52 protein-coding genes and 4 pseudogenes (1 of these 56 only partly in view) are annotated in these 57,003 nt (G+C 69.1%); 21 read left to right on the top strand and 35 right to left on the bottom strand.

What is annotated here, in order from left to right:
* The 5 genes from OHU89_RS52980 to OHU89_RS52960 form a co-directional block, all read right to left on the bottom strand.
* On the bottom strand, positions 1-448 hold the 5' portion of the coding sequence (locus OHU89_RS52980; protein WP_331737352.1) for an EboA domain-containing protein. 260 nt of this gene lie to the left of the window's left edge; the window shows 448 of its 708 coding nt (coding positions 1-448); it begins with the start codon at positions 446-448; the stop codon falls past the left edge of the window.
* Complete coding sequence (locus OHU89_RS52975; protein ID WP_331737351.1) at positions 445-1,341, bottom strand: sugar phosphate isomerase/epimerase family protein; 897 nt, start codon at positions 1,339-1,341, stop codon at positions 445-447. Before OHU89_RS52975 ends, OHU89_RS52980 begins: the two co-directional genes overlap by 4 nt.
* On the bottom strand, positions 1,338-2,192 hold the full coding sequence (locus OHU89_RS52970; RefSeq protein WP_331737349.1) for an SCO3242 family prenyltransferase: 855 nt from the start codon (positions 2,190-2,192) through the stop codon (positions 1,338-1,340). Before OHU89_RS52970 ends, OHU89_RS52975 begins: the two co-directional genes overlap by 4 nt.
* Positions 2,189-3,343: an inositol-3-phosphate synthase gene (locus tag OHU89_RS52965; protein WP_331737346.1), complete on the bottom strand. Its 1,155-nt coding sequence runs from the start codon at positions 3,341-3,343 to the stop codon at positions 2,189-2,191. Before OHU89_RS52965 ends, OHU89_RS52970 begins: the two co-directional genes overlap by 4 nt.
* A 120-nt stretch (positions 3,344-3,463) precedes the next feature.
* Positions 3,464-4,663, bottom strand: a complete 1,200-nt coding sequence (locus tag OHU89_RS52960) for a ScyD/ScyE family protein (RefSeq protein WP_331737344.1) — start codon at positions 4,661-4,663, stop codon at positions 3,464-3,466.
* 430 nt (positions 4,664-5,093) lie between these two features.
* Here OHU89_RS52960 and OHU89_RS52955 point away from each other — a divergent pair, with 430 nt between their 5' ends.
* Positions 5,094-5,729 (top strand): hemerythrin domain-containing protein, encoded by a 636-nt coding sequence (locus OHU89_RS52955; RefSeq protein WP_331737342.1) that lies wholly within the window; start codon positions 5,094-5,096, stop codon positions 5,727-5,729.
* Between the two features lie 154 nt (positions 5,730-5,883).
* On the opposite strand, the gene cydC is transcribed toward OHU89_RS52955, so the two are convergent.
* The 4 genes from cydC to OHU89_RS52935 are packed head-to-tail and all read right to left on the bottom strand — an operon-like array spanning position 5,884 to position 11,848.
* Positions 5,884-7,674 carry a thiol reductant ABC exporter subunit CydC gene (gene cydC, locus OHU89_RS52950; RefSeq protein ID WP_331737339.1) on the bottom strand — a complete coding sequence of 597 codons (1,791 nt, stop codon included), beginning with the start codon at positions 7,672-7,674 and terminating at the stop codon, positions 5,884-5,886.
* Positions 7,671-9,455 carry a thiol reductant ABC exporter subunit CydD gene (cydD, locus tag OHU89_RS52945; RefSeq protein ID WP_331737336.1) on the bottom strand — a complete coding sequence of 595 codons (1,785 nt, stop codon included), beginning with the start codon at positions 9,453-9,455 and terminating at the stop codon, positions 7,671-7,673. Before cydD ends, cydC begins: the two co-directional genes overlap by 4 nt.
* Positions 9,456-9,482: 27 nt before the next feature.
* A complete protein-coding gene (locus OHU89_RS52940; protein WP_331737333.1) occupies positions 9,483-10,529 on the bottom strand; it encodes a cytochrome d ubiquinol oxidase subunit II in 1,047 nt (348 codons plus the stop codon).
* Between the two features lie 17 nt (positions 10,530-10,546).
* A complete protein-coding gene (locus tag OHU89_RS52935; RefSeq protein ID WP_331737331.1) occupies positions 10,547-11,848 on the bottom strand; it encodes a cytochrome ubiquinol oxidase subunit I in 1,302 nt (433 codons plus the stop codon).
* Positions 11,849-12,046: 198 nt separating this feature from the next.
* Here OHU89_RS52935 and OHU89_RS52930 point away from each other — a divergent pair, with 198 nt between their 5' ends.
* The 3 genes from OHU89_RS52930 to OHU89_RS52920 all read left to right on the top strand — a co-directional run bounded on the left by OHU89_RS52930 (position 12,047) and on the right by OHU89_RS52920 (position 14,529).
* Complete coding sequence (locus tag OHU89_RS52930) at positions 12,047-12,964, top strand: LysR family transcriptional regulator (protein ID WP_331737328.1); 918 nt, start codon at positions 12,047-12,049, stop codon at positions 12,962-12,964.
* Positions 12,965-13,203: 239 nt separating this feature from the next.
* Entirely contained in the window at positions 13,204-13,527 is a 324-nt protein-coding gene (locus OHU89_RS52925) for a 2Fe-2S iron-sulfur cluster-binding protein (protein ID WP_266900234.1), read from the top strand.
* Positions 13,528-13,623: 96 nt separating this feature from the next.
* Positions 13,624-14,529, top strand: a complete 906-nt coding sequence (locus tag OHU89_RS52920; RefSeq protein WP_331737325.1) for an aromatic prenyltransferase — start codon at positions 13,624-13,626, stop codon at positions 14,527-14,529.
* A 56-nt stretch (positions 14,530-14,585) separates the two neighbouring features.
* On the opposite strand, the gene OHU89_RS52915 is transcribed toward OHU89_RS52920, so the two are convergent.
* The 8 genes from OHU89_RS52915 to OHU89_RS52880 all read right to left on the bottom strand — a co-directional run bounded on the left by OHU89_RS52915 (position 14,586) and on the right by OHU89_RS52880 (position 20,105).
* Positions 14,586-14,858, bottom strand: coding sequence for an NAD(P)H-binding protein (locus OHU89_RS52915; protein WP_331737322.1), 273 nt, complete (start codon positions 14,856-14,858; stop codon positions 14,586-14,588).
* Between the two features lie 61 nt (positions 14,859-14,919).
* Positions 14,920-15,051: a hypothetical protein gene (locus OHU89_RS52910; protein ID WP_331737321.1), complete on the bottom strand. Its 132-nt coding sequence runs from the start codon at positions 15,049-15,051 to the stop codon at positions 14,920-14,922.
* 82 nt (positions 15,052-15,133) lie between these two features.
* On the bottom strand, positions 15,134-15,967 hold the full coding sequence (locus OHU89_RS52905; RefSeq protein ID WP_331737320.1) for an NAD(P)H-binding protein: 834 nt from the start codon (positions 15,965-15,967) through the stop codon (positions 15,134-15,136).
* Positions 15,968-16,143: 176 nt separating this feature from the next.
* Positions 16,144-17,043: an RNA polymerase sigma-70 factor gene (locus OHU89_RS52900; RefSeq protein ID WP_331737319.1), complete on the bottom strand. Its 900-nt coding sequence runs from the start codon at positions 17,041-17,043 to the stop codon at positions 16,144-16,146.
* Positions 17,044-17,076: 33 nt separating this feature from the next.
* On the bottom strand, positions 17,077-18,282 hold the full coding sequence (locus OHU89_RS52895; protein WP_331737317.1) for an FAD-dependent oxidoreductase: 1,206 nt from the start codon (positions 18,280-18,282) through the stop codon (positions 17,077-17,079).
* Positions 18,283-18,736: 454 nt separating this feature from the next.
* On the bottom strand, positions 18,737-19,408 hold the full coding sequence (locus OHU89_RS52890; protein WP_331737792.1) for a nucleotidyl transferase AbiEii/AbiGii toxin family protein: 672 nt from the start codon (positions 19,406-19,408) through the stop codon (positions 18,737-18,739).
* Between the two features lie 2 nt (positions 19,409-19,410).
* The gene (locus OHU89_RS52885; RefSeq protein ID WP_331737315.1) at positions 19,411-19,758 is read right to left on the bottom strand and encodes a hypothetical protein; all 348 of its coding nucleotides are present in this window, start codon (positions 19,756-19,758) and stop codon (positions 19,411-19,413) included.
* Between the two features lie 119 nt (positions 19,759-19,877).
* Entirely contained in the window at positions 19,878-20,105 is a 228-nt protein-coding gene (locus OHU89_RS52880; protein WP_331737312.1) for a hypothetical protein, read from the bottom strand.
* Between the two features lie 327 nt (positions 20,106-20,432).
* Here OHU89_RS52880 and OHU89_RS52875 point away from each other — a divergent pair, with 327 nt between their 5' ends.
* The 4 genes from OHU89_RS52875 (at position 20,433) to OHU89_RS52860 (ending at position 22,290) form a co-directional block, all read left to right on the top strand.
* Positions 20,433-20,771 (top strand): DUF6009 family protein, encoded by a 339-nt coding sequence (locus OHU89_RS52875; RefSeq protein WP_405655191.1) that lies wholly within the window; start codon positions 20,433-20,435, stop codon positions 20,769-20,771.
* Positions 20,772-20,990: 219 nt separating this feature from the next.
* Positions 20,991-21,230, top strand: coding sequence for a hypothetical protein (locus OHU89_RS52870; protein WP_331737310.1), 240 nt, complete (start codon positions 20,991-20,993; stop codon positions 21,228-21,230).
* A complete protein-coding gene (locus OHU89_RS52865) occupies positions 21,230-21,607 on the top strand; it encodes a fic family toxin-antitoxin system, toxin component (RefSeq protein WP_331737307.1) in 378 nt (125 codons plus the stop codon). The genes OHU89_RS52870 and OHU89_RS52865 overlap by 1 nt, the downstream gene beginning before the upstream one ends.
* Positions 21,608-21,711: 104 nt before the next feature.
* Positions 21,712-22,290 (top strand): TetR/AcrR family transcriptional regulator, encoded by a 579-nt coding sequence (locus OHU89_RS52860; RefSeq protein ID WP_266900395.1) that lies wholly within the window; start codon positions 21,712-21,714, stop codon positions 22,288-22,290.
* 194 nt (positions 22,291-22,484) lie between these two features.
* Here OHU89_RS52860 and OHU89_RS52855 read toward each other — a convergent pair whose 3' ends face one another.
* Entirely contained in the window at positions 22,485-23,075 is a 591-nt protein-coding gene (locus OHU89_RS52855; protein WP_331737303.1) for a TetR/AcrR family transcriptional regulator, read from the bottom strand.
* Positions 23,076-23,247: 172 nt separating this feature from the next.
* Here OHU89_RS52855 and OHU89_RS52850 point away from each other — a divergent pair, with 172 nt between their 5' ends.
* Positions 23,248-24,204: a chlorophyllase gene (locus OHU89_RS52850; RefSeq protein WP_331737301.1), complete on the top strand. Its 957-nt coding sequence runs from the start codon at positions 23,248-23,250 to the stop codon at positions 24,202-24,204.
* 25 nt (positions 24,205-24,229) lie between these two features.
* Here the strand turns inward: OHU89_RS52850 and OHU89_RS52845 are convergent, their stop codons facing one another.
* From OHU89_RS52845 to OHU89_RS52825, 5 genes and pseudogenes are all read right to left on the bottom strand, one after another.
* On the bottom strand, positions 24,230-25,117 hold the full coding sequence (locus tag OHU89_RS52845) for an RNA polymerase sigma-70 factor (RefSeq protein WP_331737298.1): 888 nt from the start codon (positions 25,115-25,117) through the stop codon (positions 24,230-24,232).
* Between the two features lie 66 nt (positions 25,118-25,183).
* The gene (locus tag OHU89_RS52840; protein ID WP_331737295.1) at positions 25,184-26,371 is read right to left on the bottom strand and encodes an FAD-dependent oxidoreductase; all 1,188 of its coding nucleotides are present in this window, start codon (positions 26,369-26,371) and stop codon (positions 25,184-25,186) included.
* Positions 26,372-26,545: 174 nt separating this feature from the next.
* Positions 26,546-26,653: pseudogene (locus tag OHU89_RS52835) on the bottom strand (toxic cation resistance protein); the annotation flags it as partial.
* A 69-nt stretch (positions 26,654-26,722) separates the two neighbouring features.
* The gene (locus OHU89_RS52830) at positions 26,723-27,673 is read right to left on the bottom strand and encodes a hypothetical protein (protein ID WP_331737292.1); all 951 of its coding nucleotides are present in this window, start codon (positions 27,671-27,673) and stop codon (positions 26,723-26,725) included.
* Positions 27,670-28,215, bottom strand: a complete 546-nt coding sequence (locus OHU89_RS52825) for an RNA polymerase sigma factor (protein WP_331737789.1) — start codon at positions 28,213-28,215, stop codon at positions 27,670-27,672. Before OHU89_RS52825 ends, OHU89_RS52830 begins: the two co-directional genes overlap by 4 nt.
* Positions 28,216-28,834: 619 nt before the next feature.
* Here OHU89_RS52825 and OHU89_RS52820 point away from each other — a divergent pair.
* Positions 28,835-29,296: a hypothetical protein gene (locus OHU89_RS52820; RefSeq protein ID WP_331737289.1), complete on the top strand. Its 462-nt coding sequence runs from the start codon at positions 28,835-28,837 to the stop codon at positions 29,294-29,296.
* A gap of 968 nt (positions 29,297-30,264) precedes the next feature.
* Positions 30,265-30,885, top strand: a pseudogene (locus OHU89_RS52815) (hypothetical protein).
* A gap of 97 nt (positions 30,886-30,982) precedes the next feature.
* Here the strand turns inward: OHU89_RS52815 and OHU89_RS52810 are convergent.
* From OHU89_RS52810 to OHU89_RS52795, 4 genes and pseudogenes are all read right to left on the bottom strand, one after another.
* Positions 30,983-31,975 (bottom strand): hypothetical protein, encoded by a 993-nt coding sequence (locus OHU89_RS52810; protein WP_331737786.1) that lies wholly within the window; start codon positions 31,973-31,975, stop codon positions 30,983-30,985.
* A gap of 628 nt (positions 31,976-32,603) precedes the next feature.
* A complete protein-coding gene (locus OHU89_RS52805) occupies positions 32,604-32,840 on the bottom strand; it encodes a hypothetical protein (RefSeq protein ID WP_331737287.1) in 237 nt (78 codons plus the stop codon).
* 195 nt (positions 32,841-33,035) lie between these two features.
* Positions 33,036-33,413 (bottom strand): hypothetical protein, encoded by a 378-nt coding sequence (locus OHU89_RS52800; protein ID WP_331737285.1) that lies wholly within the window; start codon positions 33,411-33,413, stop codon positions 33,036-33,038.
* Positions 33,414-33,688: 275 nt separating this feature from the next.
* A pseudogene (locus OHU89_RS52795) lies at positions 33,689-35,296 on the bottom strand (polymorphic toxin-type HINT domain-containing protein); the annotation flags it as partial.
* A gap of 143 nt (positions 35,297-35,439) precedes the next feature.
* On the opposite strand from OHU89_RS52795, the gene OHU89_RS52790 reads away from it, so the two are divergent.
* The 6 genes and pseudogenes from OHU89_RS52790 to OHU89_RS52765 all read left to right on the top strand — a co-directional run bounded on the left by OHU89_RS52790 (position 35,440) and on the right by OHU89_RS52765 (position 41,367).
* The gene (locus tag OHU89_RS52790) at positions 35,440-35,697 is read left to right on the top strand and encodes a hypothetical protein (RefSeq protein WP_331737283.1); all 258 of its coding nucleotides are present in this window, start codon (positions 35,440-35,442) and stop codon (positions 35,695-35,697) included.
* 254 nt (positions 35,698-35,951) lie between these two features.
* Positions 35,952-37,376, top strand: coding sequence for a pentapeptide repeat-containing protein (locus OHU89_RS52785; protein ID WP_331737281.1), 1,425 nt, complete (start codon positions 35,952-35,954; stop codon positions 37,374-37,376).
* A 458-nt stretch (positions 37,377-37,834) separates the two neighbouring features.
* Positions 37,835-38,077 carry a hypothetical protein gene (locus OHU89_RS52780; protein ID WP_331737279.1) on the top strand — a complete coding sequence of 81 codons (243 nt, stop codon included), beginning with the start codon at positions 37,835-37,837 and terminating at the stop codon, positions 38,075-38,077.
* Positions 38,047-38,883, top strand: a complete 837-nt coding sequence (locus OHU89_RS52775) for an integrase (RefSeq protein ID WP_331737277.1) — start codon at positions 38,047-38,049, stop codon at positions 38,881-38,883. Before OHU89_RS52780 ends, OHU89_RS52775 begins: the two co-directional genes overlap by 31 nt.
* A 63-nt stretch (positions 38,884-38,946) precedes the next feature.
* On the top strand, positions 38,947-39,903 hold the full coding sequence (locus OHU89_RS52770; RefSeq protein WP_331737275.1) for a hypothetical protein: 957 nt from the start codon (positions 38,947-38,949) through the stop codon (positions 39,901-39,903).
* A gap of 616 nt (positions 39,904-40,519) precedes the next feature.
* Positions 40,520-41,367 (top strand): annotated as a pseudogene (locus tag OHU89_RS52765) (IS5 family transposase).
* Between the two features lies 1 nt (position 41,368).
* On the opposite strand, the gene OHU89_RS52760 reads toward OHU89_RS52765, so the two are convergent.
* The 5 genes from OHU89_RS52760 to OHU89_RS52740 form a co-directional block, all read right to left on the bottom strand.
* On the bottom strand, positions 41,369-41,677 hold the full coding sequence (locus OHU89_RS52760) for a Rieske 2Fe-2S domain-containing protein (RefSeq protein WP_331737272.1): 309 nt from the start codon (positions 41,675-41,677) through the stop codon (positions 41,369-41,371).
* On the bottom strand, positions 41,670-43,091 hold the full coding sequence (locus OHU89_RS52755) for a cytochrome P450 (protein ID WP_331737270.1): 1,422 nt from the start codon (positions 43,089-43,091) through the stop codon (positions 41,670-41,672). Before OHU89_RS52755 ends, OHU89_RS52760 begins: the two co-directional genes overlap by 8 nt.
* A gap of 87 nt (positions 43,092-43,178) precedes the next feature.
* Complete coding sequence (locus tag OHU89_RS52750) at positions 43,179-44,528, bottom strand: cytochrome P450 (RefSeq protein ID WP_331737267.1); 1,350 nt, start codon at positions 44,526-44,528, stop codon at positions 43,179-43,181.
* A gap of 75 nt (positions 44,529-44,603) precedes the next feature.
* Positions 44,604-45,701 (bottom strand): hypothetical protein, encoded by a 1,098-nt coding sequence (locus OHU89_RS52745; RefSeq protein WP_331737264.1) that lies wholly within the window; start codon positions 45,699-45,701, stop codon positions 44,604-44,606.
* Between the two features lie 57 nt (positions 45,702-45,758).
* Positions 45,759-46,880, bottom strand: coding sequence for a polyprenyl synthetase family protein (locus OHU89_RS52740; RefSeq protein WP_405655182.1), 1,122 nt, complete (start codon positions 46,878-46,880; stop codon positions 45,759-45,761).
* A gap of 159 nt (positions 46,881-47,039) precedes the next feature.
* Between OHU89_RS52740 and OHU89_RS52735 the strand changes: the two genes are divergently transcribed.
* Positions 47,040-47,465, top strand: a complete 426-nt coding sequence (locus OHU89_RS52735; protein WP_405655179.1) for an SRPBCC family protein — start codon at positions 47,040-47,042, stop codon at positions 47,463-47,465.
* A gap of 95 nt (positions 47,466-47,560) precedes the next feature.
* Here OHU89_RS52735 and OHU89_RS52730 read toward each other — a convergent pair whose 3' ends face one another.
* A complete protein-coding gene (locus OHU89_RS52730; protein ID WP_331737259.1) occupies positions 47,561-48,394 on the bottom strand; it encodes a methyltransferase domain-containing protein in 834 nt (277 codons plus the stop codon).
* 399 nt (positions 48,395-48,793) lie between these two features.
* On the opposite strand from OHU89_RS52730, the gene OHU89_RS52725 reads away from it, so the two are divergent.
* The 3 genes from OHU89_RS52725 to OHU89_RS52715 all read left to right on the top strand — a co-directional run bounded on the left by OHU89_RS52725 (position 48,794) and on the right by OHU89_RS52715 (position 52,544).
* Positions 48,794-49,468: a toll/interleukin-1 receptor domain-containing protein gene (locus OHU89_RS52725; RefSeq protein WP_331737257.1), complete on the top strand. Its 675-nt coding sequence runs from the start codon at positions 48,794-48,796 to the stop codon at positions 49,466-49,468.
* Positions 49,469-49,675: 207 nt separating this feature from the next.
* Positions 49,676-50,758 (top strand): tetratricopeptide repeat protein, encoded by a 1,083-nt coding sequence (locus OHU89_RS52720; protein WP_331737255.1) that lies wholly within the window; start codon positions 49,676-49,678, stop codon positions 50,756-50,758.
* A gap of 606 nt (positions 50,759-51,364) precedes the next feature.
* A protein-coding gene (locus tag OHU89_RS52715) for an IS3 family transposase (protein WP_331737253.1) occupies positions 51,365-52,544 on the top strand; the annotation gives its coding sequence in 2 pieces (ribosomal slippage) (positions 51,365-51,633 and positions 51,632-52,544; 1,182 coding nt in all).
* Here OHU89_RS52715 and OHU89_RS52710 read toward each other — a convergent pair.
* The gene (locus OHU89_RS52710) at positions 52,487-53,437 is read right to left on the bottom strand and encodes a DNA-binding protein (RefSeq protein ID WP_331737250.1); all 951 of its coding nucleotides are present in this window, start codon (positions 53,435-53,437) and stop codon (positions 52,487-52,489) included. The genes OHU89_RS52715 and OHU89_RS52710 overlap by 58 nt on opposite strands.
* A 483-nt stretch (positions 53,438-53,920) precedes the next feature.
* Entirely contained in the window at positions 53,921-56,485 is a 2,565-nt protein-coding gene (locus OHU89_RS52705; RefSeq protein ID WP_331737248.1) for a Helicase associated domain protein, read from the bottom strand.
* Positions 56,486-57,003 lie beyond the last annotated feature (518 nt).

Below are 57,003 nucleotides of genomic sequence, written 5' to 3'. Positions count from 1 at the left end.
CCGCGGCGGCCACCAGACGCGGGTCGTTGGTGCGGATCGCGTCGTGCAACAGCTCCACCGCGGCGGACCCGATGTCCAGGCTGTGCGGCAGGTCCGCAGCGCCGGACCGGGTGTCCAGGCCCGACAGGGCGCGCAGCACCGCGCGCTTCTCGGCCGCGCCGCCCTGCCAGTACAGCGCGGCGACCAGCCGGGCCAGCGCCGCCCCGCGCAGCGGCAGCGCGGTCAGCAGCAGGACCCGGGCCGCGTCGTCGACGCTCCAGCCCGCGAGGTGCGGGCCGGCCTCGGCGAGCGGACCCCGGCCGCACCGCCGGCCCACGGCGGGGAACAGCATGACGACCGCGTCCGGGTTCTGCGCCACCTGCCACCGGGCGTCACCCAGCCACGCCGGGTCGGTGACCTGGTCCTTCAACACGTCGGTCAGTACGTCTGCGAGATGTCGGCCGGTCACAGGGAGACCTCCTCCGCTTCACGGGTCGCGCTCAGGAACTCGGCCGCGGCGCGGGCATGCGACAAGAACGCCAGCGATGTGCGCGCGACCGAGGGGGCGGCATGGGAGTGGCGGGGCAGCTCCACGGCCGTCAGCCCGCGGTATCCGGTGTCGGCGAGGGCGCCCAGCGCGGCCGGGAAGTCGACCTCGCCGGTGCCGAACTCCAGATGCTCGTGCACACCCCGCCGCATGTCGTCGATCTGCACGTTGACCAGGTACGGGCCGGCCTTGGCCACACAGTCCGCCACCGGCAGCGGCTCCACACAGCGGCAGTGCCCGATGTCGAGCGTCAGACCGAAGCAGTCCGGCGCGCCGAGCCTGCCGCGCAGCGCGAACCAGTCGTCGAGGGTCTCCACCAGCATGCCGGGCTCCGGTTCGAACCCCAGCCGTACGCCCGCCGCCTGGGCCGCGTCCACCACCTCGGCGCAGCCCCGCACCAGCCGGTCCCAGGCCTGCGCCCGCGGCACCGGGGCGGGCCGGACGCCGGCCCAGAACGAGACCGCCTCCGCCCCCAGGTCCGCCCCGATGCGCACGGCCCGCCGCAGGAAGTCGAGCCGGGCCGCGGGTTCGTCGTCGAGGAGCGTCGGGGCGTGCTTGTGCCACGGGTCGAGCAGATAGCGGGCGCCGGTCTCCACGACGACGGCGAGCCCGAGCCGGTCCAGCCGCGCCGCCAGGGCCTCGACGCGGCGGGGCAGTTCCGGTGCGAACGGGTTGAGATGGTCGTGGTCGAGGGTGAGCGCGACGCCCTCGTAGCCGAGGTCGGCGATGACGGCGAGCGCGTCCTCCAGCCGGTGGTTGGCGAACCCGTTGGTCCCGTAGCCGAAGCGCACGCCCGGGGCGGCGGGCGCGCTCATGTCGGCGACACCCGGCCCGCCAGGACCCGGCCGATCGGTGCGCAGGCGGCCACGACCGCCGCGGCACCGGGCCGCGCCGCCCGCGCGAGGAGCGCGCCCTGCAGCGTCGGCAGATTGGTGATCCCGGCCGCGACCGCCGCCCGTACGCTGCCCGCGTCCGGCGTGGCCAACGCCCGCACCTGGGCGTCCCCGTAACCGGCCGCGTACCAGGCGGCCAGCGACCCGACCAGCCCCGGTCGCGGTGCTCGGCCCGAGACGGCGAGCGCGACCCCGGCCGTCGCGGCCAGCGTCGCCCCCGGCAGCAGCCGGCCGGCGCCGCTCACCTCCCGGCGCGAGAGCGCGGTGACCGTGTAGGTGTGCGCCGCGACGGTGAGCGCCGGCACGAGCGCGCCCCGCCAGCCGCCCCGGCGGGTGCTCGCACCGAGGAGCACGTCCAGTCCGCGGCAGGCGGCCATGGCGGCCGGCCCGGCGGCGGTGCCCTTCAGCTTCACGTCGTACGCCCACACCGCGCCGGTCAGCGGCACCGCCACCGCGAGCGCCCTGCGGCCCCCGGCCAGCCCGGCCAGGGCGAGCCCGGCCGCGCTGAGCCCGGCCGCGACACCCAGCGCGGTCCTGGCGCCGACCCGGCCGGAGGGGATGGGCCGGTCGGGACGCTCCTCGGCGTCCAGGTCCCGGTCCGCCCAGTCGTTGGCCGCCATCCCCGCCCAGTACAGGCAGACCGCGGCGGCGGACAGCCCGGCGGTGCGCGGCCCGAGGGCGCCCGCGGCGGCGGCACCGGCCACGGCGTCCCCCGGCACCGACAGCGCCGCGGGCGCGCGGACCAGCTCCGCGATGTCCCCGGGTGTGGTCATCGCGCGCCGTCCGGTCCGGTGCCGAGCCCGGCGAGGTAGGCGCGCAGCGCCTCCCACTGGGAGTGCAGCGCGTGGTCGACGTCGCCCAGCGGGTCCTTGAAGAAGTAGGAGAGGGACTCCAGCGGTCCGGTGTGCCCGGCCTCGTGCGCGGCGGCGGTGATCCGGGCCAGGTCCAGGACGAGCGGCGCCGCGAGCGCCGAGTCGCAGCCCTGCCAGGTGAACTGCAGGCACATGCCGGTGCCGAGGAACCCGTCGAAGGTGATCAGGTCCCACGCCGTCTTGAAGTCGCCGATGTCGGCCACGTAGTCGATGCGGGTGTCGCCGTCGGGCGCGTAGCCGAGGGTCTCGTGCAGCACCCGCTGCTTGCTGGCCGTCTTCGCGGCGTTGGCCCGCGGGTCCGTCAGGCTGGCGCCGTCGCCGCCGCCGAGCAGGTTGATGCCCGACCACGAGCGGACCGAGAGGTTGCGCATCGCGAACATCGGCGCCAGCACCGACTTCAGCAGGGTCTCCCCTGTCTTGCCGTCGTGGCCCGCGTAGGGCAGGCCGCGCTCGGCGGCGAGTTCGGCGAGCGCCGGCAGCCGGGCCCCGGTGGAGGGGGTGAAGTCGACGTACGCGCAGCCCGCGCCGAACGCCGCGTAGGCGTACAGCGAGCTCGGCGGCAGCACCTTGTCCGGGCCGCTCAGCGCGGCGGCCAGGGCGGCGAGGCCGGAGTGCGCGGGGTGCGGCGGGGGAGTGGCCTCGGTGGAGGACACGTTGACCACCACGACCCGGTCCAGGCCGTGCCGCGCGGCGAACGCCCTGATGTCGGCGGCGATCAGCGCCGCGTCCTCGGCCTGGGTGGCGGCGGCCGGGGCGGGCCGCAGGTTCGCCTCCACGGCGTCGAGGTCCTGCTCCAGCGCCTGCACCAGCCGGGCCGGCACGACACCGGCGGCGGCCAGCTGCTCGGCCTTCTTGGCCACGGGGACCGTGGTCACGTCGTGACCGCCGAAGACCAGGTCGTCGAAGCCGGGCAGCGCCGACACGTCCAGCGCGGGATGAGCGGTCACGCAGCCCACCGGGTCGGCGAGCCCGGCGCGCAGCGCGAGCGCCCCGATCACGCTGGTGGTGGCGACGGATCCGCGGGCACCGATGAACCAGATGCCAGCACGCACGTTGTCTCCTTCGATCACGAGTTCGATCACGAGCACAGTGGATCTTGTGGTCTGTCCGTCACGGGCCGGGCCGGACCTCTGAACGGTCCGGCCCGGCCCGCGAGCGGGACGACCGGACGGTCAGCCGATCTTGATGATCTGTCCGTCGCCGGTGGCCTGGATGTCCGTGGAGCTGGTGCAGGCCGGGGCGTCCGTGCAGGCCGGCCACATCATGGTCTTGTCCGCGACGTAGATGGAGCCGTCGGGGCCGGCCAGGAAGCCGGTGGGCGCGAACAGCTTCTTGTCCGCCAGGACGGTACGGGAGTTGTCCTTGTGGTTGATCTGGATGACGTTGCCGATCGGGTCACCGGTCGGCAGGAACCCGGTGGTGTCGAACTGGGTCACGTAGAAGTCACCGTTGGCACCGAAGCCACAGCCGCTGATGGCGCTGAAACCCTTCTGCCAGACCTTGAGCTTGCCGGTCTTGGGCGAGTACCGGTACACGTTGGCCGCGGTCTCCGAGTTGCCGTGCCCGGTGATCTGGCCGATGTACACGCCACCGTCGGGGCCCACGTCGACGCAGGTCGGTACGGCGTCCGAGCCGCCCGGCGTCTTGGGCACGAAGGCGAGGACCTTGACCTTGCCCTTGCGGTCGACCGAGCTCAGCGTGTTCGCGCCCGCGTCCACCAGATAGAACCCGCCACCCGGCTTCGTCGTCAGCGCGTACGGGTTGGAGGCGGGGTAGGTGTTGGACAGGTCCGGGTGGTCCTTGGTCCACTGCCAGTTGACCGTACCCGGGTTGGCGATCACCTTGCGCTGCCCGTCGGTGATGTCCATGATCGAGCCGTACCGCTTGGTCAGCACCTCGGTCAGGTCCGCGGGCAGACCGGCCGGAACCTGCTCGGGCGAGCCGGCCTGCAGCGTGTAGATGTGGCCCTTGCGGTCGACGGTCAGCCCGTTGGGGCCGATCGTCTCTTCCTGGTTGAACGCGTTCGGCAGGTTCTCGGCGATCCGCACCGGGGTGCCCGAGGAGACATCCGCGACCGACGCGGTCTGGCCGTAGCACCTGGTGGCGAAGCCGGTGCCCTGGCAGTCGGTGGGGGTGGACCCCATCTCGGCGACCAGGAGCTCACCGTCCGGACCCCAGGCAAGGCTTCGCGGTGAGTTCAGCCCCTTGGCCACCACGGTGACCGGTGCGTCGCTGGTGAGGTGGCGGGTCGGACGGTCCTTCTGGGTGGCGGCCTCGGCCGCCTGCCCCGACGGTCCGACTCCCAGGCCGACGAGCGCTGCTGCGGCCGCCATCCCGGCGGCCAGCGTCCTGCTCGTTTTGAGACGGCGCATCTTGGACTCATTCCCTCCGGTCGAAACCACGATTTGATGACTGGTGTTCACGACAGGACGCACCGGGACCGACTCGCACTGCTGCGGTATGACCCGCCCCTCTGCATCTTGTTCTGGCGCCTCAGCATCAACGACATGGCTTGTTCATGACTGCCGATCAACTTGGCGCCGAGTTGGCGCCCGGCACCACGGCCCGCCGTGCCCAACTCCCGCTGCTCGGCGCCCGCTTGCGGCCGAGTCCAGCCGACGGGGCGCGGGCGGACTTTCCGGGTACGTTCGTCGTCCGCCGGTCACATTTCGGCGCCGCGGACTGTCATGGGGGTGAGACCGCGGATCGGCGCGGTCGCGCGGCACGGAGCCGAGGCACACGGCGGACGAGGCCGGATGCGAGGAATCCGGCCCACCGACACCGGACAGATCGGGAGAGACCATGGGTGACAGGCTCGACATGTCGTTGATGTACGCGATGCACAACGCGCTGCGGCGCGAGCTGGAGATCATGGCCACGATCACGGCACGTGTCGACGACGACCCGCGGCGCACCCTCACCGGCGCCGCCGGCTGGGACATCTTCAAGAAGGCCCTGCACATCCACCACACCGCCGAGGACGAGGCGCTGTGGCCGGTTCTGCGCCAGACTGTGGCCGACCGCCCGGACGACCTGGCCCTGCTGGACGCCATGGACGCCGAACACGCCTCCATCGACCCGCTCGTCGAGACCATCGACGCCGCGCTGGCCGACCCGGAGGGCGGATCCGAACGCCTCGCGGCCGCCGTCGACTCCCTGGCCACCAACCTGGCCGGACACCTCAAGCACGAGGAGGACCAGGCACTGCCGCTGATCCAGGAGGTCCTCACCCTTGAGCAGTGGCAGCACTACGGCAGGATCCACGGCGCCAAGACCGGCCCCGACGGCCCCCTCCTGACCCCCTGGGTCCTCGACGGCGCCGACCAGGAAACCGTCGACGCCATGCTCGCCGTACTGCCCGAACCCGTCCGCGCCGCCTACCGCAGCGCATGGCTGCCCGCGTACACCGAGCTCGACAGGTGGAACAGCAAGAACTGAGAACGCGCCGAGGCTCCCTCCTGACACCGCACCTCAGGAGGGAGCCTCGGCGCATGCACGACAGCCGCCCGCACACGCCGGTCAGGGCCCGTCCGGCGGATCACGCCGCGGACACGGGGCCCGGCACACCGTCCTCCGCCTTCCGGCCACTCGATCAGCCGGACAGGCCCTCGCGCACGTAGCCCCGGAGTTCACCGGCCGCCCGCACGAGCACCCGCCCCTGGTCGAGCGTCACGACCTGGTCGGCACCGGCGAAACCCTCCCGCTCATGGGTGACCAGAAGAGTCGTACGGCCACGCGTGGCATCGAGGATGTCGGCGAGCACGGCCGCGGCGGTGCCCGGGTCGAGACCCTCGGTGGGCTCGTCCAGGACGAGCACGGGCGGATCGGCGAGCAGCGCACGGGCCAGCAGCAGCCGGGTCCGCTGACCGCCGGAGACCTGGGTGCCGTCCGGGCCGAGCACGGTGTCGAAGCCGTCGGGCAGCGACTCGATCCAGTCCAGGATCCGCGCCCGGCGCGCCGCCTCCCGCAGCTCGGTGTCCTCGGCGTCCGGCCGCGCCAGCAGCAGATTGGCGCGGATACTGGCGTGGAAGACATGGGCGTCCTGCGTCATCCCGGTGATCACGCGCCGCACCTCGTCGCCGGCGCAGTCCCGCAGCTCGCGGCCACCGACCCGGATGCTGCCGGCCTCGTACTCCACGAACCGCATGAGCGCCGCGATGAGCGTCGACTTGCCCGAGCCGCTCGCACCGAGCAGCACCGTGCGCCGCCCGGCCTGCAGATCCAGGCTCAGCCCGTCCAGGGCCGGTGCACCGGCCACGTCATGACGTACCGTCAGATCCTCGATCCGCACCCCGACCGGCCCGTCGACGGCGAGCGGAGCCGGGGCGGCCGGCTCCACGACCGGGGCCGGCGTGTCGAAGAGCTCCGCCAACCGCCGCGCCCGCACCCGCACTTCGGCCAGCCGGAACGCGGCCGCCGGCAGCGGCTCCAGCGCCTCGAAGGCGACCAGCGCGAGCACCGCGAGCACCGTCAGCTGTACGGCGGGCAGCCGGCCGTCGGCATGCGCGCGCAGCGCACCGTGCACCACCGCCACCAGCGCCGCTCCCTGGAACAGCAGCAGCACGGCCGAGGCCAGCGAAGTGGTCAGCGCGCGCCGCCGCTCCAGCCGGGCGATCCGCGCGGCGGTCCGCTGCGCCCGCCCGGCGGCCCGGCCCCGGGCACCGTACGCGGCGAGATCCGCCGCCCCCTCGGTCAAGTCCACGACCTGCGCGGCGAGTTCGGCCCGAGCCGCCGCCTGCGCCCGGCCGGTGCGGTGGGACACGGCCAGCACCGTCGTCGGCACGAGCAGAACGCACACCGCGAGCAGCAACCCCAGCATCAGCCCCGCCTGCGGCAGCAGCATCCACGCCGTCACGGTGGCGGCGACCCCCACCGCGGCCGCCGCCGCGGTCGGCAGCAGCACCCGCAGCAGCAGATCCTGGGCGGCGTCGACATCGTCGACCAGCCGGGTCAGCAGATCACCGCTGCGGAAGGCGGGCGTCCCCGCGGGCGCCAACGGCACCAGCGCCTCGTACACCCGGGTGCGGAACCCCGCCACGGCCCGCAGCACCCCGTCATGCCCCAGGAGCCGGTCGCCGTAACGCAGCGCCCCGCGCCCCAGCGCCAGGGCGCGCACGGCGACGATCGCCAGACTCACCGAGGCGAGCGGCGGATGCTCGGCGGCCCGCGTGATCAGCCACGACGCGGTGGCCATGAGCGCGGCCGCGGCCAGCTCACTGCCGGCCGCGGCGAGCCCGGCGGGCAGCAACCGGCGCCAGTACGGCAGGAGTTGGCGCGCCAGGCGCAGCGTCGGATGAGAGGACCCGCCTGACGGCCGGACGGGGGAACGGACGGCCGCCAGGCGGGAGTCGGTACGGCCGACGGCCGCCACGTGCGAGGTCATGAAGCCACCGGCCCTTCCACAGGCACCAGTCGGGACGGGACGAGACCGCCGGGAGAAGCGTCCACCACCGCGCCGAGGTCCGCCTCGGCCCGCCCGGTCACCACCGTGCCCACGTCCGATTCCACCCGCCCGGCCGTCAGGGTGACGATCCGGTCGGCGTACGGCAGCAGGCTCGTGCGGTGGGCCACCACGATCGCGGTGCGCCCGCGCATGAGCCGCACCGTGGCGTGGGTGACGGCGGCCTCGCTGTCGGGGTCGAGATGCGCGGTCGGTTCGTCGAGCAGCAGCACCGGGGCGTCCTTGAGGAAGGCCCGGGCGATCGCGATGCGCTGACGCTGACCGGCGGACAGCCCCGCGCCGTGCTCGCCGAGCGGAGTGTCGTAGCCCCGCGGCAGCGCCTCGATGAACTCATCGGCGTGTGCGTCGCGGGCCGCCTGTCGTACCTCGGCCTCGCTCGCCCCGGGCCGCCCGAGCCGGATGTTGTCGGCGACGGACGCCGCGAACAGATGCGGCCGCTGCGGCACCCACGCCAGCCGCTCCCGCCACCCGTCGGCGTCCAGGCGGTCCAGGTCGATGCCGCCGACCGTGATCCGGCCTCCCGAGGGCCGGGTGAATCCGAGCAACAGCGCCAGCAGCGTGGACTTTCCCGCCCCGCTGGGCCCGACCAGGGCGATGTGCTCACCGGGCCGGACATGCAGCGAGACCCGGTCCAGGGCGGGTGCGGGGCGCCCCGGATGGACGACGCTGACACCGTCGAGGCGCATCGACACGGCACGCACCTCGGGCACCGCGGTCCGCTCACCCGACCGCCCGCCCCGGCCCGCGCCCTCGCTCTCGTCCTCGTCGAGGATCGCGAAGACCTGCTCGGCCACCGTGACCCCCTCGGCGCTCTCGTGGAACGCGGCACCCATCGCCCGCAGCGGCAGATACGCCTCGGGCGTCAGGAACAGCACGATCAGAGCCGTACGCAGATCCAGATGCCCGTCCAGCAGCCGCAGCCCCACCGGCACCGCCACCAGCGCCACCGACAGCGTCGCGACCGTCTCCAGCACGAACGACGACAAGAACGCCACCCGCAGGGTCCGCATCGTGGCCCGCCGGTGAGCGTCGGCCATGTCCCCGACCCGCCGCGCCTGGTACTGCGCCCGCCCGAACGCCCGCAGCGTCGGCAACCCCGCCACGGCATCCAGGAAATGACCGCCCAGCCGCGCCAGCAACCGCCACTGCCGCGCGGTGCGCCGGGCGGTGTGCATACCGACCAGCGCCCCGAACACCGGGATCAGCGGCAGGGTCACGACGACGATCAGCGCCGAGGTCCAGTCGGTCGCGAACAGCCACCCGACGACCGCGACCGGCACCACACCGGCGGCTGCCATCGTGGGCAGGGAACCGGTGACATACGGGTCGAGGGTGTCGAGGCCACGGGTCAGCAAGGTGGCCGTCTCCCCGTGCCGGCCCGCCGCGAGCCTGAGCGGCGCGGACCGGCCGAGCCGGTCGGTGAGCCGCTCGCGCAGCGCGTGCTTGACGTCGGACGCGGCACGCTGCGCGAGCACCCCCCGCGCCCACGCCAGCAACGCCCGCCCCACGATCACGGCACCCAGCGCGGTCAGAGTCCCGAAGGCGACCGGATGCCCGCCGAACCCGTCCGCGAGCACCGTCGCCAGCAGGGTCACCTGAGCGACGACGAGCCCCGCGGCGAGCAGCGCGAGGGCCCCGGAGCGCGCCAAGTGGCGTCGCAGCACCGGCAGTTCCCGCATCAGACGACGTTCGACCGGTTTCATCCCGGACCTTTCCGCTACGGCCGTGGCTCAGAAGTAGCTGGGGTGGCGAAGGCCCGTACGGCCGCGGAACGCCCACCAGCTCCACGCCTGGTACGCGAGGATCGTCGGCACCACCAGCACCCCGAACGCGCTGAGGATCTTCAAGGTGGCGTCGTCGGTGACGGCGTGATGGATGTCGAGACCGTGCCCTGCCGAACTGATCAGCAGATACGGGTAGTGCCCCGCCCCCACCAGCAGCACCGGCAGCGCGGTCGCACAGCAGGTCGCCGCGAACGCCCGCACCTGATGCCCGCCGGTGAAGGACCACCAGGCGACCCCGAGCGCCAGCAGGAGGGCCCCGGCGATGACCCCCGACACCCCGCGATTGGTCATCGAGGCACCCGAGCCGAAGAACGTGAGCAGCAGCGCGACGCCTGCCGCAGCCCCGGCGGCCACCAGCAGCCGGGCACCCAACTCCCGTGCCCTCACGGCCATTTCGGGCTCCGACCGGATGGCGACGAAGCCCGCGCCGTGCGCGGCGAAGAGCAGGATCGTGGCGATGCCGCACACCAGCACGAACGGCGAGAACACCTCACCGAACCCGACGTGGAAGCTTCCGTCGGCCCGCCGCGGCACCCCGTGCAGCAGCAGCCCCACCACCAGCCCCCAGCACAGCGCGGGCACCGCACCGCCGAACACGACGAGCGCGTCCCACACCCGCCGGCCACGAGCCCCACGGGCCCGCCGGCGCAGCTGCACCGCCGCGTTGCCGAGCACCAGCCCGGCCAGAATCGCCACGATCAGCGGATACAGCCCGGACAGCAGGGTGCCCTCCAGATGCGGGAAGGCACCGAACATCACGCCGGCGAAGGCCACCAGCCACACCTCGTTGCCGAGGAAGAACGGCGCGATGGCGTCCAGCGCGGCATTGCCACCCGAGGCCCTCTCGGCCTGCCACGCCTCCGTGCGCGCCTCCGTGCGCGCGTCGCGGAGGAAGGGGTGCAGCATCTGTGCGCCGTAGTCATAACCACCGAGCACGAAGTACCCGGCGAGCAGCAGGCCCAGCAGGCCCAACCAGGCGATCTCCAGAGACATCTCGCTCAACTCTCCCTCTAGAAAGCCGGGACCGGCCGTTTGTCGTCGGCGCCGCCCGTGGGCTGCTCGGGCAGATCCTCGGGAAGCGGCTCGGTGACTCCGAGCTGGGTGGCGTCCGGACCGCGTACGGCGTACCGGGCGATCAGCGTCCAGTTCGTCACCGCGAGCCCCACGAAGATGGCGATGAACACCGTGCAGGACACGATCAACGAGGCCCTGCTGACATGGGACAGCGCGTCCTCGACCGTCAGATGGCCGTAGACGATCCAGGGCTGACGCCCCACCTCACGCACCACCCAGCCGGCCACCGAGGCGAGGAAGGCGAACGGGATCACCGCCACCATCAGCCAGGCCATCGGACGCCACCGCACCAGCCGGTCCTTCCACAGCAGGAAGACGGCGATGAAGGTGATCGTCGAGATCGTGTTGCCGAGGATCGTCATCACGTTCATCGACAGATGGATCCAGCCCTCCGGCGGCACATAGTCGCCGGGACCGAACTGCTCCACCATCCGCTGCTGGACCTCGGCGACCCCGGAGTTCTCCAGCACGGCATTCTTCATCGGCTGCGTCCGCTCGATGACGGGACGCTGCAGCTCACCCACGACGACGACGAAGAACGAGGAGAGCATGGCCACCCATGTCCCCAGCCGCAGCGAGGAGCGGAACAGCTCCGTCTCCTTCGTCCCCCGAAGGAAGTGGAAGGCGCTGACCCCGGCGACGAACAGACCGCCCGTCGTCAGCGCGGCCAGCACGATGTGACCGAGGGCGACCAGCGCCATCTCGTTGGTCAGCAGCGCCCCGAAGTCGGTCAGGTAGGCGACACCGCCGCGCACTTCATAACCGACCGGGTGCTGCATGAAGCCGTTGGCGATCAGGATCCAGTACGCGGAGGCGTACGCGGTCAGGGCGACCAGCCAGATCAGCGTGACATGCACGCCGCGCCGCAGCCGCCCCCATCCGAAGATCCACATTCCGAGGAAGGTGGACTCGGCGAAGAACGCGATGAGGGTCTCCAGAGCCAGGGGCGCGCCGAAGACGTTCCCGGCGAACTTGCTCAGTCCGCTCCAGCTCAAGCCGAACTGGAACTCCATGACGAGGCCGGTGACGATACCGACGGCGTAGTTGATGACGTAGAGCTGCCCCCAGAAGCGCGTCATGCGCTCACGGACAGCCTTCTTGGCGGGATCACGGGTGTACGCGGCCCGGGTGTGCATGAAGGCCACCAGGGGGACGAGCCCCATGGTGAGGATCACGAACAGCCAGTGGACACCGGTGGTGGCCGCGAACTGGAGTCGGGCCAGCTCCGCAGCGCTCATGGTGCGACCTTCCTGAGGGAGGGCGGCGGGAGAAGGACATAAGTGCGGGGCCCTCGCGTCGCGTGTACAGGCACCGGGCGTGGTAGCCCGCCACCTGTGCGGTGGCCCCGGAAAGACGGTAGAGAAAAACACTCATGCATTTCCAAGACCGGTTTTGCCATGTGACGATGCCTCAACAGGTATAGGTGAAGGTGGACCGTGGATCTGCTGCAGTTGCGCTACTTCCAGACCGTCGCCCGTTTCGAGCACATGAGCCGCGCCGCGGAGGAACTGGGCATTGCACAACCCTCGCTCAGCCGCACTATCGCGCGACTCGAGGCCGAGTTGGGCTCCCCGCTCTTCGAGCGCCACGGCCGCGGCATCAAACTCAACGCCGGCGGCACGATGTTCCTGCGCCACGTCGACCGCACCCTCAGCGAGCTCGACGACGGCGTCAGAGCCGTCCGCGAGGCCGGCGACCTGGGCCTCGGCCGGGTCGGCATCGCCTGCGAGACCCTGCTGACCATCACCACGGTTCTCGGCAGCTTCCGCCTGGCCCACCCCCGCGCCGACGTACGCCTCTTCCAGTCCAACGCCGAGGAGATGGAACGCCAGCTACGCGTCGGTGAGGTCGACTTCTGCGTCGCCTCGCAACACCTGACCGACCCCCACCTCGACTCCCTCGAACTCACCCGGGAAGAAGTCCTGCTGGCCGTTCCCCGAGGTCACTGGCTGGACGGACGCGACAGCGTGACGATCCCCGAGATCGCCGACGAGCCCTTCGTCACCACCCGCAAGAGCCACTGGCAACGCGCCCTCCTGGACCGCCTGTTCGCCTCCGAGGGCCGCACCCCGGTGATCTCCTGCGAGGGCGACGAACCCGGCGCCAGCCAGGTCCTCATCAGCGCGGGCCTCGGCATCGGCCTCATCCCGGCGATGTCCCGCCAGGCCGGCACCGACACCCGCGTCCCGGTCGCCTGGGTCCACCTGGACGCCCCCGCCTGCCACCGCGTCCTCACCCTGGTCTGGCGCCGCGACGCCTACCTCTCCGAAGCCGCCCTGAAATTCCGCGAGTTCATCACGGCCCGCCCCTTCATGACCCACCGCCTACCGGACCCCCGCCGACCCAAGTCCTAGCGATCCTCAAGCAGAACTGGACTTGGCCCGCCCAAAGTCCTCTGGTACGTTCACTGCCCTTCCCCGCCCCGCGCCGGCCGTCCCGACGGCCCACGCGCGGCGGCGAGCAGAAGAGCCGGAGAGGTGTCGCGTCCCCACCGACTCTCAAGCGATCCTCCACGCCTCTTCAACGGCCGCTCCACCGGAACCGGTGCCTCACCGCACCCCGCACGCGGCCAAGCGCTCCCGAGGGGTCCACCATGCCCAAGATCACGTACATCTCCGCCGGCGGCACCGAACGCACCCTCGACGTCCCCGTCGGCACCAGCGTCATGCGCGCCGCCGAACTCAACGACGTCGAAGGCATCGTCGCCCAGTGCGGCGGCAACATGCAGTGCGCGACCTGCCACGTCTACGTCGACGAGACCACCCTCGACAAAGCGGAACCCCCGCGCCCCGACGAGAACCACATGCTCGAGTACACCGTCTGCCCCCGCCGCCCCACCAGCCGCCTCAGCTGCCGCCTGAAGGTCACCGAGGCGATGGACGGCCTGATCGTCCACACCCCCGAACGCCAGAACTGACGCCCAAGTCGGAGTCAACTCACCATCCAGCCCCGGCCAAGGCGAGGGACGGAAACTGCGGAGGACCACCGTTCCACCGACACACCTGGGGGCCTGATGACGTCCGGAGACGCCGACATAAACCGCCTGTACGCGGCCGTGGAGGAAGCGGCGGCCCTCCTGGGCGTGGCCTGCTCACGCGACGCCATGTGGCCGGCCCTCACCGCGTTCCAGGACGTACTCGCCGACGGCAGCGTCGTCTTCAACATGGTGACCAGCGGCGGACACATCGGAGACCTCTCCTTCGACTTCACGGTGCCCACCGCCGCCGGTGACCCCTACACCCGCGCCCTGATCCACGGCCTGGTCGACGACACGGACCACCCCATCCGCACCCTCTTCGCGGACATCCAGGACAGGTTCCCGACCCAGTCCTACGGCGTGGACCACCGCATCACCGGCGGCTTCAGCAAGGCCTACGTCTTCTTCCCGCTGAGCGACCTCCAGGACCCGGCCCGCCTCGCGGAGCAGCTGCCCTCCATACCCAGCGGCCTGCTCGAGCACCTGCGCACGTTCACCGCCCACGGCCTGGACAACAAGGTGTCCGCGATAGCGATCGACTACACGCGCCGCACCTGGAACCTCTACTTCAACGGCCTGTCCCCCGAACACGTCGAGCGCGAGTCGGCCCTGTCCCTGATCCGCGAGTTCGGCCTCCCGGAGCCCAACGAGCAGCTCCTGGCCTTCATCGAGACCTCGTCGGCGCTGTACCCCACCTTCGGCTGGGACTCCACCAAGGTCGAACGCCTCAGCTTCTCCACCCGCACCACGGACCCGAGGGCCCTGCCCGCCCGCATCGAGCCGAAGCTCGGCGAGTTCGCCGCCAACGCCCCGTACACGTACGACGGCGACCGCGTCCTCGTCTACGCGGGCGCCCTGTCCGCCAGCGAGGAGTACTACAAGCTGGCGACGTACCACCAGCTGGCCTCAACGGCCCACGACCGCATCCGATCCGCAAGCTGACGAAAGCCAACAGTAGTTCGCGATTCCGACGACCTGCTCGATGGTGTCCGGCTGGTTCACCATGGCGAGCATGTGGTGGGCGCGACGTCGCCGCGTGGCACGGAGAACCCGCCCCGGATGTTGCGGCTCCACTCGGTCCCGTACCTGCCGGTCAGGGGCCTGTCGGTGAGCTTGGGCGGGCGCGACACCGTCCATTCCAGTCCGCTGTCGCGCAGAGGAAGAAGCCGTCGCCGCGATCGTGCCAAGGTGGCGTCGACTGGCCGGGAACCGGCACCGGTCCGACGGGTGCGGCGCTGACGATGATGATCCGCCGGACGCGTGCTCGGCATGCATTGCCGCGACGATCGCGCGGGTGCCACGCAAGGTGATGCCCGCGTCCGCGCGCGGGTTTCACGGACCGAGCGCGGACAGTACGGCGTCGGCGCCGCGTACCACCGCGGCGAGCGTCCGCATGTCGGGTCGGGTGAGGTCGACGGCGACCGTCCGCACGCCATCCGGCAGCTCACGTGGGCGGCGGACCACGGCGCTGACGTCATGCCCGTCGGCTACCGCCTGCTCGACCAGGTGCCCCCGATACCGCCGGTGGCGGCCACGATCGTGAGTTTCATCGGGGTCCTCCTGCGGTGAAGCCGGCACGGTGGTCCTGCGCCCAGGCGGCGTACGTGCGTGCCGGGCGGCCCAGCAGCCGCCGCACGGTGTCGGTGGTGGGCCCAGCCTCGCGGGCGTAGTCGGCCAACGAGCCGAGCAGCCGGTCGGGTACCTCGTCAGGCAGACCGGCGGCGAGCAGGCTGCGGCGGATCTCGTCCGGCGCGGCCTCGACGAACGACAGTGTCCGGTCGAGCGCCGCGCCGAGCGCGGCGACCTTCTCCGGCTGGCTCAGCGACTGCTCTCCGGTGAGCAGGTACGTCTGACCGCGGTGCTGCGGGTGGGTCAGGGCGAGGGCGGCCACCGCAGCGATGTCACGCTCGTCGACGGTCGAGGTCCTCGCGTGCGGGTACGCCCCCCGCACCGTCCCGGTCGCCCGGACCTGCCCGGCCCAGGCCAGCGTGTTGGCGGCGAAATCGGCGCAGCGCAGGATCGTCCAGTCCAGGCCGCTCCCCTTGGCGATTTCCTCGACCGCGTGGAACTGCTGCCGGAAGCGCTCGTGCCCGGCCGGGTACTGCACGGTCACGGCGGACAGCACGACCACCCTGGCCGCGCCCGTCTCGCGAGCGCGGGCCAACAGGTCGACAGCACTGGATCCGGCGGCACGCGGACTGAGCAGGATGGCCTCCACACCGTCGATGGCGGGAACCTTCGCGGGGTGGACGAGCTGTGTACCCGTAGGGAATTCGGCGTGCGGGTCGCGGGTGACAGCGGCGACTTTCGCTCCCCCCTCGACCAGGAGGCGGACGGTTTCCCGGCCGACGACGCCAGTGGCCCCGGTGATCAGGATCATGACTGAACCCCTCGATGGTGTGTCGGTAGTCGATCTTGCGCGGTGGATGGTTGCGGTTCGTATTGCGGGAAGACGTCACGGCCGAGCCGTGCGCCAGGCCCATCGGCATGCCGGCGCGGCCAGGGACTCCCGCTCGATACGCCTGATCCTCAAGTGGCTGATCCGCCACTGGGAGTTCATCGCAGGGCGAGCGGGGTCTCGGATTCGACGCGGGACAGTTTCTCGGGGTTGCGGACGACGTAGAGGCCGGTGATGCGGCCGGCCTCGACGCGCGCTGCCATGATGCCGTCCAGCTCACCGTCCATGTGGATCACCAGCGCCGGGCTGCCGTTGACCACGGTGGGGCCGAAGGCGATCGGGATCGTGCTCTTACCGAGGCCGCCGACCAAGAGGCGGGCCACCTTGTCGGCGCCGACGATCGGCCGCGGTGCGGCGTGCTTCACGCCGCCGCCCTCGCCCATGTAGACGACGTCAGGCGCGAGCACATCGAGCAGACCCTGTAGGTCCCCGCTCTCCAGCGCCCGCAAGAACGACTCCAAAGCCGCCCCCGTCTGGCTCTGGGAAACCACCTCGCGGGGGCGCCGGGCATCCACATGCCGGCGGGCCCGGTGGGCGATCTGGCGGACGGCCGCCGGGGTCTTGTCGACCGCCGCCGCGATCTCGTCGTAGCCAACGTCGAAGACTTCGCGCAGCACGAACACGGCCCGCTCGGTCGGCGACAACGTCTCCAGGACGAGCATCACCGCCATCGACACACTCTCGGCGAGTTCGACGTTCTGGGCCACGTCTGGCGCGGTCAGCAGCGGCTCCGGCAGCCACGGTCCCACGTACGACTCCTTGCGCCGCGACATCGTGCGCAGCCGGTTGAGCGCCTGCCGGGTCGTGATCCGGATCAGGTACGCGCGCTGGTCGCGCACCTGCTCCAGGTCGACCTCGACCCACCGCAGCCAGGTCTCCTGCAGGACGTCCTCGGCATCGGCCGCCGAGCCGAGCATCTCGTACGCGACGGTGAAGAGCAGATTGCGGTGGGCGACGAACGTCTCGGTCGCCTGGTCAACGGCGTGAGCATCACGCATGTCCTGATCATCTCCGCCTCGTCCGGCCCGCACCTAGCAAACCCGTTCGACGTCGACCGGCGCCCCTGCGCGCAGGGCCTCCAGCGCCTTCTGGCGGCCGGCGCCCCCCTTCACGCGATGCAGTCGGTACCCACCGGGCTTGTGCGCCTCATCGGCCAGGTGCTTCACGATGCCCTTGCACACGGTCTCCTTCATCTTCGCGCCGAGGCGACCGTCGATGTGGAACCACACCGCGACGTCGGACCTGTTGCCGAACTGGAAGATGCCGGTGCCCCGGCCCAGGCTGATGCACTGCGCTCCGAACGACTGGTTGAGGGTCTCAGGCTGCTTCTTGGTCAACCGGCTGAGCACCGTGTCGGCGGCCCGCGCACCCAGCGGCATCGCGGCCTGGCAACTCATCCGCAGCGGCAGGCCCGACGGTGCCGCCGAGTCGCCGGCCGCGACGATGCGGTCGTCATCCACGCTGGTCAGCGTCTCGTCGGTGAGCAGACGGCCCAGGGCATCGGTGCTCAGCCCGCTGCGCGCGGCCAGATCCGGCACGCCGAAGCCGGCGGTCCAGACGGTCACCGCGCTCGGCAGCTCCCGGCCGTCGGCGAGCCGCACGGCATCGCGGGTCACCGCCGTCACCTTGGCCTCGGAGCCATCGAGCACGCTCACTCCCAGTGCCGCGAGCCGCCCGGCCACCGAACGCCGGCCCCGGGTGTGAAGGTACGGGCCGAGCACACCGCCGCAGACCAGGGTGACGGTACGGCCCTGCTCGGCCAGTTCGGCGGCCGTCTCGATGCCGGCGGGCCCGGCTCCGACCACCGTCACCGCGGCCGTCGCGGGCACGGAGTCGAGGACCGGCCGCAGCCGCTCCGCCTCCTCCAGGGTGGCGATCGGGTAGGCGAACTCGGGCGCTCCGGGCACCTGCGGGTCGGCGCTGCCACTGCCCACCGCGTAGACCAGGTAGTCGTAGCCGGCCGCACCACCGCTCGCCAGCTCCACATGGCGCCCGGCCGCGTCGATCCGCGTCACGCTGTCGACCACCAGCCGGACGCCTTCCGCCAGGACCTCCCGGTAGTCGACGACGGCGGCGCCGGTCCCGCCCACCAGCTGGTGCAGGCGGACCCGGTGGACGAAGGTCGGGCGCGGGTTGATCAGCGTGACGGTCACGTCGTCGCGCTGCGTCAGGCGATTGGCCGCCATGACGCCGGCGTACCCGCCGCCGATCACGACCACATCGGTGTTCTCAGCCATGCTGTCTCCCTCGTAGCAAGCGGTTCGAGCACAAGACACCGCCGCATCGACCCCTGTGACACCATGTGAGCCAACTCACTTCGAAGGCGTGGCCGTCCGGACGGATTCCGGCCCGACCACCGGGACGCCACCGGCGCCGTCATCGGCACCCGGGACTGAGCCTGGGGTCAATGCCGTGACTCTGTTGGTGATCCTTAGTGGTCAGATGATCGTGAATCCTGCTGCGGTGCAGAGAAACGGCTGATCGAGCCGTGGTCCAGCGGCTCGCCGTCAACTCACGTCATCACGGTCCAGCGCTTGGGGAAGCGCTCGGACGGTTCGCCGAACCGCACCGGCGTACCGGGAGCGGCAGACGCGGAGTAAGCGAGCAATCTCCCGCCCGGCGGTGTCCGCCAGGACATCCCCAAGGCGTTGTGGAGGGTGTCCTGGGCGGGACACTGTCCGATGGCGGGGATTACTCGTCCGGCTCTGCGTATGGTTCAGCGAGCCGTTGTGCAAGGTCATCCAGCCAGTTCTGTGCCCAGTTGCGCAGCTCAGTGATGGCAGCAGTGTCCAGTCCGTAGGCCTCGAACTCCAAGTCGCTGATCCATTCCAGGCTTTCCAGCCGGTCATGTAGCTCTTGCAGGTCGAACTCCTCCGGGCGTCGTCCAGCCAGGCTTTCCAGCTCTCCTGTGCTGTAGCGGTGACGGGCGGCATGGACGTCGATTGCGTCACGAGCCAGACCGCGGTCTCCCAGCGCGCGCACTTTGGTGCCGATCAGATCGTCCAGGTCGAGAACCGGGCCGATGTCCAGCAGGACTGGTGGGCTCCAGAGCACCTCTTTGAGAAGGTCCACTTCACACGCCGATCCGGTGGCCGGATCGGTGGCGAGGAAGCGGGCCTTGAGCGGAGCGATCTCGACGACGCTCACGTGCCAGCCTCGCTCGCTCAGGCTGCGCGTCACCTGCTCGATGATCTGACTCATCGCTGCCGGATGCTCCGTGGCAAAGTCGAGGTCCTGACTCGGCCGGTGAACGAGGCCGTGAGCCTGGACGGCGTAGCCTCCCATCAGCGCAAGCCCGAAAGGCCGCCCAGCGGTCAGTGCGTCTGCCAGCAGACGACGGTGATGGTCAGGCAGGTTGGACAGTGTCACGCGGCGGCCGCCGGCCGCAGGGGCGCGAAGCGGGCCTCCCACACGGTGCGTACACCGCGGCCCAGCATTTTGCGCAGCACTGGCCAGTGCGCGATCAGCTGCGCGGCGTCGAGGTAGCGGATGTAATCCTCATATTTGCCATTCAGAAGGACGATCCGGTACATGGCGAGCAGCAGTTTCTCATCACCAAGATCAAATGTGCGCAGCCCCGACCACGCCAGATGGAGCGGGAGGAAGACGGTGCCCTCGGTGGGGCCGGCGAGTTCAGCCAAGTCGTCGGGCAGCTGCTCCGGGGCCGGCGCCCAGCGAGACGCTCCGGCGGCGCTCGACGACTTTTCGCTCATGGCCTCGTCTTCCTGCCGAATCCATGGGGCAGACCGGTGACAAGGCGGAGCCCCACACAGGCGAGCCTAGCCGCAACGCCGTGACTCTGTCGGTGATGCCAGGTGGTGCATGCGATAGCTCAACGCAGAGTGTGGATCTGGTCATGAAGACGAGGTATCCCGTACCCCTGACCGGATGTCCTGCCCGTCTCGGCCGCGGCCTGGGTGAGCGCCTCGTGCAGGTCGATGCGGATTCCCTCCATCGTGGTCGGCATCCGCGGCGAGGGCTCGAGCACGGCCAGGCCGTGGCTCAGGCACAGATCCAGCCAGCGGGCCCCGTGGCTGGTGGTACGGACACGGGCCGTCAAGCCGCCCTTCTGGCAGACGGCGCAGGGATACGCGGGCCGGGCGGCGATCCGGGCGCGTACCTGCTGCCGGGCGGGGGAGTCGAACGCGCGCCCACGTCGACACTGGCCTGCTCGATCAGCTCGTCGAGGTTCATGCGGTCCACGGTGCCTCCCGGGCTGCGCGGGTCAGGCTACCGCCCGTAATCGAACGTGCCCACGATTCAAGTCCGTCGAAGCTGGTCTTGCTCCGTTTTCCTGGATCGGGATCTCGCCCGTACCCGGCGGAGGACCTTCGATGAGGAACGCCGTGAGGCTGAGCGGCGGCACGGTATCGAGGCCCGGCCGTTGGTGCCGGACTGGCTGATCGAGCAGAGCATCGGCCATCACGCCCCGCCGGTGTACGTACATGTCGGCGGCTGTCACATGGCAGGCAAGCGGTCCAAGGGCGTCCCACGGGAGGAGGCGATACGGGCGCTCGCGGAAGGCGTGGATCCGTGCCTGCACTGCCGCCCCGACTGCGGCTTCTACAAGCGGCGGGTCTTCTTCCTCCTCTCACACGACCGGGACACCCTCCCCAACGGCCTCTACCGCGAGGGGGCTTCCGGCGAGGCAGTGGACCCCCGCACGATCGAACCCAAGAGCCCCACGCCAAAAACCCTCGCTCCCAACGCGGCCCAGCCCCCATAGCGTCGGCAGCGCCGTAGTCCGAGCTTGGAAGACAGTCATAGAACCATCAAAAGCTCCCGAACTGTCCATCCTCGCAAGCTATTACGCCGTAATAGCCAGACCCAGAACATGGACAACGCTGCTGACTCGATCGGCGACCCGCCACGCCTGCCCTGGCCGCGGAAGCAGCGATGCCGCACTCCTACCGTCAAGCATGGTAACAACTGTTACCATGCTCCTATGGCAAAGACGCAACTGGGTGCCCGCGTCGACGACGAGGTCGTCGAACTCGCCAAAGCCCGAGCCAAGGACCGCGGCCTGAGCGTCGGCGACTACATCGCCGAACTCGTCCGCGAGGACACCGACGGCCTGCGCGCCCGCGGCCTCGACGCCGCCCGCCGCTTCCTCGACGAACACCAGACGATCTTCGACGAGACCGAGGACGCCGACCACACCGCCCCGGGGGCCCACGCCGCGTAATGGACCTGTACATCGACGTCCCCTGGATCCTGCAGGTCGCCGAGATCGCCGGCGCCCGCGACCCCGCCCCCGACGACTACGGCATCCCGGTCGCCGCGGTAGCCGCCCACAAAGCCGAGCTTCTGGACCAGCCGGTCTACGACGGCCCCTACGCCCGCGCCGCCGCCCTCATCCACGTCCTCGGCCGCTGTCGCTGGCTGGAGCGCTCCAACATGGCCGTCGCCGCTGCAACCGGCGTCATGTACCTCGAGGCCTCAGGCATCCCGCTCAAGCCGACCCGCAGCGACGCGATCGCCCTACGAGACCTCCTCCGCGACCCCGCCTGCACCACCTCAAAGATCGCCACCCTGCTACGCACCTGGCCCACGGCCACCTGAGCGCCGACTACCAAAGCACAACAGCTGTTTGCCCAAGCCCGTTAGGCAAACACAAAATGACCTCACCGAACCAGCCGGCACCCGGTATCGAGAGGCCAAGATCCATGGCGCGCGCAGGACTGACCGCACAACGCCTCACACAAGCCGGCGCAGACCTCGCCGACGAGGTCGGCTTCGACCAGGTCACCGTCTCCGCGCTCGCCAGACACTTCGACGTCAAGGTCGCGAGTCTGTACTCGCACGTGAAGAACTCCCACGACCTCAAGACCAGGATCGCCCTCCTCGCCCTGGAAGAACTCGCCGACCGAGGCACCACCGCCCTCGCCGGCCGAGCCGGAAAAGACGCCCTCACCGCCCTGGCCGACGTCTACCGCGACTACGCCCACGAACACCCCGGCCGCTACGCCGCAGCCCAACTACGCCTTACCCCAGAAGCCGCCGCAGCCAGCGCCGGCGCCAGACACGCCCAGATGACCCGGGCGATCCTTCGCGGCTACGACCTGACAGAACCCGACCAGACCCACGCCGTCCGCCTCCTGGGCAGCACCTTCCACGGCTACATCAGCCTGGAAATGGGCGGTGGCTTCAGCCACAGCGCCCCCGACACCCAGGAAACCTGGACCCGCATCCTGGAAGCCCTCGACACCCTCCTACGCAACTGGCCAACCACCCCCACCCCCTGAGCACCCACCACTGGGCCATCCCACTCACTCCCACACACCTCGATTTCCCGTGCTGGAGCACGGGCAGGGCCTCCGCTCATCCCCTGAAGCCGCCCGTGCGCTGTCGCTGGCCGGTGCCTCCGGCAGCTGTGAGGCGGCCGCTCGGGTCACATGGAGGTGGGGGAGGAGCCAGGCCGCGACAACAACCGCCGGCGTCAGGGCGTGTGGGGTTGCTGGAGTCCCTGGAGGAGGAGGGCGATCAGGCGCCGGGGGTCGTAGCGCGGGTCGTTGTCGTGTCCGATGCAGAGGTTGCCGATACCGCGCATGAGCTCGTAAGGCTGAGTGCCAGGCCTGACGTCGCCAGCCTCCACCGCGGCGTCGAGGAGCTGAGCGCAGACAGGCAGCAGCCGATCCAGGAAGTAGGAGTGCAACGCGGCGAAGCGGTCGCTGTCGGACTGCAGGGCATCGGCGAGTCCGTGTTTGGTGACCAGAAAGTCCACAAAGAGGTCGATCCACTGACGCAATGCATCGAGCGGTGAGCCGGCGCTGCCCAACAAGTTTGGCCCGGCCTCGGCGCACGCCTCGATCTGATGGCGGTAGACGGCGGTGACGAGATCCGCCCGTGTCGGGAAGTGGCGATAGATCGTGGCCATCCCAACCCCCGCCTGGGCCGCGATCTGTCGGATCGGCGCGTCGACACCAGAGCTGACGAACACCTCGGCGGCAGCAGCGAGCACCGTCTCCCGATTGCGCTGAGCGTCAGCCCGCTTACCTCGGGACGGCGAAGCAGGGCTCCCGTTGGCCATCACGAAGTCCTCGTCCTCTCACACCGATTGACAAAGCGGAGCAGTGCTCCGAATACTAAATGGAGCAGCGTTCCGCTTCACCCTAGCCGAAACGGCCCGCCCCTGCCCCCTGCCCTCTCGCCACTCTCAGAGCCCCAGTCACACGGCAGCCACCACCAAAAGGAACCTCACCGTGAGCACACCCACCACCGACATCCTGAGCACGCCCACCCCGGTTTTGTCCTTCAGCCCTGTAGTCCTCTCCGTGCCCGGACGTCCCGTGGACCTCCAGGTGCGCGTCTCCGCTCCCGCGACAGGAGCCAGCCTCCCCGTCATCCTTCTCTCCCACGGCCACGGCCCCTCCAACAACCTCTCCTCGCTCAACGGCTACGCCCCGCTCGCCAACTTCTGGGCAGCACACGGATTCGTCGTCATCCAGCCCACCCACCTCACCTCCAGGACCCTGAGCCATCTGGTCGCCGGCGCACCCGGCGCCCCTGACTTCTGGCGCTCCCGTGCCGAGGACATGACCCACATCCTCGACCGACTCGACGTGATCGAGCGCGCCGTGCCGCAGCTCGCCGGACGGGTCGACCCCACCAAGACTGCCCTCGCAGGACACTCACTCGGCGGCTTCACCGCCGCCCTCCTGCTCGGCGCCGGACTCACCGACCCCGACACCGGGAACCTGGTGCACCTCGTCGAACCCCGGATCAAAGCGGGCGTTCTGCTCGCCGCGCCCGGCAGGGGCGGCGAAGCCTTCAACGGCCCCATGGCCCAGCAGTGGCCGATCATCGGGGCCGTCGACTTCTCCACCATGACCACCCCCGCACTGGTCGTCGCCGGCGACAAGGACGACCCCCGGCACTTCACAGACATGGGACCGGACTGGCACACCGACCCCTACACACTCGCCCCCTCCCCCAAAACCCTGCTCACCCTCTTCGACGCGGAACACGGACTCGGCGGAATCGCCGGATACGACGCCGCCGAAACCACCGACGAGAACCCGGCGCGAGTCGCCGCCCTCGCCCGCCTCACCGCGGCCTACCTCCACACTCAGCTCCACCCTGGCGCCCCCACGTGGCAAACGGCATGCGAGGCGCTGCTGGCCGGCCCCGGCCCGGTAGGACGAGCCGAATCCAAGTAGGCCTCCACTGCCACACCGGCCAGCGCTAGAGCAGGTTCACACCGCGCAGCTTGTCCGGGTTGAGCTGGAGTCGCACATGGCGCACCAGGCCGTCCGACACCCCGAGCGACACGGTGCCGATGGTCTGGCCGCACAGGGTGATGAGCAGCCCCGGCTCGGCGTTGATCGTGGCCGGCTCCAGGGCCGCACCGGCCGACTCGGGCTTGGCCAGCACACCGAGCAGCCAGCGTGCGACGTGATCGGTGCCGTACAGCGGCCGACGGGCTGCCGTGATCTTGCCGCCGCCGTCGGACCAGGCGACGACGTCCGGGGCGAGCAGCTCCATCACGACGTTCAGGTCACCGCCGGCGCAGGCCGCCCGGAACCGTGCGGTGACCTCGTGGTGCCGCACGCTGTCGGCGTCGTAGCGGGGTCGCCGGTCGTCCACGTGCTTGCGGGCCCGGTGGGCGATCTGCCGTACGGTCGGCTCGGGCCGCCCGAGGATCTCCGCGATCTCCGCGTGGGAGAAGGCGAACGCCTCGCGCAGCACGAACACCGCCCGCTCCACCGGCGCCAGCGTCTCCAGCACCACCAGCAGTGCGGTCGAGACGGTGTCGGCCAGCTCGGCGTCCTCGGCGACGTCCGGCGAGGTCAGCAGTGGCTCGGGCAGCCAGGGCCCGATATAGCTCTCGCGGGTGGCACGGGCCGAGGTGAGCCGGTTGAGGGCGAGGTTGGTGACCGTACGCACCAGGTACGCGCGGGGGTTGCGGACCGCGGAACGGTCCTCTTTCTGCCAGGCCAGCCAGGAGTCCTGGAGCACGTCCTCGGTGTCGGCGACGCTGCCCAGCAACCGGTACGCGGTACCGAACAGCAGCCGCCGGTGCACAGTGAACGGATCCTCGTCCAGGGCCACTTCGCGCTCCGACTCGATCACCGGTGCATGCTCCCATCGTCGGCTGGGGATCCACTGGACGATGCCCACCCTCCACGCGTCGACACGTCAATGCGTCGGCGCCGCCGGCGTCCGGGTCGCGCGCCCGCCCCGGGAAAGGGTGGCACTGACGTTCATGCGCTTGCTCAGCCGGTACAGCTTCACCGGGGAGCCGCTGACGGCCTCCTTGTAGCGGATCGCCCACGCGCCCTTGAGGTACCAGCGGCGCGGACTGTCGTCGGCGTGTGTGAACTGGATGACCGCGTCCCGCCGTCCGATGCTGACGGGCTGGTGGAAGTACCCGAACCGGAACGGCTTCGCCTGCTTGCCGCGCAGCCGGAGCGCGACGGCGTCGGCGACGTACTGGGCGGTGGGCATCCCGCTCTGGCAGGTGCCGTGGACAGGCCCCCACGCCTGGCGGACGGCGGCGGCATCACCGATCGCATAGATCTCGGGATGCGACACGGACCGCAGCCCGGCGTCCACGACCACCAGACCCCGCGCATCCGTCGCGATCCCGGACTCGACGGCCAACTGCGGCACCCGCACGCCAGCGGTCCACAGAGTCAGGCCGGACGGCAGCAGCTCACCACCCGCCAACTCGACCGTGTCGGTCAGCACCTTGGTGACGGTCACACCCGCACGGACGGTCACACCGAGCCGGTCCAGAGCACGGTGCAGATACGCGCGCGCCGCCTCGCCCATCATGGCGCCCGGCACGTCCCGGCACACGAGGGTCACCTCGAGACCGGGATGAGCCTCGGCGATCTCGGCCGCGGCCTCGATGCCGGTCAGCCCACCACCGCACACCGTCACGGCCCCTCCGGCCCCGGCCAGGACGGCCAGCCGGGCGCCGAACTCACGGGCGGCACGCGGATCGTTGAGGGTGACCGCGTACTCGTCGACGCCGGGCACGAGGCTCGTGTCGGTACTGCTGCCGAGGGCGTACACGAGAGTGTCGTACGACAGGACCCGGCCGGCATCGACGGTGACCGTCCGTGCCTCCGGGTCGATCGCGGTCGCCCACCCCTGCACGAACTCGACACCACTACCGGCCAGCAGCTCGGGAATCCGATGGTCGGCCAACTCCTGCCCAGCCGCGACCTGATGCATCCGAAGCCGCTCCGTGAACCGCCCCGAAGGATTCACCAGCACGACCCGGCCCCCCACCCGCCGCGTACGACGCGCCAGCCGAACCGCGGCCAACATGCCGGTGTAACCGGCGCCGAGAACGATGATGCGATGCTCGCTGCTCATACAGATCACTCCGGGTGCTCGTCACGCCTACGGGAACGCCCATGGGACAAACAAGCCCACCCATCCGTGACAGCCCCCGCAGTGACCCGCGCCACACTGCCGCGCCATTTCAAGGCTCCTGGGACCCGGCCTTGACCCTTTCGCCCTTGAGCCAGGAGCTGTCGTTCTACCAGCTGTAGAGAGCTTGCGCAGGAACGCGAACTCGTTGTCGTCGGGATCACCGAACCCCACGAACTGCCAGACCACCAGGGCGGGGGCGCAGCTGCCGGAATCGAGGAAGTGGAGGGCGCCCGGGGCGCTGTACGCCCCGGGCGCCTTCGGTCGTTCGAGGACCTCCCCGCCGGTCCGGTGTCAGCCGATCTTGTCCGTGAAGCCCACCGACAGGTATGTCTGATGGGTGACCTTGCCCTTGCTGGCTCCGGCCGTCCACGTGAAGGTGTACTCCAGAATGGAGCTCGTCTTCGGGTCGACGATCACCCGGCCGACGCTCTTGGCCTCGGCGAACTCCAGGGCGGTCCCGCCGCGCCCGGTGCTGTCCTTGACGGTCCCGACGAGCTTGACGCCCTTCAGCCCTGCCATCGCTTTGAACAGCCCTGCCCGCAGTTTCGGGCTCGCCGGGGACCCGCCGAGCAGGGTGACCGCCTGGTCGAAGGGGGAGATGCTCTTGGGCCTCGGCGGAGTCTGGAGCAGCTGGAGCAGCTTCGCCGGGTCCGTGGTCAGCTGGTCAAGGGCCTTCCAGTCGAGGTCCTTCGGCCCGAACTGCCAGTCGGGCTGGTGCCCCTTCTTGTAGGCCTTGCCGTTGTTGACGACGTAGAAGTCCATGGACTGCGAGAGGTACGAGTCGCCGACCGTCAGATGTGTCTTCCAGTACTTCCCCGAGGAGACCGACTGGGCGGCGGCCACCGTGGAGATGTCGTCGAGAAAGACGGACAAGGTGTCCGCTCGCGCTTCGCTCCGCGTGCCCGTGGGTGTCTCACTGGTGTTGGCGTACGTCACCACGCCGGCCGCGACCGCGGCTGCGGTGAACAGGCCGACGAGGACCCGGCGGCGCCCGGACATCCCCCGCAGCGGTGTGCTCACCACGGCGCCCTTCTCGCGCCCGGCCTCCTGCGCGGCCACCGCCGCCTCGATCCCCGCCAGCGCCCTGGCCAGCGCCTGTGCCGATGGCGGCTCGATGCGCCCTGCGGCCACCAGTTCATCGGCGCCGGGGAAGTCCAGCACCATCGCCCGCTCGGTCATGCCGGTCTCCTCCACGTCCTGCGTACTCATGCCGGTCCGCTCCACGTCGTCGTACGTACTCATGCCACGTCTCCCGTCACGCTCAGGTGCCGCCCGGCCGGTCCTGTCGGTGCGAGCCGGTCGCGCAGCCGCCCCCGCGCCCGGTGCAGCCGCGAGCGGGCGGTGCCCGCCGGGATGCCCACGGCGGCGGCCGCCTCGGCCGGGGTGAGCTGCTCCCAGCTGACGAGCAACAGCACCTCCCGCTCCTCGAAGGGCAGTTCGCCCAGCGCCCGGCGCAGCGCGGGGGCCAGCGCGGCCGCATCGAGCCGCTGGTCCACCGCCTGCCAGGGATCAGTGGTCTCCACTCCCGGTACGGCCTCCTGGCGCCCCGCCCGCCGCAGGTGCTGGGCCAGTACGTTGCGGGCCACCCCGAACAGCCAGCCCCGCGCCGAGCCGCGCGAGGGGTCGAACGTGCGCCGCGCGGCGAACGCCTGCAACCACGCCTCGGCCAGCAGATCGTCCGCCGCGCCGGGCATACGCCGGGCGAAGTAGCCGTGCAGGGCGGGCGAGTACGTCTCCACCAGCGGGGTGAACGCCGCCGCGTCCCCCGCCGCCGACCGTGTCAGCAGGGCGTCGCTGTCACCGTCACGGTCGGGGGCGCCGTCGCGGCGCTCCTCGTGATGCCGGGTATCCGGTTTCACGGAATCTCCGTCTCCGACCGCCGGACGACGGTCTCACCCCGTACTTGTCATCAAGCCGCGGATCCGTTCGCACCCTCGTGATCCGCACAGCCGATCGGAACTCGCCCCGGGGGCTGTCATCCGATCAACCGGGACGGTACGCCCACCGTGTTCCTCCCAGGACGTGGCCTGAGGGCTCCGATCACCGCCCGGGCCCCTGACATCTGTCAGGACCCTTCCCGCCCGCACCCTCCTACCGTTTCGCACAAACGCCCCTGTCATCCCGGCCGCAAGGAGCGCTATGCATCCGCGCACCCCAACGCCGCAAGAGAGCGTGGACGGCAACCCGCACGGGGCCGAGGGTTGCCACCGCGGACGACGACGGCGGCGGCCATCCGGCCGGCTACGGCACGACACGCCCCCACTCGATCGACAACCTCCCGGACTGCCGACCCGGCCACCCCCTGCTGCGGCACGCCCTCGTCCGGTCACTCGTGAACACCGCTTACCAGCAGCGGAAGGGCTTCATCAGGTTGCCCGGTTCCCCCCTCGACAAGGAGTTTTGATGCGTAAAGCCGTACTCGGCTTGTTCCTGGCGCTGACGGCGGTGCTCGCGACAGCACCGTCTGCCAACGCCGGCCAGACGGAGACCGTGGCCGCCACCGTCTCCGCGGGAGCCCCCGAAACCGCGCCGTCCGGCCTCCGGCCCGCGATCGCAGGCAAGAGCGAAGGCGACGTCTCCATCCAGCGTGCCTTCTCCACCTGGGCTACGAACGTGAACGTGCGCCACAACAACGCCAGCCTCACCACGTGCGGCATGTCGCCGTCCACGACCAACTGCCCGGACATCCGGGCTCAGGTGAACCCGGGCGACTCCTTCGAGGTCTGGTGCCAGATGGTCGGCAGCCAGACAGTGGGCGGCAACCCGTACTGGGTCTACATCATCACGCCCAGCTTCGATGGCTGGATGGCCAGTTACTACATCGACTACCCGGACAACGTGCTCCCGGACACCCGCTTCTGCTAGCGGCTGCCACACCGCGGTGAGCTGACCAGACCGCGACCACCTCAAACAGACGCTCGGCCGGGACCTCCCGGCCGAGCGTCTCGCGTGCCCGGCGACGAGGACCAACAGGTCTTCGCGGGTGTACAGGGAAGAAGCCCCCGTCACCACATCCGAGATCCCAGTCCCTTCAGTCCCTCAACTACGGCTGACCCCCGGGGTTCTGGAGGCCATGAGCGGAGCAGCGTCAAGAAATGACTCCGACAGCACGGGAGTCGGTCAGCCACGTGGGGAACTCGTTCAGCAGCCGGTCGTACAGCAGTTGATCCACGCCGCGTGATCCGCGTCCTGCTCGACCACACCTGCATGCAGGCCCTCGCCGACGGCTACAACGCCGAACGACTGCACGTCGTCGATCGCGGCCGGTCACGGCGAGTACCGCGACCTGGGTCCCATCAACTTGCTGCACCTGAGGCCGCACTACAACTAGCCCTGCTGTTCGACCTCGGCGTCCAGCTAACCCGCTGATCTTGGTTCGTCACCAGCAGCCGTTCCTCACGCGACGTTGTTCGACACCTCGAAGCGTGAGAACGGCTGCCCTGCCGTCCCGAGCAGTAGCCGTGCAGCACTGAGGTGTTCATGTCCCGACGACGGCCGACGAGCCGTAGCTACGGACTGTGGGTTTCTCAGTGCCCGTAGCAGTGCCATGAACTGTGCCACTTCGTCGGTGTCGTTGCTGTCGGCGTGTGCCGGCGCAGGCTTCCCTCGTCCTCATACGACCCTTGCCCGGCCGGGGACGGTGTCTCAGGTACTGCATGTCTGTGCAGGTCAGTGGGGCTGGGACGGTTCCATGGTGTGCGATCGGCTGTCGGTTGTTGCGGCCGGTGGCTGTGACCGGTGATGCTCTTGGTGTCGCGCCGACCGGGTCCGGGCCGACCAGCCGGACTTGCCGCGGTATCCACGTCCACGTACTTATTCACGGGGGAACACTCATGTCCATGCGTATCCGCACGAGCGCTCTGACCGCACTCGCTGTTGCCGCTGTCGCGGCGGGCACGGTCCTTACGGCACCGGCTGGTGCCGCGCCGAAGGCGGCCGTCCCGAAGTTCCTGTCGGCGTCCCAGCTGCCGCCGCACCCGACGTCGTCGTGGACAGCCGGGCCGGTCACCGAAGGGTTCCCGGAGGAACTCGGCACGTGCGTGAGCACGGAGGGCGTGCTCGCCTACGACTACCGGCACCGCACGTTCAGGACCGATCTGGACACCGGTGCCGTGCAGCTGACCGTGGTGACGGGCACGGCCGCCCAGGCCAAGGCCCTGGCGAATCACTACGACGACCTGATCCGCACCTGCGCCGACCGCATCGAGAAGGCCTCGCCCGACATCGAGGCCGAGAGCCGGGACTACGGCTAGCTGAAGGTCGAGGAGGGCGCCCACGTCCGTGGCCTGCACACCGAGTCATCCTGGGGCGCGAACGACATCGCGCTGCTGTCGGTCGGGCGGGACGGCCGGACCGTCACCGTCGTGCAGTGGGGACAGATGGGCGACTTCAAGGGCGCTCCCGTGACCGCCTTCAAGAAGACCACGACCACGGCGGTCAACAAGCTGTACTGACGGGGCGTCCGGCGCAAGAGACCGGGGCCGTCCTTTTCCGTCACGGGGGACGGAAAAGGACGGGCGGCCGAGTCTCACGCGTGATCGGAACTCGGCTTTACAGGGCACCCTCGTCGGCGAGATCGCTCGCTTCGAGCTCGGCATCGGTCATCGCCGGACCGCCGAGGAAGCCGTTCATGAGGTCGGCGAGATCGAGCGTTGTGGCTCCGGCCGGAGCGGTGGGCTTGGTGCCCTCGCGCATCCGCACTGTCAGGCCGAGCTTCTTCACCTTGGCGTTCTCGGCCAGCTTGGCGAGGTCGAGGTCCACCTGGGCCAGCTCGCCGTTCTTGAGTGTGAAGTCGGCTGTCACCTTGGCGTTGGGAGCGTCCTTCAGGTCCTTGTCCGTCGGCAGCTCCATGCCCGTCGGCAGGTCCTTCACCAGGGGTCGGATCTCGCCGAACAGTTCGGTGACCAGCGTGCGGAAGGGGGCCGTGGCGGTGACGTGCTCGGTATCGCCCCCGTCACCGGTCGTCTTGAACTCCACCTCACGGGCGATGACTTCACGGAGGGCCTTGACGAGCTTCTTCTGCGTCTTGGCGCCGAGGGACGGCGCGGGACCACCCTCGGCTTCCTGACCCTCGGCGGCGGCCTTGTCCATCTCCTCGGTGTTGAACTTGACCCATTTGCCCTCAAGGACGTCCTTCATCGCCCCGGCCTCCGGGGGCAGTTCGTCAGCGTCCGGCAGAGGGCTGCCCATCGTCTTGCCCAGGACGTCCGTGTCGGCACGGAGGTAGGTGTAGTCGCCGATCACCCGGTACTCGACAAGGTCGCCGTCCGCGGTGCCGACCTTCACGGCCGTGCCGACGAGGTCCTTCTCGCCGGACTTGTCGAGCGCCTTCCTCGACTGCACGGTCACGGTGATCTTCGCGTCGCTGAGCAACTCGGCAACCTCGTCCGGGATCTCCTCCCCGGGTTCGGGGTCGGACGCGGCGTCCAGCGCCCTCAAGGACGCGGCGTCGGTGTTCATGTCGATCTCGAAGGAGAGCGTGTTCTTCTTGCCGAGCTTCTCGAAGGCCTGCTCGAGCTTCCTGCCGGCAGACAGCTGCTCCACCGTTCCACAGGCGGCGGAACCCGCGAGGACGGCACCGACGACGGCGGTGGCGGTCAGGGTTTTGCGTATGGCGTTGATGATGTCTCTCCTCGTGGCTCCGATCACAACGTGACCGCTCAGAAGACTCACCACCCACCCACAGGGTTGCCCTGCCCGCCGCCGCACCCGAGGGGCGTCCGAAGCGATGTCCTCGCCGAGACAGCGGAAGCGACCGCAGCTGGCCAGACCTCAGAAATGTCCGCCACCTCGGGCGAACTGTCACCCACTGCCAGCTGACCCCCACACCAGCGCAGTGCCCCCGACCACCCGATTCTGCTGGCGGCTGCCACACCGCGGAGAGTTGACCAGGCCGCGAGCACCTTGGACAGACCTCATCCTCGTCGCCCACTCCGTCGCATCCTCCAACACGGTCGTCGGGCTACACCCATCCGAGATGTCAGTCCCTCCGGTCCCTCAACTGTGGTTGCCAGGCAGGGGCTGGAGGCTGTGAGTCGAGGAGCGTCAAGGAATGACTCCGGCGGCGCGGGCGGCGGTCAGCCACGTGGGGAGCTCGTTCAGCAGCCGGTCGTACAGCAGTTGGTCGTCCCGATGGAACCAGTCGGCAGTGTTTCCACGTGCCGCAGACGGTTCAGAGGTACTCGTGGAAGAGGTCGGGGGAGTTCGGCAGGCGGTCCGGCCGGTCCTCGCCGGTGCGGGCGTTGAGAATCAGCGCTTGGTGGCGGAGTTTGCCGTAGATGATGCCGTGCCGGCGACGGTCACTACGGTGCCAGGCGTTGTGCGTGGTCAGTTCCCAGAGCTTCCTGCCGCTGGTTGCGTCGTGCCTGGCGACGCCCCTGTATCCGAGCTTGCCCTTGATACAGACCATCGTTGACTCTTCGTCGTACAGACAGCACATCGATTGGCGGGCCTCTCGCCCCCGTCAACCTCCCCCGCTGCTTCCATGACCCCTCGACCAGACAGGCGTCAGACGCATTCGCTTCCTCGATCGGCGGCCCTCAACCGCCGTATCTGGCTTTCAGCTTCCAGAGTGTCCTCCGCCAGTACATATTCTCTCGGCGTTTCAGTCCAATTCTTGTAGGACAACAGCCGTGTTCGCGAGGACGTTGAGCTGCACTGGTCCACTAGCGCGGATCCAAATCAGTCGAGCATCCAATTGGCGAACTCGGTCGAAATGAATACCTTCCGGCCACGAGTCGCCACCTGGGCCAATCACAGAAGCTCGCAGCTCGCAGAGCGGACCGGCTGAAGCATACGCATCCCTCCCGATCTCGAAATAGACAACACCTCTCAAGGAGATGCTCACATCTCGCTTCTCGGGACCCCAACGGAGTGAGATTTCCAGTGCGTCCTCTTCGCTCAGTACCGTCATCGAGAGAGCATCAATCATATATCCTTCGCAGCTCTCAATAGCTTGGCAGATCTGCTCCAGGCGGCTCATCTGAGTACCATCTCCGTCTTCGGGTCGTGCTGCTGCGTAACGTTTCCCTCAGGGTCGAGTCGCGGATGAAAGGACTTACCCTCGCCCGATGCTGGCCTCACCTTCGGCGCAAGTCTCATCACTTCACCATCTGGCCTGATCCACACCTCACTCCCGTCTTCGTGGCGAAACCTTATATACCCAGACTGGCTTTCGCTGCGAAAGGCAAATCCAGCCCGCTCAATTTCCGCCCGAGCTTCTTCTAGTGTCTTCCCGTTGAGATTTGGTATCACGGTGCATGACGAATTGTGAACAAGAACTGGTGTCGCGCCTGCCAGCACATAGTACGTGTGCAGGTCATCGATGGTGAGGTTGTAGGTGCGGGTCTGCTTGGTGAAGGGCCGGTTTCCGGTGACGATCACTATGGTGCCAGTGTCGGTGCGCAGGGTCATGCCAGGCTTGAGCTTCCCGGCGGGGATCCAGTCATGCTCCGACGGGGACCAGAAGGGATGTTCGTGCGTCGCAGTGAGCTTCTCTATGCCGTCCTCTGTGGCGATAGACAGTTCGTTGAAGTACTTGTCGCCTTCGGTCCTGATGAGGCGGGTGACCTTGCGGGGGCCGGTTTCGCCAGTTTCCGGGTCGGTGGCGAGGACTTCATCTCCAAGCTTGACGTCCTCGATGTCCTTGGTTTCTCCGTCGGCCATGAGGACATCGGTGTTGGCGAGGAAGCAGTTGCATCCGCTTGGCGCCTTCTTGGGGCTTTTCCCCCCAGAGAACCCGGACGGCCCGTCCATTCCGGTCATGGCAATCATTGCAATCGCGCCGACGGCTGGAATCTTACTGGCGCATCCGCTTTCGCGCCCGAGGTGCATGCATGCGAGGAATTTGATGTGGTTCAGGAGGTTATGGGCAACCTCCTCGTCCGCTGCTGGAGCGGTCAGGCAGGACGGGCCAGCCTCTTGACACCAGGTTGCGGCGTCCTTCCAGAGTTGCTGCGCATACTTCTCTGCGTATTTCCAACTCCGGTCGACGAAGACGCCTGGATAAATCTCCGTCTTTTTCTGGATGAAGGAGGCCGGATAGACGTTTCCAGAATTAACTGCGGCCTCGTAGTTCTGCGAATACCTCGGCTCTCCAGACGAGGGTGACTCTGTAGGCGTTCTGTTCTCGTGGTTGGGCGATGCCCGAGTCGGGCAGTCGAGGTCGGCGCACAAGCCGCTGGGGTCCCTGTTACTGACAGGGCTGTTGCTGCTGTAGGCGTACCCGTTCATCTGGATCGGGTCGGTGATGTCGATGATCGGGTCAGCGGAGAGGAATCGGCCGCTGTTCTGGTCGTATTCGCGCGCGCCGATGTGGGTCAGACCGGTGGTGGCGTCGTCAATGCCCACACCCAGATAGCTACGCTTGTTGGGCCAGCTCGTCGGCTTGGTGCCGCGGAGTTCCCCATATGGTTTGAAGGCGCGGCGGGTGACCGGCTGGCCACTGGACAGTTCGACTGTTGTGTTGGCCGTACCCAGGTGGTCGGCGATCAGGACGTTGAGCTTGTGACCGGTCGTCGCGCCGTTACTCGTGGTGCGGACCACGGAGGGCGCGCCCGCCTGCCCGTAGGAGCGGGAGGCCTTGGTGAGGGTGCCACTGGCGTCAGTCGTGAGCTCGGTCTCGCCCAGGTACAGAGTCGTGCCTGACGAGGAGTTCTCCAGGAGGCGATTGCCCTCCGCGTCGTAGACGTAGCTCGTCTTCTTGCCGTCGTTCGTGATGGAGTCGAGCTTGCTCTCGGCTGTCCAGTCGAGGTCCTGGGTGGTGTTGTACAGGTCCCGGACCTCGGTGTTGCCGGTGGCGTCGTAGGTGTAGACGCTGCCCTTGCCGGACGGGTTGGAGGCGACCGACGTCATCGTGTGCGGCTGCGTCTTGTACGCCGGGGTCGTACCGCGCCGCCTGCTCCGCCCCCGGCGCGACGCCCTGGTCCTCAACGCACTCCGCTGGAGCGACGAGATCCGTCCCCCGGCCGACCGTCGCCCCCTCCCCTACCGAGGTCGACGAGGAGGAGATGGCCGCCGCCCTCGACCTCATCGACGCCCGCAGCGTCGACAGCCTCGCCGAGATCCCCGACCTGACCGACCACTACGCGCAGGCCCTCGCCGCCGTCCGCGCCCACCTGACCGCCCCCGCCGGGCTGCTGCCCGACCTGCCGCCCCGCTGGAGCGGGCACAGCCTGCGCCGCGGCTTCGCCACCGCCGCCATGCAGGCCGGCAAGGACCTCATCGCCCGGACAACCTCATCAGGAACCTTCCGGGTGCCAGGTTGAGGGCAGGCTGAGGCCGGTCGGTAGGGGCGAACCGCTCGGCGGGACCAGGCCGGATGGCGCTGAGCCAGTGGCTCGAGTGAAGTTGACCGTGCCGCCGTTGAGATCTGTCTGCCGCCCGGCCGCGGCCTAGTATCGGTGCGCCCCGTCGTGCCCGGTCGCCAGCAGACAGATCTCAACGCCTGCCGGGTCCCATTCGGGGGCCGACGACGAGGGCGGTGCTGTCGCATCCGGCCGTTCGGCGGCATGCTCCTGGTGTGGCGCTGATACTCCGGCGATCGCGCAACGCCCCGCGCGGTAGGTACACGCCGAACCTCTGGCCCGTCTGGCTCGTCGCACCGCTGGCGCTCGTGGTCGTCGGCGCTCTTAGCTTCGGGCTCTATCACGGCGTCTATGCCCTGCTCTCGGATGCGTCCGCTGGCCAGACGCCGCGCAAGCCGGTCAACATCAACGACGTCATCAAGACGACCGCCACGGTGCTCACCCTGATCGGTGCCGTCCTCGCCGGTCTGTACGCCTACCGCAAACAGCTCCTCGCCGAGGGCGACGCGCGCCGCGCGGACGCCAGTCAACTCGCCGACAGGTACACCACCGCAGCCGAACAGCTCGGCGACGACCAGGCCGCCGTCCGCCTCGCCGGCGTCTACGCCCTCGCCCGCCTCGCGGATGACTGGGAAGAGCAACGGCAGGTTTGTATTGACGTCCTGTGCGCCTATCTCCGTATGCCGTACGAACCTGACCCGACAGCCCCCGAACACAGGGCGGGCGAGCGGGAGGTCCGGCACACGATCATCCGCGTCATCCGTGACCACCTACAGACACCAGACGCCTCCACCGCCTGGTGCCGGCACAGGCTCGACTTCACCGGTGCGGTCTTCGACAGCGTCAACTTTTCAGCAAGCCACTTCCAAGGCACGGTCACCTTCGACGGCGCAACGTTCAGCGGCGCCGAGGTTGACTTCAACGGCGCGACGTTCAGCGGCCGGTTGGTCCGCTTCGACGGCGCGACGTTCAGCGGCGCCGAGGTCACCTTCGAGCGCGCGACGTTCAGCGGCGGCGGCCAGGTCCGCTTCGACGGCGCGATGTTCAGCGGCCGGACGGTTCGCTTCGAGCGCACGACGTTCAGCGGCGGCGGCCAGGTCTACTTCGCCCGCGCGATGTTCAGCGGCGGCCAGGTCTACTTCACCGACGCGACGTTCAGCGGCGGCCAGGTCCGCTTCGACGGCGCGACGTTCAGCAGCGGCCAGGTCTACTTCGCCCGCGCGATGTTCAGCGGCGCCGAGGTCGAGTTCACCGGCGCGATGTTCAGCGGCGCCGAGGTCTACTTCACCGACGCGACGTTCAGCAGCGGTGGGGTCTACTTCGACAGCGCGACGTTCAGCAGCGGCGAGGTTCACTTCGCCCGCGCGACGTTCAGCGGCGGTGGGGTCCAGTTCTTCGGCGCGATGTTCAGCGGCGCCGAGGTCTACTTCATCGGCGCGACGTTCAGCAGCGGCCAGGTCTACTTCGCCCGCGCGATGTTCAGCAGCGGCGAGGTTCACTTCGCCCGCGCGACGTTCAGCGGCGGGACTATCACCTTCGTCGGCTCCACCCTGCGCGGCGGGACTGTCACCTTCGTCGGCGCGACGTTCAGCGGCACCGCGTTTGACTGGGGCCCTCTTCCAGTCCCGGCAGGCGCCTAGACCGTGCCCGGCCCGCCGGAGAAGGCGCCGCCGAGAAGCCCTGAATGTGCCGGGTTACTGGCTCCCTGATGTCCGAGCTGGGACTCTACAGGGCCCGACCAACTGGGCTGGAAGGGCGACTGACCCGGCGGAACGCCGTGACCCCGCACCCGTCCGCGCGTTGAAGCGAACGGGAGTTCTCCGCGCAGGCTTCCTCCGCACTCGCCCGCCGAGTGGTGTCGTACGGGCCCGCACGCAACTGCCCTCCCGCGCGGAGGAGAGGGCGTGCCAGTAGGACACCGGACTCAGGTCTCGCCCCGCTGAAGGCGGGAGGAGACCTCAGTCCGCAGACAAGAGACCCGCACCCCCGTTGGTGCGGGTCTCTTGCGTTGCCGGGACCCTTAGCCCGCTGGACTCCGGATAAGCTCCCCTTATCCGGGGTTAAGAGAAGCGCGTAAATCCGTTGAACGGGGCGGATCATGTCAGACAGTCAGAAGACGGTTGAACCGGTTGTCATCCCGGCGGTACCGGCCCGGCCGGAGGCGTACGACCCCGCGACCCGGGCCGCGCTGGAGCACATCGACCCCAAGGCCGTGCGCGCCGTCGCCGACGGCCGCCCGGAGTCCACCCGCGACGCCTACACCCAGGACTGGGCGACCTGGCGCAAGTTCTGCGCCGCTTCCGGCGTGCGGTGCTCGCTGTCACCCCCGGCACGCTGGTGATGTTCGTCGAGTGGCTGTGGACCCAGCCCGGAGGACGCAAGGGGACCTGCACCGCGCCGTCGACGATCGACCGGCGGATCTCCGGCACCGTGGTGACCGCCCGCGCCGAGCACGGCGAGCGGCTGGAGGACGGCGTCGCCCGCCTCGCCCGCAACCGCCTCAAGCAGCTAGTGAAGGAGATGGAGGAGAACGGCGAGACCCGCGGCCGGGGCCAGGCGCCGCCGCTGCTGGTCGAGCATCTGGTGAGGATCAGCGCCGCCTGCCCGGACAACCTCATGGGCATCCGCGACCGCGCCCTAGTCCTCATGCACTTCGCCGTCGCCGGCCGCGAGCACGAACTCGCCTTCAACCGAGTGCGCGACTACGCCGAGACCCCCGGAGGCATCCAGGCCGACCTGCGCGTGTCCAAGGTCCGCCCCCGTATCGTCCCGGTCCCCTACGGCTCCCGCCTCTCGATCTGCCCGGTGAGAGCCTGGCAGGCGTGGAAAGAGGCCGCCGACCTCACCGACCCCGGCAGCTACGCCTGGCGCCGCCTGCACAACCGCTGGCACAACGTCATGGACAGCGGCCTGCAGCCCGAATCCATCGGCGACATCGTCACCCGCGCCGGCGAACGCGCCGGCATCGAGATCCGCTTCACCGGCCACAGCCCCCGCCGCGGACTCGCCACCTCATCCCGCCTAAAAGGCCACGACCAGATCGTCATCGCCAAACAGGGCGGATGGGCCCCGCACTCCAAGGTCCTCGCCGGCTACCTCGAAGTCGTCGACCAATGGGAGGACAACGCCCTGCTCGGCGTGTTGTAGGACGGGCCTGAGCTGCTGTCCACGGCTGTCCGCCCGGGCCCCACCAGGTGGCAGTCTCCCGGCATGGACTTCTTCGAGAGCGTCGCCTCGGGGCTGCTCGTGGCGCTTGTCCTGGGCCTTACCCGGCGGGGGCTGGCCCGTCGACACCGCCTCGTCCCGCCAACCGACCACCGTCAGGAGATACCGATGGGTCGCCCCGGCCAGTTCCGCCGTCCGCAGTTAGCGCCGGGCTCCCACCAGGAGCTCCTCGACCTGCTCTACGACCTGCACCGGCAGGCCGGGGGACGGCTGTCCGTGCGCCGCCTGGCCGAGTGCACCGGGTTGCCGCACAGCACCGTGCACAAGGCCCTAACCCACCCCGATCTCCCCGGCCTCCACGCGGCAGTGGCCATCGGCCTTGCCCTGGCCGACGAGGTACTGCAATCCGAGTCCGACACTGACCGCGAGACCTACCTCGACGACGTCGACCGGCAGATCACCGACCTGTGGCGGGCGGCCTCTCAGGAGGGCGCACCGCCCACCGGCCTCACCGTCCGTGCCGCCGTGGAACGCGCCTGGGCCGTTATGGCACGGCCGCTATGGGGGGTGGAGACACTCCTGACGCAGGCCGTCGGACGATGCTCTGTGCTGTCCACCACCATGCGCGCCGGCGTGGTGAGCGTGGCCGTGGCCGCACCCGACAGGGAGGCCCTACGGCTGGTCTGCGAACCGGCCTCCTGGCACGTCGAATTCGGTCGGCTGGTAAGCCAGTACCTGCAGTATCACGTGGGTCTGTCCCTCGAAGTGGACCTGCGAGACGGCCGCCCCCGGCCGCCGCTGCGCCGACGTAAGGTATCCCGCCCTCGGGAGGAACGCTTCGCTCTTCCGCGACTGCAGAGCGATGAGTACATAACTGCGCTGCTTGCGACGCTGGACTCGATCTGCCGATGCGGCGGTCATACCCACCCGCGAGAGTGCTGGCAGGCGCGCAGCACCGAGACGCCGCAGGACCCCACGACGAGGAGCACCCCGGCTCGGTAGACGGCCGATCTGCGCCGACTTGGTGAGCGCGGCCCCTGTCCGGGCCCAACTACGACGACATCGCCCACGGCGCGGCTAGGAACATCTCGTAGGTGATACCGGCTGAGTGCAGCCTGGCCCTCTGGTGTCCTGAACACCCTTCCTGAACACAACGCCCCAGGCCGGGAAGGACAGATGTGCACGGCCGCGGCGGCCGCCGACCCGCATACGGCGTTGGGGACCAACCACGCAGCGGTTGGCGGTAGCGGCGGTTCGGCTTCGCACGTCTCACAAACGAGGAGATGTGAGAGGCGTACAGGGAGGTCAACCCCCGAGCAGTTCGCCCAGGTCGGCTCTCGCAGAACCCCTCTCACAACCGTTGGGTTCTGCGAGGCAGTTCTGAGAGGACGTTCGTGTCATCTATGCGGTGGTTTACGGCGGTTGGCGCATGCCGGGAATCAGCGTGTACAGGCTGAACAGGAGGTATGTCTCTTCGGTCGCGACGCACCTGATCTTGCGTTTCACCCTAGTTGGTAACGAGAGCTCCTGTCCGGTTCGAATAAGCACCTGAATTTGGCTTTTGCCTCGCCCGATCGAGCGATATGCCCGATCGGGAGCCCCGTGCATGAGTATCCCCATGGCCACTTCGCAGCAGCGCAAGCCGTACCTGAGTGATCTGTCCGACGCCCGCTGGGAGTTGATCGAGCCGACCTTGACGGCCTGGCGGGCCGAGCGACAGAAGACCTCGCTCCACCTCGGCGGCAAGGTCACTGACCTGCGAGAAGTGATGAACGCGATCCTCTTCCTCAATCGGACCGGCGTCCCCTGGCGCTACCTGCCGCACGACTTCCCGCCGCACACCACCGTGTTCAGCTACTTCAGCGCATGGACCGCCGACGGCACCATCGAGAAACTCGGCGTCCGCCTGCACCGAATGGTCCGTGAGCAGGCAGGACGCACCGCCGAGCCCACCGCCTGCGTTCTCGACGCACAGAGCGTGAAGACCGCCACCAGCGTCCCCACCGACACCCAGGGCACCGACGCCGGCAAGAAGACATCGTGGGCCGCAAACGCAGCATCGTCGTCGACACCCTCGGCCTGTTACTGCTGGTCATCGTGACCGCAGCCAGCGTCTCCGACAACGAGGCCGGCAAACAGCTCCTCACCCGGATCGCCGCCGACCACCCCACGATCACCAAGGCATGGGTCGACACCGGCTACAAGACCCAGGCCATCGAGCACGGCGCCGCCCTCGGTATCGATGTCGACGTCGTCCCCAGGAACGCCCAGGTCAAAGGGTTTTCCGTGATTCCGCGAAGGTGGGTAGTGGAGCGAAGTTTCGGTTGGATCATGATGCACCGTCGCCTCGCCCGGGACTACGAGACCAAACCCGCTCACTCCGAGAGCATGATCCGCCTCGCGATGATCTCCAACCTTGCGAAACGAGCAACCGGAGAAACGCCCATAACTTGGCACAACCCGTGAACTATCCCGTCTTCAACCGGAACGTCCTCTCAGAGTTGAAGGCGAAGGCGTGGAAGGGGCAGACGAGGTTTTCGCCGTCCATACGCCCGCCGCGGCCAAGGTGCGCACCCAGGTGGGGGCAGTGAGGGTCGACGACAGTGAGTGTGCCGCTGCGGGTGCGGAAGATCACGACGTCTTTTCCCATGAGGCGGCTGGTGATGACCTGCCCCGGTCTGACCTCGGTGCTGAACGCTACAGCGAACCAGCCGTTGGGGTACGGCAGTACGGTGGTGCCGTCCGAGGCTGGGTTGTCCGTCGTGGAGTCATGCATGGTGGGCGTTGCTCCGTCGTGGGTGGGTGGTTTCCCCGCTCGTGGCAGTGGGCTGTGTCGTAGTAGCGGGCGGGGGTGCGGGCGCTGAGCCGCGGGCCGGGGTCACCCGTAGGCGTAGTCCGAGGGGACGGCCGGCGTCGCGGCAGTCCCGTCCGATGCGGGGTCCTTCGATCGGTTCGAGGTGCCAGCGGTTCAGGATGGTGGCCAGGGTGATGACCGCCTGTGTGTGTCCGAACTCGTCGCCGATGCACTTGCGTGCGCCGCCGCCGTAGGGGAAGTAGCCGTCGCGCGGGGGTTTGCGGGCGGCCCACCGATCGGGGGCGAAGTCTTCTGCGGCCGGGTAGTTCCGGTCGACGCGGTGAAGCTGGTGGGCGCTGACGATGACGCGGGTGCCGGCCGCGATGCGATGGCCGCCCAGTTCGGTGTCGACGGCGGTCATGCGGGGGGTCATCCACACCGGGGGAAACAGGCGCAGGGTCTCTGTCAGCACTTGGTGGGTGGTGGCCAGTTCATCGAGCCGGGCGAGGTCGAGGTCTGCGCCGTCGGCGGTGTGCTGGATCTCGTCGCGCATGCGTTGCTGCCAGGTGGGCGACCCGGTGATGAGGTGCAGTGTGGAGGAGAGCAGGTTCGCTGTGGTCTCGATCCCGGCGAAGAAGAACGTACTGATCTGATCGGCGATTTCAGTGTCGTTGAAGGCGTCCTGGTGCTCGGCGTCGGGCAGCAGCAGCATCGACAGCAGGTCGCCGTGGTCGACGCTGTCCTTGCGGGCGGCGGTGATCAGTGCGCCGACGGTGCGGCGGATACGGGCCTGGGCTTGGGCGAATCGGCGGTTGGCGGGTACCGGCAGCAGGAGCAGCGGGCGCGGGATCACCGAGCGGATCAGTCCGACGGTCATGGTCGCCGACAGGTCCTCGGCCAGTTGGTCGGCCTGGTCGGGCGGCAGCCGGTCGGTAAGCATGGTGGCCATCGCCACGCGGGTGGTGAGATGCGTCATCGTGTCGGCTACATCGATGTCCTGGCCCTCCTGCCAGGAGTCGACGGTCTCGCTGATGTGCCGGGCCATGGTGGCGGCGTAGCGGGCGAGACGGTCACGGTGGAAGGCCGGCTGGATCAGCCGCCGCTGTCGACGGTGCGCGGCGTGAGGGCAGGTGGCCAGCCCGTTTCCGAGGACCTCACGGAGGTTGATCAGCAACGGGTCATTCTTGTCGAAGGTGCGGTCTTCCAGGAGGACTTGGCGGGCCAGCGCCGGGTCGCAGACCACCACGGTGGGCGTGGCGCCGACGTGGACGCGAACCAGGTCGCCGTGCTCGGGCAGGGAGGACAGGAAGGTGAGAGGGTCGAGCAGGAGGCGGTGGACGTGGCCGATCAGCGGCAGGGAACCTGGGGCGTGTCCGTAGCGGACGGGGCCGGCCATGGCGGGAGCCTTTCTCGGGATGTTCACTGAGACGGGGCCGGGGCGCTCGGATCCGGCCGCGATGAGGGTGCGGGCCTGCTGGCGGGGCTACAGATGCGCGCGGGTGGCGCGGGCCGGCTCGGTGACGGTGATTCGCAGGTTGACCGGGCGGAGGTTGAAGTAGCAGCGGGGGACGTAGTCCGGGCCGGTGACGGGGCTCAGCTGCCAGCGGCTCATGATGGTGGCGATGGCCAGGACCGCCTCGATGTGGGCGAACTCGTCGCCGATGCATTTGCGTGCGCCGGCGCCGAAGGGCAGGAACGCGTCGCGTCCCGTTTTGTCCGCGGCCAGCCAGCGCTCGGGGTCGAAGTCCTCGGGGCGGTCGTACACTGCCGGGCTGCGCTGCACCTGATAGGGACTGACGATGACGAAGGTGCCTGCGGGGATGCGGTGGCCGCCGAGGTCGGTGTCGGCGGCGGTGTACCGGGCGATCATCCAGCCCGGCGGGTACAGGCGCAGCGCTTCCGTGACGACCCGTTCGGTCAGGGGCAGTTCGGGCAGCCGCTCGTACGCGAGCGGGCCGTGCGCGACGACGCGTGCGGCTTCGTCGGTGAGCGCGTCGTGCAGCGCGGGGTGGTGGACGATCAGGTGCAGGGCCGAGGCGAGAAGGTTCGCGGTCGTGTCGACGCCGGCGACAAAGAAGGTGCAGATCTGGTCGACGACCTCCTCGTCGGTCAGTGCGTCACCGGACTCCTCGTCGGTACGGATCAGCATGGACAGCAGGTCGTCGCGGTCGCTGTCTTCGGTACGGGCGCGCGCGATCATGTCCTTGACCGCGGTGCGCAGGCGGTCCCGGGCCTGGTCGTGGCGGCGGTTGGCGGGCAAGGGCAGGCGCAGCAGCGCGGTGGGCACCATCGTGCGGGCCAGGCCGACGGCCGACACCGTGGCGAAGTCGTCGACGACCTGTTGTGCCTGGTCGGGCGCGATCCGGTTGGCGAACATGCTCGCCACCGTCACATTCGTGGTCAGCCGCTTGGTCTCGACGGGGACGTCGAGCACTTCGCCGTGCCGCCAAGAGCCGACGACGCCTTCGATCTGCTCGAGCATAGTGCGGGCGTAGCCGGCCAGCCGGTCGCGGCGGAACGCCGTCTGGATCAGCCGCCGCTGCCGCCGGTGGTCGCTGTGGGGGCAGGCCACCAGACCGTTGCCCAGGATCTCCCGCATGCGGGAGATGACCGGGCCGCCCTTGTCGAACACGCGGTCCTCGCGCAGCGCCCTGCGGGCCAGCACCGGGTCGCAGATCACCAGAGCCGAGCTAGTGCCAAGTTTGATGCGCACGAGGTCACCGTGCTGCGGCAGCGACATCATGAACGGCAGCGGGTCGCCCAGGAATCGGTGTGCGTGGCCGACGAGTGGCAGCGCACCGGGGGCGTGCCCGTAGCGGACAGGGCTGTCCATCGCAAAGAGCCTTTCATTGGCGGCGAGCGGGACGAGGCGTAGGGGGCTCTCCCGGGGGATTACGTGGTCGGCAGGTCAGCGCCGGGCCAGGTCCCAGATCCAGGCCAGTTCCCGGTACGGCGGCGGTGTCAGGTTTTCCACATCCCACAGCAGCGGCGTTTCCGTGATCGTCACTGACGGCGCGGTGAGCGGCGTGTCGGCGTCGGCGTCGCCGGTGGGCAGGTAGCGGGCGCTGGTGATGGTGAAGTGAACCGTCGCTGGTACGCACTGGGGCAGTTCGGTCGCGTAGCGGACCACGGCCGGGTCCTCGTGCGCCTGGAGGACCTTTTGCAGCGCGAGCATCACCCCCAGCAGCCGCTCGTACAGCTCCATGGTCTTCAGCAGCGCTTCGGGGATGCCGATGCCGTGTTCCGCGGCGAGAACGGTGACGATATTCGGCTGGTCGAAGGAGGCCTCCTTCGCCAGGCTGCCGACATCGTTGACCAGCACGGCCGGCCACAGCGCGGCCTGGGTGAACGCGCGCACCAGCGGCGAGTGGAACGCCCCGGGGTCGACGCGGTATCCGGCGCCGGGGCCGATGAGCGAGGCCAGGACGTCAAGGCCGCCCTTGAGGTAGCGCATGCGCAGGTACTCTCCGACACCGACCTTGCGGCCAGGCCGGGACATGGCGTATTTCCACAGCCATCCCGCGTGGCTCAGCCCCATGGCGTGGCCCAGCTCGAGCGTGTCCAACGGCGCGACCGCGCGGTCGATCCGGCGACGCACATCCCGCGCGGCGGACACCCACCGGTCCTCGGGCACTGGTGCGGGGTCAGGCTCGACGAATGCCCGGAGGACTTCACTGCTGAGGACCGCGACTTCCTCCGGGCATGCGCCGAGTTCGTCGAGGTGGTCGTCGAACAGGCAGGCCCACAGCGTGAGGATGCCGGTGGCGATCGCGGCTTCGTCCTGGAAGAAGGGGCCGGCAGCAGCCTGCGCGAACCCGAAGTTCCACCGCGGCGGCCTGGGCCCGTCGAGCACGCCGTGTTCGTGTGCCCAGGTCAGGATGTGGCGGTCGAGTTCCTCGGCCCCCAACGGGTGCAGCCGCAGCGGCACCGGGCACCACAGCGAGACGTTGTCGAAAAGGCTCGCGATGACCGGCATCGCGGAGGCATCGGGCGATGCAGTACGCATCATTCCTCCAGAATTGACGGGCTGTGAACAGGGTGGAGCGAACACGTCGTCAACGACTCACCGGTCTCGGTCGACGGCCATGCGAGCGAGATCGGTGAGCGTGGCGGCGGCGTCGGCAGGCAGCAGAGTTTCGGCCAGGGCTTGCTGCGCCTGGGCGAAGCGGGCGGCGATGAGTTCCTCGACGGCAAATCGGGCTCCGGTAGCGGTCAGGATCGTCCGCGCTTCCTCGAGGCCGGCGGCATCCAGACAGGTCCGTGTCATCAAGCGGCTCAAGGCGGCGCGCTGGTGCGAGTCGGCGCGGCGCCATGCCACGGCCAGCAGCACTGTGTGCTTGCCGTGGCAGAGGTCGTCGCCAGTGGGCTTGCCTGTTGTGGCGGTGTGTCCGAAGACGTTGAGCAGGTCGTCGCGCAACTGGAAGGCTTCGCCGATGGCGACCCCGAATTTGTCGAGTGTCGCGACCACCGTCTCGTCGGCACCGGCGAGCACGGCGCCGACGTGGAGGGGCCAGGCCACGGAGTACCCGGCGGTCTTCCCGCGCGCGATTCGCAACGCCCGGTCGACGTCAGCAGCCACGTCAAGACGGTCATAGCCGGAGTCCGTCAGGTCGAGATACTGGCCCACAACCGTCTCGGTCCGCATCGTCGCCAGTGCCTGCTCGATCCGTGCCTTCCTCAGTGCGCCGATGTCGGCTCCGCACACGAGTTCGTACGACCAGCCCAACGCGATGTCGCCAAGCAGGATGGCGGTGTGCATCCCCAGAAGGTCAGCTTGGGGGTGGTCGGCATGACGGGCGGCCACCACGCGCTGCGCGGTGGGCTGCCCCCGCCGCTCGGGCGCGGCGTCCATCACGTCGTCGTGCAAGACAGCGAAGGTGTGGAACATCTCCAGCGAGGCAGCAACCCTGGCGACCGCCTCCGGCAGCCTCCCCGTCCCACCACCCGCCCGCCAGCCGAGGCAACACAGCAGCGGGCGCAGCCGTTTCCCGCCGCTGAGGGCACGGCCGACCCATCCCACCAACTCGGCAACCTCAGGCGCGTCCGACGACGCTTCCTGCTCTAAGAGGAAGGCGCGCAGCACCTGTTCTACGGCCTCGAAGTCACCGCGAGGCAGCAGGAAGCCGTCCCGTACACCTTCGGGAGCGGGCAAAGGGGTCGACTCAACAGCTTGGCTCTCCAACATGGAATGGACAGTAAGCACAGTTCCGGCGGCCAGGGAAAGCAACACACCCTCACGCCCGCCATTCGGCTTGCTTTCTGCGATGACGCGAGAACAAGCAAGCTCGCGGTGCAAGCCTCTCAGTAGGCGAAGATGACGCCTACCCATAAAGGAGGAAACAAGGTGACAGGTAAGACGCCCCGGTCCATCGAGATTTCCGTCCCCGCCGACACCGCGTACGAGCAATATAAGCGGTTCGAGGAGTATCCCGTGTTCCTGCCCGGGCTCGCCAAGGTTGAGGTCGACGGCGATACCCGCGTGCGTTGGACGTACGAGGCGGCCGGTCAGCAGGCCAGCCTGGAGACGGAGATCTTCGACGACCAGCCGCAGCGCAGCGTCTCACTGCGCCTGGTGGAGGACGGCGACCACGCCTGGACCACCGACTTCGAGCCGCTCGGCAGCGACCGGTGCCGCGTGAGCCAGCGCAGCGACGGCGCCGGCCCGGCGGACGGCGCGGCGTTCGCCGCGCAACTGCTGGCGCACATGTCGGCGTCGTTCCTCCCGCAATTCAAAAAGCATCTCGAAACCCGCGCCGTACAGCCGAAATAACTCGCACATAACGGGTGGCCCCGGCGGATTCTCCGCCGGGGCCACCCATGTTCAACTCGCAATTATTGATTATTCCGGGGCGCCATCGCCTGGAGTTATTCCTTGTGGGCCACCAGAAAGGCGAAGCCGAACTGCGGAAGCGCGGTCACAGCCTCAAAAATCCGCACCTTCTCAGATAGTTCCGCCGCGCTCATCCCGATGGAGGTCACGTCGAAAGACCGAAACGCCCTCAGTATTTCGCCGAACGTACGCCGGGTGTGCTCGGTGACGTCCTCTACCTCCGTCAGTACCAAGCCGGCCCGCTCCACCAGGGCTGGATACGTGTCGAGGCGCTCCAGGGCCGGCACCTGCGCCGCGGTGCAGAACCGGGCCACAACCTCCCGCGCCGCAGCATCCTCCACCGGCCCCCGAAACACAATGTCCGCGGCAGCGAGACGGCCGCCAGGGCGCAGGACACGCGCAATCTCGCGCAGCACATGTGCTCGATCAGGCATGTGGTGCAGCGACTCCAACGCCCAGACACGATCGAGCGCCTGGTCCTCGAAGGGAAGTTGCATGGCATCGGCGAAGACGAACCGGACAGCATCAGCCAGACCCGCTGCGGAGGCGGCAGCCTCCGCTACAGCGGCCTGCCGCCGACTGACGGTCACCCCAGTGACCTGAACACCGGCCACGTGGGCAAGCCGCAGGGCCGGCGCCCCAGTCCCGCAGCCGAGGTCCAGGACGTGGTCGCCCCTGCGGGCACCCAATCGCTCGATCAGTTCGTCCGTCATCCTGACGGTGGCCGCCGCCAACGGCTCCCCGCTGTCGGGGTCCGGCCAGTAGCCGTAGTGCAGGTTCTCGTCGTAAACCATGGCCATAGCCTCTGTGAAGCGGTCGTACAACTCGCCAGCACCCAGGGCGGACGATGAGAAAGTCGAGCTCTCCACGGCCTACGCCTCTCATCCACACAAGACAGCGTCACGTACTCACATTTCCATGCCGAACACATCTTCTACTAACGATCAACTGGATGACGGGGAGGAACACGCCGGGGAACATAGAAGGCACCCAGATGCCCGAGCCGCTGCGGCAGTCGGTTAACCAGATGGTCTATGAACTGCCAGGAGGTGCTGCGCACTCCGAGCCGGAGGGCATACGCCGGTCACGAGCGCCGTCCGCGGGCCGGCCGGCGGGCGCCTCCGGCACGCGCGCCGGCGTATGCGCTCAGGCCTGGGCGGGGTCGGGGCGGTGACCGGCGGGGTGTGCGGCGCGCAGGTACTGCATCGCGGTGATCGGGCTTAGCTAGGCTGGAACGCTGTACGGGAGCGTGGTTTCGGGGGGACACGATGAGCGCGATTGAGGCGTCCGGCACCGCATCTGACGCTGCGTCGACTGAAGTCTGGTTCATCAGTTATGCGGGTGCGGATCGGGCGTGGGCGGAGTGGATCGGCTGGCAGTTGATCGATTCCGGGTTCCAGGTGGAGTTGGACTGCTGGGACTGGGGTGCGGGCGACAACTTCGTGCTGAAGATGAACGCCGCTTTGGAACGGGGCCGGATGCTGGCTCTGTTGTCCCCGGCGTATTTGGAGCCCGGCCGGTTCACCACGCCGGAGTGGACTGCGAAGGTCGCCCGGCAGGAGAAGATCATCCCGGTCCGGATCGCGCAGACCCTCACACCAGCGATCCTGAGCCCCTTGATCGTCACCGATCTGTTTGGTCTGGACGACCACGCTGCGCGTGAGGCGCTGCTGCGTGCGGTGAACGGCCTCTCCCGGCCGGACCGGGCGCCGTCACGGCCGCCGGGGATGCTGGCCCGGATGGGCGGCACGGGGCCCCGTCTGCCGGGGAGTCTGCCGCGGGTGCGGAATCTGCCCGCCCGTAACGCGGCTTTCACCGGCCGCGACAGTCTCCTTGTCCACCTGCGTGAGGCGCTGGCGTCCGGGCAGCATGTGGCGGTGCAGGCCCTGCACGGCCGGGGCGGGGTGGGGAAGACGCAGCTTGGGCGAACCTGGTGGCGGTGATGGCTCAGGGCCATCCGCCCGGCTACCCGGCCGCGCTGGCCGCGCAGGTCCGTCTCACCCGCACCCGCCTGGAGACCGACCATCCCGGGGCGGTAGCGGTGGTGGATGCGCTGGCCCTGCTGGCACCCGAACCCTTCCCCCTCACCACCTGCGCCGGCCACCTCTCCAACCAGGTTTCCAGGCTCCTGAAAGAAGCGGTTGGGTGCGGTGGGTGCGGTGGAGGCGGTCGCCCGGCACGGTCTGGCCCGTGTCCAGGGCGGCACCCTGCAACTGCACCGCCTCACCCAGGAGATGCTCAAGGGGCAGATGACCCGCCAGGAGAACGACCAGGCGATGGCCGACGCCGAAGCACTCCTGACCGCGGCCCATCCCGGCGACTCCCGTGAGCCGCGGTTCTGGCCGGCCTGGCAGGTACTGCTCCCGCACGCCCTGGCCATCGACCCCGCCTGGCTCACCACCAGCTGGGGGCGGTTCGTGCTGGGGGATGCGTGCTGGTATCTGATGGACCGCGGGCAAGCCCGCCCGGCCCGGAATCGGCTGCAACGGCTGTATGACGCCTGCCTGCAGCAGCTGGGCCCTGACCACGACGACACCCTGGGGGCCGCCCACAACCTGGCCCGCGCCTACAACGACACCCAGGACCACGAACGCGCTCACGCCCTCGACGAAGACACCCTCGCCCGCCGCCGACGTCTCCGCGGCAACGACCACTCCGACACCCTGTCCAGCGCCCGCAGCCTGGCCGTCGGGCTGTGGTCGCTGGGACGGCACGAGGAAGCCCTTGCCCTGGATGAGAAGACGCTGGAGGTGCAGCGTCGGGTGTTGGGCGAGGACCATCCCGACACGCTGAGCACGGCGTCCAACCTCGCCAACCATCTGGCGGAAGTGGGTCGGGTGGAGGACGCGGTGGTGTTGGGGGAGGAGACGCTGGAGTATCGGCGCCGGGTGTTGGGGTCGGATCATCCGAACACGCTCAGTACGGCGTACAACCAGGCGATCCGGTTGGAGGGTGTGGGTCGGGTGGAAGAGGCGGTGGTGCTGGGGCAGGACACGCTGCAAACTCGGCGCCGGGTGTTGGGATCGGATCATCCGCACACGCTGAACACCGCGAACAACCTGGCCGTCTGTCTACGGGATGTGGGTCGCGTGGAAGAGGCGCGTGCTCTGGGTGAGGAGACGCTTGAGCGTCGGCGGCGGGTGCTGGGTGAGGATCACCTTGAGACCCGCCGTACTGCCGAGTGGCTGGGGAAGTTGGGCAAGGAGCAAGAAGAGCCCGGGTCGGGGGAATGAACCCGGTGCCGCGTTCCTCACACCCCGGTCTCTACCAGCGCATCCCCAAGGCGCTGAGGAGCTGTCAACTCGCAACGAATAGCCGTCACTTGGCACCATCCGGCGATCCGGAAGCGGTTGCCAGGGCGCACGGGCCCGACACGTGGAGTAGCCCTGCCTCGGCGGTGCGTGCGGGCTCACACGCCACCCTCTTCCTTGCGTCGCCTGTGCCAGGCCCGTTTGCGGCAGCGGGGAGAGCAGTACCGTGCCGAGGCGGAATGTTCCATCTCGACCGTCCAACTCGCGCTGTACTCCGGGCAGTTCGTCATCCGGGCGGCCTGGACCACCTCAGTCCTCGCCCTCGTGCGCCGCAGCCGACGCCAATGCCGCGAGCGGCACGCGGTCGAACAGAACACCGCTGTCGCCTTCGCCGACGGCATCAGCGGACCACCGCACCCACGGCACAACCGCGGCCCCGCATCATCGTCCGCGACCACAACCAGTCGCAGCCGGGGTGCCCCGCGCCTGCCCATGCCACCACGGTACGAGCTGACTCGGACTGAGGGGCCACGAAGTTTCCGGACAGGCACCCAATAGGGTTGTCCTGAACAAGGAAACGAGGAAGAAGTGGCGCCACCCAGTAAGTACTCGCCGGAGTTCCGCGAGGAAGCCGTCCAGATCGCGTTGAGGTCAAGCAAGACGATCTCCGAAGTCGCCCGGGAGCTTGAGCTGAACTCGGAGACGCTACGCGGCTGGGTGAAGAAGTACCAGAAGCAGCAGGAACCGGCCCCCGATGCGGAACTGACGGTGAACGAGCGGGCGCGCCTGAAGGAACTCGAACGACGCAACCGCGAGCTGGAGATGGAAGTTACCTTCCTGAAAAAGCCGCAGCGTACTTCGCGAAGGATCCCCGGTAGCAAGCAAGTACGAGTTCATCGACGAGATGCGGCTCGACACCGAGAAGTGCGCATACAGCGTCGAGTTCATGTGCGGCCGACTTGGCGTCTCCAGATCCGGCTACTACGACTGGCGATCCCGCCCGGAATCCGCGACAGCTCAGCGGCGCGAAGAACTGAAATTGCTCATCGAGGAAGCCTTCGACATGTCCGACAGCACCTATGGGCACCGGCGCATCCAGGCCCAGCTGCACCGCTGGGGCGTCGCCGCGGGCGTGGAGTTGGTCCGCCGCCTCATGCGCGAACTGGGCCTGGTGCCCTGCCTGCCACAGCCGAAGAGGTTCAACCTCACTCAGGCTGCGGCCGGCCAGGTGCCGGACCTCGTCGGCCGCGACTTCACCGCGGATGCGCCCGGCGAGAAGCTCGTCGGTGACATTACCTATATCGCGACCGGGGAAGGCTGGCTGTACCTCGCAACGGTCATCGACTGCTGCACGAAGGAAGTCATCGGTTACGCGATGGACGACCACTACCAAACCCCCCTGATATCCAGGGCGATCCGTAACGCGGCACGGAACAGGAACCTCGCGGCCGACGCGATATTTCACTCGGATCGCGGAAGTAACTACATGTCAGCCGAGTTCGGGAGGATGCTGGACCACTTCGGGCTCCGCAGATCTGCCGGCCGCACCGGGATCTGTTTCGACAACGCCATGGCCGAATCATTCTTCGGCGCCCTGAAGAACGAGCGCGTATCAAGGGTGACTTACCTGACCCGCGAGGACGCCCGGCAGGACATCACTCGCTACATCGAATTCTGGTACAATCGCAAACGCCTCCATTCGGCGGTGGGTTACCGCCCTCCGCGCGAAGTCCACGCCGAGTACGAGACGTTGCGAATCGCCGCGTGAAACAAACGGTCAGAAGCCTGTCCGGAAAACGCGAGGCCCCTCACGGCCATGATCTGCATCAGCGCCCGGTCGAGGAGCTCGGTGCCACGGCTCAGCGTCTCCAGCAGATACCGGGCCGCATCAGCGGTCGGCCCGACCTGCGCGCCGCGCAGGAGCAACACCTGCTCCTCGGCTTCACCGAGGAGGTTGGTGATCAGGAAACGCTGTTCGGCAGGCACCACAGCACGCCAGTTCGTGCCCGAACCGGGCGCCCTCTTCTCCTTGGCCCGCACCCGCAACTGCCCAGCCATAGTGGCGGGTTGAAGCTCCTGGCGCACCCACCACCGATCCTTCGCATACGGATCAGGCCTGTTATGGCCGCGGCGCGCCCGTACAACGGCTCCCATCCAAGCGATCAAAGGTCCGCCATAGTCGGTCGCCGCCAGCGGGCCCAGCCACGGCCGGCCCACACGCTCGCCCAGAGCCCGGCAGAACGCCCCGTCGACGGGCAGCGGCCGCGGCCGCTCCGCCCCACTGTCCACCCACACCAGCTGCTCCATGACCGGATCCAGCAACGCGTCCGCGACAGCGACCACTTCGGGGAAGATGACCGCATCGCGTCCCACGATCCGCCACCGCTCCAGCTCCCCGCCCGCATTACCGCCGGCGACCTGGTGCAGCCGCCGCGGCCACACCTTCTCCTCCTCCCAGTGCAGCGCCTGCTCCCACCACCGGGCCACCACCGCATACGCCAGCGCGAACACCCGCTCAGGCTCCACCCCGCTGCGCACCGCCCGCCGCGCCACACCCGCCCACCGCCGCCGCGCCGCGACCACCTCCGGAAGGCTCCGCAGATCCAGATACTCCAACTCCTGGTCGGCGTCCGCATCCAGCTGCCACCGCCCGTGCCGCACACACCCGCTCCCACCGCGCCGCGTACCGCACCCACCCCACAGGCGCACCCGACCGCCGTGCAGCACACAAGCGGCAGCCGAAGGCCACGGGCCCCGCCACCGCACCACCCACACGCCAGACAGCCGCCGGCTCCCCGGCGCCCTTGTCCTCCAACGCGGCATCCTCGTGCGCCCAAGAGGGCAATGCTCGCGTCATCACCGCGCCGTCGACACCGCACAAGCCCGCCAGCACCTGCCGCCCCGCCGTATTCAGTACCACCTCGGCATCCGCCCTCACGCCCCCGCCCGGATGCCGGGGCCGCGAGCCGTGCCACCGCCATTCCGAGCGCAACGCCGCCTCTGGCATCCCGTACCGGCCCGCGAGGCGACAGATCAATGAGAATGTCGTCTCCCCACCTAACGGCACCACACGGAAGACCCCGCGACCCCGAGCACCGCCACGCTTGCAAGACCCATTCACCGCGCTCGCCACCTTCTGGCCCTTCACCAGCGCATGCCGAGTACGTCGAGGTCGCCTCGTCGTTGGTCGGTGAGTTTGTCGGCGCGGCGGCGTACGTTGGCGAGCCACATGCCCAGGTCGACCAGGACGGTGTCCTCGGGGGTGATCTCGCGCCCGGTGGCGGCGGGTCCGGCGAGGGCGACCGGCAGCTCCTCGACGTGCTTCCTCGGCACGTTCAGGTGTCCTTCGCGGGCGTGGAACTGGCGTGCCGCGGCGAGGTTGAGCATCCACTTGTCGTCCTGCGTCCGGCGCACGGGGCGCTCATCCTCACCCGCAGGTTCGAGGCCGAGGACGTTCTCGAGCAGCCACACCTGCGCAATCGGCAGCCGATCCCAGGCAAGCCGCTGTGTCTTAACCCAGCGCCCCAGATCCTCGCCCTGGACGACGACGTCACCCGGCTCGCCCGGCACCGAGCCGCCCGCCGTGACATGGATGCGTACGAGGCGGAAGGCGCGCTGCCAGCCGATGTCCCAGGCCGGGCACCACTCGGGATCGATCTCCTCCAACGCCTCGCGTCGCGAGGCGGGCAAGGCACCGGCCTGAGAGCCGACCGGCTCGCCAACCGCGCCCCGCGCCTCGATCTCGTCGGCCAGCATCGCTGCGGCGCGCTGCGCCTTGGCCCAGTTCCCGACCGGGTAGCCGTTCCACACCGCACCCACCGGGGGCAGGAAGTGCCCGTGCTCACCAGCCCATTCCCGCGCCGCGGCGAGGCCTTCTTCGAAGGCGAGGTCCTGGTGGGACCACACCATCCCCAGCGCATCGAGCTCGGCGACCCGCTCGCCGTCCAGACGCCCCGCCTTGTTGGCCTGGCGCTGCGTCTTCAGCCACACCCCGAGCGGGAAGCCGGCCGGGGACCAGTCCTCGGGCGTGACGAAGTCGTACGGCACGCGCAGATGCCTCGCGCTGGTCTCCTTCACGTACCGGGCCGCGGCCTCGATCCCGCGCCGCCAGTACTCGCCCTCGGGTTCCAGCACCCGCAGCCTCACGAACCGGGCCAGCTGCGCCGGATCGCGCGGGCTGGAGAACTTCAGCAGCTCCCGCGCCCCCGCGCTCACCGGATTCGCCGGCTCACCGCCGTTCAGGTCCTCGACGGCACCCAGGAATTCGCGCTCGCCATCACCAGCCTCGTCCGCATCAGCGTCCTCTTGTGCCCAACTACCGCTGCGGGGACGGGAGTCGGCGAGTGCCTCGATGGTGTCCGCGTCGTGAGCACGCAACGCTTCCAAGACCTTCGCCAAGGCCCCGTACGCCGGAGAAGTGAGCATGTCGTCGGGGTTCTCGTCCTCGGCGAGGAATACCGGAACGATCAGGGAAGCGATTTTCCCCTGCCCTGGCCGCATTCGAAGTGCGCGGCCGACCATTTGCACGATATCGACCATCGAGCCGCGCACATCGCCGAATGCAATCGAGTCTGCGACCGTATCGACGCCTTCGCCCAGCACCTTGACCGAAGCCAGGACGCGCAGCGCGGCGGGCAGTAGCTCGGGCCCGGCGTCTTCGTGTGCCGGGTGCTCGATGACATCGGAGTCGAACTCCTCCAACACCGCACGCCGATGCGCCGGCGCATGCTCGCCGTGCAGCCAGTTCGCCCACACCCGCTTCGGGTCCGGATACGTGCGCGGATCGTCCTCCCACAACCTGGTCGCGACGTCCACGATGCCTTCGGCCATGGCCTCGGCCTCGGCGACGCGGGAGTGGAACGTGAGGAGCTTGCGCAGGTTCTCCCCGGCGGCCGCGGTGAGCACGCCGGCCTGCAGCGCGGCCAGCCGCGCCCCCCGCACCCGCTCCGTGCCCGAACCGAGCTGCTCCCGGCGCCCGTACTCCGGGTCACGGATGTCGACGCACACGACCTGGTAGGGCGCGATCAGGCCGCGTCCGATGGCCTCGGACAGGGTGAGCTTGTAGGCGACGGGCCCGAAGACGGGGGAGTTCTCACTCATGCTCGCCACCAGCCGCGGCACCAACCGCGCCTCGCCGGCCTCCCACACCCGCGGCGTTGCCGTCATGTACAGCCGTCGCGCGGCGGGGATCTTCTGCTGGTCGTGCACCGCAGCCCACGGTTTCAGCCCGTCCCCGCTGGTGCGGTGCGCCTCGTCGACCACCACCAGGTCCCACGCCGCAAGACCGGCCGCGTGCGCCCGCTGGAGAACACCGACGGACGCGTACGTGCCGAACACCGTCACCGTGTCCAAGTCCCGTGTCCACGCGAGGAGTTCATCCACATCCGTGGTGCAAGGGACCCCCTGAGAGTCCGAGGCGGGCAGCGAGCACGCCCCGATCATCGCCCCGGACCGGCCACCCCCCTGCCGCCAGGCGGCCGCGGTCTGCACGAGCAGGTTCAACGTCGGCATCAGCACCAACACCCGCCGCGCGCCCAGCTTCTGGGCCGTGGCGGCGGCGATGAGGGTCTTGCCGGAGCCGGTGGCTGCGATGCACTGGCACCGCAGCCCCTTGTCCGGCAGGTGCCCGTCTGCAGGCGTCTGAAGGACCCTCAGGATCCCGTCGACCGCCTCGACCTGATGCGGCCTCAGTACCTGTCCTGTCGACATTCTTCTCTCCCGCTACGGGGTTTCTCTGCTAAATTCTTTGGCGTTGGTCAGCCGAATAATCGGGAAATGATGGAAATAATTGTCCGCTGAATCCCTGACTCTTTCTCTTGCTCCTCCCGAACAAAAGGGTATGCGCTCTGAGGTTCCAAGCTACCTCGACTCACCTTTTGACACACCAGCTTGGCTGGGGTTGGTTCGAAGTGGTCGGACTGGCATGGTCGGAGTCTCAACCCGATCGGACCCGGTTCTCTTTTCTCCGAGCGGTACGGTGTTCCGCACCGTCAACCGTCAGCCTGTTTCAGGTGACGGATCGCCAGCAACTCCTGACAGCCCGTCAAGCAGCCCATGAGTAACCCTCCTTGTTGCTGGCGCCTTCAAGGAGGCCGCGGAGCGGACTCCGTCACCCGGATCGCGGAGCGATCCGGTCTCCAGGCCACGGGTGGCCCGCGCCGGCGGCGGAGCCGCCGGAAGGCGAGCGCGGAGCGCTCGCAGAGGGCCGCCGCGTAGCGGCGGCGCGT

This window comes from Streptomyces sp. NBC_00019, from assembly GCF_045041015.1.
Lineage (GTDB): Bacteria > Actinomycetota > Actinomycetes > Streptomycetales > Streptomycetaceae > Streptomyces.
This window is presented reverse-complemented; position numbering and strand designations above follow the sequence as displayed.

Coding starts and splice junctions, on each gene's coding strand:
- OHU89_RS52975 (WP_331737351.1), bottom strand. CDS start 1,341: ATGAGCGCGCCCGCCGCCCCGGGCGTGCGCTTCGGCTACGGGACCAAC.
- OHU89_RS52970 (WP_331737349.1), bottom strand. CDS start 2,192: ATGACCACACCCGGGGACATCGCGGAGCTGGTCCGCGCGCCCGCGGCG.
- OHU89_RS52960 (WP_331737344.1), bottom strand. CDS start 4,663: ATGCGCCGTCTCAAAACGAGCAGGACGCTGGCCGCCGGGATGGCGGCC.
- OHU89_RS52955 (WP_331737342.1), top strand. CDS start 5,094: ATGGGTGACAGGCTCGACATGTCGTTGATGTACGCGATGCACAACGCG.
- cydC (WP_331737339.1), bottom strand. CDS start 7,674: ATGACCTCGCACGTGGCGGCCGTCGGCCGTACCGACTCCCGCCTGGCG.
- cydD (WP_331737336.1), bottom strand. CDS start 9,455: ATGAAACCGGTCGAACGTCGTCTGATGCGGGAACTGCCGGTGCTGCGA.
- OHU89_RS52940 (WP_331737333.1), bottom strand. CDS start 10,529: ATGTCTCTGGAGATCGCCTGGTTGGGCCTGCTGGGCCTGCTGCTCGCC.
- OHU89_RS52935 (WP_331737331.1), bottom strand. CDS start 11,848: ATGAGCGCTGCGGAGCTGGCCCGACTCCAGTTCGCGGCCACCACCGGT.
- OHU89_RS52925 (WP_266900234.1), top strand. CDS start 13,204: ATGCCCAAGATCACGTACATCTCCGCCGGCGGCACCGAACGCACCCTC.
- OHU89_RS52920 (WP_331737325.1), top strand. CDS start 13,624: ATGACGTCCGGAGACGCCGACATAAACCGCCTGTACGCGGCCGTGGAG.
- OHU89_RS52915 (WP_331737322.1), bottom strand. CDS start 14,858: ATGCCGAGCACGCGTCCGGCGGATCATCATCGTCAGCGCCGCACCCGT.
- OHU89_RS52905 (WP_331737320.1), bottom strand. CDS start 15,967: ATGATCCTGATCACCGGGGCCACTGGCGTCGTCGGCCGGGAAACCGTC.
- OHU89_RS52900 (WP_331737319.1), bottom strand. CDS start 17,043: ATGCGTGATGCTCACGCCGTTGACCAGGCGACCGAGACGTTCGTCGCC.
- OHU89_RS52895 (WP_331737317.1), bottom strand. CDS start 18,282: ATGGCTGAGAACACCGATGTGGTCGTGATCGGCGGCGGGTACGCCGGC.
- OHU89_RS52885 (WP_331737315.1), bottom strand. CDS start 19,758: ATGAGCGAAAAGTCGTCGAGCGCCGCCGGAGCGTCTCGCTGGGCGCCG.
- OHU89_RS52870 (WP_331737310.1), top strand. CDS start 20,991: ATGGCAAAGACGCAACTGGGTGCCCGCGTCGACGACGAGGTCGTCGAA.
- OHU89_RS52865 (WP_331737307.1), top strand. CDS start 21,230: ATGGACCTGTACATCGACGTCCCCTGGATCCTGCAGGTCGCCGAGATC.
- OHU89_RS52860 (WP_266900395.1), top strand. CDS start 21,712: ATGGCGCGCGCAGGACTGACCGCACAACGCCTCACACAAGCCGGCGCA.
- OHU89_RS52855 (WP_331737303.1), bottom strand. CDS start 23,075: ATGGCCAACGGGAGCCCTGCTTCGCCGTCCCGAGGTAAGCGGGCTGAC.
- OHU89_RS52840 (WP_331737295.1), bottom strand. CDS start 26,371: ATGAGCAGCGAGCATCGCATCATCGTTCTCGGCGCCGGTTACACCGGC.
- OHU89_RS52830 (WP_331737292.1), bottom strand. CDS start 27,673: ATGAGTACGTACGACGACGTGGAGCGGACCGGCATGAGTACGCAGGAC.
- OHU89_RS52820 (WP_331737289.1), top strand. CDS start 28,835: ATGCGTAAAGCCGTACTCGGCTTGTTCCTGGCGCTGACGGCGGTGCTC.
- OHU89_RS52805 (WP_331737287.1), bottom strand. CDS start 32,840: ATGGTCTGTATCAAGGGCAAGCTCGGATACAGGGGCGTCGCCAGGCAC.
- OHU89_RS52800 (WP_331737285.1), bottom strand. CDS start 33,413: ATGAGCCGCCTGGAGCAGATCTGCCAAGCTATTGAGAGCTGCGAAGGA.
- OHU89_RS52790 (WP_331737283.1), top strand. CDS start 35,440: ATGGCCGCCGCCCTCGACCTCATCGACGCCCGCAGCGTCGACAGCCTC.
- OHU89_RS52780 (WP_331737279.1), top strand. CDS start 37,835: ATGTCAGACAGTCAGAAGACGGTTGAACCGGTTGTCATCCCGGCGGTA.
- OHU89_RS52770 (WP_331737275.1), top strand. CDS start 38,947: ATGGACTTCTTCGAGAGCGTCGCCTCGGGGCTGCTCGTGGCGCTTGTC.
- OHU89_RS52760 (WP_331737272.1), bottom strand. CDS start 41,677: ATGCATGACTCCACGACGGACAACCCAGCCTCGGACGGCACCACCGTA.
- OHU89_RS52755 (WP_331737270.1), bottom strand. CDS start 43,091: ATGGCCGGCCCCGTCCGCTACGGACACGCCCCAGGTTCCCTGCCGCTG.
- OHU89_RS52750 (WP_331737267.1), bottom strand. CDS start 44,528: ATGGACAGCCCTGTCCGCTACGGGCACGCCCCCGGTGCGCTGCCACTC.
- OHU89_RS52745 (WP_331737264.1), bottom strand. CDS start 45,701: ATGCGTACTGCATCGCCCGATGCCTCCGCGATGCCGGTCATCGCGAGC.
- OHU89_RS52740 (WP_405655182.1), bottom strand. CDS start 46,880: ATGTTGGAGAGCCAAGCTGTTGAGTCGACCCCTTTGCCCGCTCCCGAA.
- OHU89_RS52725 (WP_331737257.1), top strand. CDS start 48,794: ATGAGCGCGATTGAGGCGTCCGGCACCGCATCTGACGCTGCGTCGACT.
- OHU89_RS52705 (WP_331737248.1), bottom strand. CDS start 56,485: ATGTCGACAGGACAGGTACTGAGGCCGCATCAGGTCGAGGCGGTCGAC.